Annotated in this window: 49 protein-coding genes (1 of these 49 only partly in view); 17 read left to right on the top strand and 32 right to left on the bottom strand. The window is 61.7% G+C overall.

Features of this window, described 5'->3' with window-relative positions; all coding sequences use genetic code 11:
* Together AAEZ09_RS24990 and AAEZ09_RS24985 are read left to right on the top strand one after the other, a co-directional pair.
* Positions 1-841: the 3' portion of a chemotaxis protein CheV gene (locus tag AAEZ09_RS24990; protein ID WP_350601193.1), read on the top strand. The gene continues 95 nt to the left of window position 1, outside the view; 841 of the gene's 936 nt are visible here — the last part of the coding sequence; the start codon falls outside the window, past its left edge; it ends in the stop codon at positions 839-841.
* Positions 842-917: 76 nt separating this feature from the next.
* Positions 918-1,724, top strand: a complete 807-nt coding sequence (locus AAEZ09_RS24985) for an MOSC domain-containing protein (protein ID WP_350601191.1) — start codon at positions 918-920, stop codon at positions 1,722-1,724.
* Positions 1,725-1,792: 68 nt separating this feature from the next.
* Here the strand turns inward: AAEZ09_RS24985 and ppnP are convergent, their stop codons facing one another.
* The 8 genes from ppnP to AAEZ09_RS24945 form a co-directional block, all read right to left on the bottom strand.
* Positions 1,793-2,077, bottom strand: coding sequence for a pyrimidine/purine nucleoside phosphorylase (ppnP, locus tag AAEZ09_RS24980; RefSeq protein WP_045058110.1), 285 nt, complete (start codon positions 2,075-2,077; stop codon positions 1,793-1,795).
* A 69-nt stretch (positions 2,078-2,146) separates the two neighbouring features.
* Entirely contained in the window at positions 2,147-2,689 is a 543-nt protein-coding gene (locus AAEZ09_RS24975; protein WP_045058111.1) for a 3'-5' exonuclease, read from the bottom strand.
* 71 nt (positions 2,690-2,760) lie between these two features.
* Positions 2,761-4,722 (bottom strand): acetyl/propionyl/methylcrotonyl-CoA carboxylase subunit alpha, encoded by a 1,962-nt coding sequence (locus tag AAEZ09_RS24970; RefSeq protein ID WP_350601190.1) that lies wholly within the window; start codon positions 4,720-4,722, stop codon positions 2,761-2,763.
* A gap of 117 nt (positions 4,723-4,839) precedes the next feature.
* Positions 4,840-5,637 carry an enoyl-CoA hydratase/isomerase family protein gene (locus tag AAEZ09_RS24965; protein WP_045058113.1) on the bottom strand — a complete coding sequence of 266 codons (798 nt, stop codon included), beginning with the start codon at positions 5,635-5,637 and terminating at the stop codon, positions 4,840-4,842.
* On the bottom strand, positions 5,634-6,791 hold the full coding sequence (gene atuD, locus AAEZ09_RS24960; RefSeq protein ID WP_350601189.1) for a citronellyl-CoA dehydrogenase: 1,158 nt from the start codon (positions 6,789-6,791) through the stop codon (positions 5,634-5,636). The genes AAEZ09_RS24965 and atuD overlap by 4 nt, the downstream gene beginning before the upstream one ends.
* A gap of 24 nt (positions 6,792-6,815) precedes the next feature.
* Positions 6,816-8,432: a geranyl-CoA carboxylase subunit beta gene (gene atuC, locus AAEZ09_RS24955; RefSeq protein WP_350601187.1), complete on the bottom strand. Its 1,617-nt coding sequence runs from the start codon at positions 8,430-8,432 to the stop codon at positions 6,816-6,818.
* Between the two features lie 3 nt (positions 8,433-8,435).
* Positions 8,436-9,305: an SDR family oxidoreductase gene (locus AAEZ09_RS24950; protein WP_205892158.1), complete on the bottom strand. Its 870-nt coding sequence runs from the start codon at positions 9,303-9,305 to the stop codon at positions 8,436-8,438.
* A gap of 12 nt (positions 9,306-9,317) precedes the next feature.
* Complete coding sequence (locus AAEZ09_RS24945) at positions 9,318-11,108, bottom strand: acyclic terpene utilization AtuA family protein (protein WP_350601207.1); 1,791 nt, start codon at positions 11,106-11,108, stop codon at positions 9,318-9,320.
* A gap of 227 nt (positions 11,109-11,335) precedes the next feature.
* Between AAEZ09_RS24945 and AAEZ09_RS24940 the strand changes: the two genes are divergently transcribed.
* The 3 genes from AAEZ09_RS24940 (at position 11,336) to AAEZ09_RS24930 (ending at position 13,958) form a co-directional block, all read left to right on the top strand.
* Positions 11,336-11,962, top strand: a complete 627-nt coding sequence (locus AAEZ09_RS24940) for a TetR/AcrR family transcriptional regulator (protein WP_045058118.1) — start codon at positions 11,336-11,338, stop codon at positions 11,960-11,962.
* Between the two features lie 88 nt (positions 11,963-12,050).
* On the top strand, positions 12,051-12,845 hold the full coding sequence (locus tag AAEZ09_RS24935; protein WP_350601185.1) for a substrate-binding periplasmic protein: 795 nt from the start codon (positions 12,051-12,053) through the stop codon (positions 12,843-12,845).
* 99 nt (positions 12,846-12,944) lie between these two features.
* Positions 12,945-13,958 carry a GNAT family N-acetyltransferase gene (locus AAEZ09_RS24930; protein WP_350601183.1) on the top strand — a complete coding sequence of 338 codons (1,014 nt, stop codon included), beginning with the start codon at positions 12,945-12,947 and terminating at the stop codon, positions 13,956-13,958.
* A gap of 152 nt (positions 13,959-14,110) precedes the next feature.
* Here the strand turns inward: AAEZ09_RS24930 and AAEZ09_RS24925 are convergent, their stop codons facing one another.
* On the bottom strand, positions 14,111-14,659 hold the full coding sequence (locus AAEZ09_RS24925; protein WP_350601182.1) for an RNA polymerase factor sigma-70: 549 nt from the start codon (positions 14,657-14,659) through the stop codon (positions 14,111-14,113).
* A gap of 271 nt (positions 14,660-14,930) precedes the next feature.
* Here AAEZ09_RS24925 and AAEZ09_RS24920 point away from each other — a divergent pair, with 271 nt between their 5' ends.
* Entirely contained in the window at positions 14,931-27,914 is a 12,984-nt protein-coding gene (locus AAEZ09_RS24920; protein ID WP_350601181.1) for a non-ribosomal peptide synthetase, read from the top strand.
* Between the two features lie 164 nt (positions 27,915-28,078).
* Here the strand turns inward: AAEZ09_RS24920 and rimJ are convergent, their stop codons facing one another.
* The 5 genes from rimJ to dsbD all read right to left on the bottom strand — a co-directional run bounded on the left by rimJ (position 28,079) and on the right by dsbD (position 32,335).
* On the bottom strand, positions 28,079-28,645 hold the full coding sequence (rimJ, locus tag AAEZ09_RS24915) for a ribosomal protein S5-alanine N-acetyltransferase (protein ID WP_350601179.1): 567 nt from the start codon (positions 28,643-28,645) through the stop codon (positions 28,079-28,081).
* Between the two features lie 77 nt (positions 28,646-28,722).
* Positions 28,723-28,848, bottom strand: a complete 126-nt coding sequence (locus tag AAEZ09_RS24910) for a hypothetical protein (RefSeq protein ID WP_269082872.1) — start codon at positions 28,846-28,848, stop codon at positions 28,723-28,725.
* 147 nt (positions 28,849-28,995) lie between these two features.
* Positions 28,996-29,766, bottom strand: a complete 771-nt coding sequence (gene dsbG / locus AAEZ09_RS24905; RefSeq protein WP_045058123.1) for a thiol:disulfide interchange protein DsbG — start codon at positions 29,764-29,766, stop codon at positions 28,996-28,998.
* Entirely contained in the window at positions 29,742-30,599 is an 858-nt protein-coding gene (locus tag AAEZ09_RS24900; protein ID WP_350601178.1) for a prolipoprotein diacylglyceryl transferase family protein, read from the bottom strand. The genes dsbG and AAEZ09_RS24900 overlap by 25 nt, the downstream gene beginning before the upstream one ends.
* On the bottom strand, positions 30,599-32,335 hold the full coding sequence (gene dsbD / locus AAEZ09_RS24895) for a protein-disulfide reductase DsbD (protein WP_350601176.1): 1,737 nt from the start codon (positions 32,333-32,335) through the stop codon (positions 30,599-30,601). The genes AAEZ09_RS24900 and dsbD overlap by 1 nt, the downstream gene beginning before the upstream one ends.
* A gap of 151 nt (positions 32,336-32,486) precedes the next feature.
* Between dsbD and AAEZ09_RS24890 the strand changes: the two genes are divergently transcribed.
* The 5 genes from AAEZ09_RS24890 (at position 32,487) to AAEZ09_RS24870 (ending at position 36,881) form a co-directional block, all read left to right on the top strand.
* Complete coding sequence (locus AAEZ09_RS24890) at positions 32,487-33,167, top strand: response regulator (RefSeq protein WP_045058126.1); 681 nt, start codon at positions 32,487-32,489, stop codon at positions 33,165-33,167.
* Positions 33,164-34,489, top strand: a complete 1,326-nt coding sequence (locus tag AAEZ09_RS24885) for an ATP-binding protein (RefSeq protein ID WP_045058127.1) — start codon at positions 33,164-33,166, stop codon at positions 34,487-34,489. Before AAEZ09_RS24890 ends, AAEZ09_RS24885 begins: the two co-directional genes overlap by 4 nt.
* Positions 34,490-34,596: 107 nt before the next feature.
* Positions 34,597-35,118: a GNAT family N-acetyltransferase gene (locus tag AAEZ09_RS24880; protein ID WP_045058128.1), complete on the top strand. Its 522-nt coding sequence runs from the start codon at positions 34,597-34,599 to the stop codon at positions 35,116-35,118.
* A 41-nt stretch (positions 35,119-35,159) separates the two neighbouring features.
* Positions 35,160-36,572 (top strand): aspartate aminotransferase family protein, encoded by a 1,413-nt coding sequence (locus AAEZ09_RS24875; RefSeq protein ID WP_350601175.1) that lies wholly within the window; start codon positions 35,160-35,162, stop codon positions 36,570-36,572.
* A gap of 81 nt (positions 36,573-36,653) precedes the next feature.
* A complete protein-coding gene (locus AAEZ09_RS24870) occupies positions 36,654-36,881 on the top strand; it encodes an MbtH family protein (protein WP_350601173.1) in 228 nt (75 codons plus the stop codon).
* A gap of 101 nt (positions 36,882-36,982) precedes the next feature.
* Here AAEZ09_RS24870 and AAEZ09_RS24865 read toward each other — a convergent pair whose 3' ends face one another.
* From AAEZ09_RS24865 to soxR, 10 genes are all read right to left on the bottom strand, one after another.
* On the bottom strand, positions 36,983-37,903 hold the full coding sequence (locus tag AAEZ09_RS24865) for a metal ABC transporter substrate-binding protein (protein WP_350601172.1): 921 nt from the start codon (positions 37,901-37,903) through the stop codon (positions 36,983-36,985).
* A complete protein-coding gene (locus AAEZ09_RS24860; protein ID WP_045058132.1) occupies positions 37,903-38,802 on the bottom strand; it encodes a metal ABC transporter permease in 900 nt (299 codons plus the stop codon). The genes AAEZ09_RS24865 and AAEZ09_RS24860 overlap by 1 nt, the downstream gene beginning before the upstream one ends.
* A complete protein-coding gene (locus AAEZ09_RS24855) occupies positions 38,802-39,545 on the bottom strand; it encodes a metal ABC transporter ATP-binding protein (protein WP_045058133.1) in 744 nt (247 codons plus the stop codon). Before AAEZ09_RS24855 ends, AAEZ09_RS24860 begins: the two co-directional genes overlap by 1 nt.
* Positions 39,542-40,465, bottom strand: coding sequence for a metal ABC transporter substrate-binding protein (locus AAEZ09_RS24850; protein WP_045058134.1), 924 nt, complete (start codon positions 40,463-40,465; stop codon positions 39,542-39,544). Before AAEZ09_RS24850 ends, AAEZ09_RS24855 begins: the two co-directional genes overlap by 4 nt.
* 34 nt (positions 40,466-40,499) lie before the next feature.
* On the bottom strand, positions 40,500-41,072 hold the full coding sequence (locus AAEZ09_RS24845; protein WP_350601170.1) for a DUF6162 family protein: 573 nt from the start codon (positions 41,070-41,072) through the stop codon (positions 40,500-40,502).
* Positions 41,069-41,392, bottom strand: coding sequence for a hypothetical protein (locus AAEZ09_RS24840; RefSeq protein ID WP_350601169.1), 324 nt, complete (start codon positions 41,390-41,392; stop codon positions 41,069-41,071). Before AAEZ09_RS24840 ends, AAEZ09_RS24845 begins: the two co-directional genes overlap by 4 nt.
* The gene (locus AAEZ09_RS24835) at positions 41,389-41,931 is read right to left on the bottom strand and encodes a PA2404 family protein (protein ID WP_045058137.1); all 543 of its coding nucleotides are present in this window, start codon (positions 41,929-41,931) and stop codon (positions 41,389-41,391) included. Before AAEZ09_RS24835 ends, AAEZ09_RS24840 begins: the two co-directional genes overlap by 4 nt.
* Entirely contained in the window at positions 41,928-43,121 is a 1,194-nt protein-coding gene (locus tag AAEZ09_RS24830) for a PepSY-associated TM helix domain-containing protein (RefSeq protein WP_350601167.1), read from the bottom strand. Before AAEZ09_RS24830 ends, AAEZ09_RS24835 begins: the two co-directional genes overlap by 4 nt.
* 215 nt (positions 43,122-43,336) lie before the next feature.
* Positions 43,337-43,795 (bottom strand): VOC family protein, encoded by a 459-nt coding sequence (locus tag AAEZ09_RS24825; protein ID WP_350601166.1) that lies wholly within the window; start codon positions 43,793-43,795, stop codon positions 43,337-43,339.
* A gap of 100 nt (positions 43,796-43,895) precedes the next feature.
* Positions 43,896-44,351 carry a redox-sensitive transcriptional activator SoxR gene (gene soxR, locus AAEZ09_RS24820; RefSeq protein WP_045058140.1) on the bottom strand — a complete coding sequence of 152 codons (456 nt, stop codon included), beginning with the start codon at positions 44,349-44,351 and terminating at the stop codon, positions 43,896-43,898.
* A 94-nt stretch (positions 44,352-44,445) separates the two neighbouring features.
* On the opposite strand from soxR, the gene AAEZ09_RS24815 reads away from it, so the two are divergent.
* Entirely contained in the window at positions 44,446-44,811 is a 366-nt protein-coding gene (locus AAEZ09_RS24815; protein WP_045058141.1) for an antibiotic biosynthesis monooxygenase, read from the top strand.
* Here the strand turns inward: AAEZ09_RS24815 and AAEZ09_RS24810 are convergent.
* From AAEZ09_RS24810 to msuE, 4 genes are all read right to left on the bottom strand, one after another.
* Positions 44,808-45,911, bottom strand: a complete 1,104-nt coding sequence (locus tag AAEZ09_RS24810; RefSeq protein ID WP_045058142.1) for a sigma-54 interaction domain-containing protein — start codon at positions 45,909-45,911, stop codon at positions 44,808-44,810. The two genes, AAEZ09_RS24815 and AAEZ09_RS24810, sit on opposite strands and share 4 nt — an antisense overlap.
* Positions 45,912-45,935: 24 nt before the next feature.
* Entirely contained in the window at positions 45,936-47,123 is a 1,188-nt protein-coding gene (locus tag AAEZ09_RS24805) for an acyl-CoA dehydrogenase family protein (RefSeq protein ID WP_045058143.1), read from the bottom strand.
* 134 nt (positions 47,124-47,257) lie between these two features.
* On the bottom strand, positions 47,258-48,403 hold the full coding sequence (gene ssuD, locus AAEZ09_RS24800) for an FMNH2-dependent alkanesulfonate monooxygenase (RefSeq protein WP_045058144.1): 1,146 nt from the start codon (positions 48,401-48,403) through the stop codon (positions 47,258-47,260).
* A 10-nt stretch (positions 48,404-48,413) separates the two neighbouring features.
* Positions 48,414-48,977 (bottom strand): FMN reductase, encoded by a 564-nt coding sequence (gene msuE, locus AAEZ09_RS24795; RefSeq protein ID WP_205892169.1) that lies wholly within the window; start codon positions 48,975-48,977, stop codon positions 48,414-48,416.
* A 412-nt stretch (positions 48,978-49,389) separates the two neighbouring features.
* Between msuE and AAEZ09_RS24790 the strand changes: the two genes are divergently transcribed.
* The 4 genes from AAEZ09_RS24790 to AAEZ09_RS24775 all read left to right on the top strand — a co-directional run bounded on the left by AAEZ09_RS24790 (position 49,390) and on the right by AAEZ09_RS24775 (position 53,608).
* Positions 49,390-49,659 (top strand): hypothetical protein, encoded by a 270-nt coding sequence (locus AAEZ09_RS24790; protein ID WP_205892170.1) that lies wholly within the window; start codon positions 49,390-49,392, stop codon positions 49,657-49,659.
* Between the two features lie 98 nt (positions 49,660-49,757).
* The gene (locus AAEZ09_RS24785; RefSeq protein WP_205892171.1) at positions 49,758-50,372 is read left to right on the top strand and encodes a LysE family translocator; all 615 of its coding nucleotides are present in this window, start codon (positions 49,758-49,760) and stop codon (positions 50,370-50,372) included.
* Positions 50,373-50,576: 204 nt separating this feature from the next.
* The gene (locus AAEZ09_RS24780; RefSeq protein ID WP_350601164.1) at positions 50,577-51,734 is read left to right on the top strand and encodes a cysteine desulfurase family protein; all 1,158 of its coding nucleotides are present in this window, start codon (positions 50,577-50,579) and stop codon (positions 51,732-51,734) included.
* Between the two features lie 65 nt (positions 51,735-51,799).
* The gene (locus AAEZ09_RS24775) at positions 51,800-53,608 is read left to right on the top strand and encodes an aminopeptidase P family protein (protein WP_350601162.1); all 1,809 of its coding nucleotides are present in this window, start codon (positions 51,800-51,802) and stop codon (positions 53,606-53,608) included.
* A gap of 37 nt (positions 53,609-53,645) precedes the next feature.
* Here AAEZ09_RS24775 and AAEZ09_RS24770 read toward each other — a convergent pair whose 3' ends face one another.
* Positions 53,646-54,236 (bottom strand): 2-hydroxychromene-2-carboxylate isomerase, encoded by a 591-nt coding sequence (locus AAEZ09_RS24770; protein ID WP_045058150.1) that lies wholly within the window; start codon positions 54,234-54,236, stop codon positions 53,646-53,648.
* A 34-nt stretch (positions 54,237-54,270) separates the two neighbouring features.
* Positions 54,271-54,999 carry an SDR family oxidoreductase gene (locus AAEZ09_RS24765; RefSeq protein ID WP_350601161.1) on the bottom strand — a complete coding sequence of 243 codons (729 nt, stop codon included), beginning with the start codon at positions 54,997-54,999 and terminating at the stop codon, positions 54,271-54,273.
* Between the two features lie 90 nt (positions 55,000-55,089).
* Between AAEZ09_RS24765 and AAEZ09_RS24760 the strand changes: the two genes are divergently transcribed.
* Positions 55,090-55,650 (top strand): TetR/AcrR family transcriptional regulator, encoded by a 561-nt coding sequence (locus AAEZ09_RS24760; RefSeq protein WP_045058152.1) that lies wholly within the window; start codon positions 55,090-55,092, stop codon positions 55,648-55,650.
* A gap of 7 nt (positions 55,651-55,657) precedes the next feature.
* Here AAEZ09_RS24760 and AAEZ09_RS24755 read toward each other — a convergent pair whose 3' ends face one another.
* Together AAEZ09_RS24755 and rhtA are read right to left on the bottom strand one after the other, a co-directional pair.
* Positions 55,658-55,939 (bottom strand): hypothetical protein, encoded by a 282-nt coding sequence (locus AAEZ09_RS24755; protein ID WP_045058153.1) that lies wholly within the window; start codon positions 55,937-55,939, stop codon positions 55,658-55,660.
* A 179-nt stretch (positions 55,940-56,118) separates the two neighbouring features.
* A complete protein-coding gene (rhtA, locus tag AAEZ09_RS24750) occupies positions 56,119-57,006 on the bottom strand; it encodes a threonine/homoserine exporter RhtA (RefSeq protein WP_045058154.1) in 888 nt (295 codons plus the stop codon).
* Positions 57,007-57,225 lie beyond the last annotated feature (219 nt).

The raw sequence follows: 57,225 nt of genomic DNA, 5'->3' as shown, positions 1-57,225 counted from the left end.
GTTTGCGATCAACGTGTTCAAGGTCCAGGAAGTGTTGCAGTTGCCAAAGCTGACCCTGATGCCCCAGCGCCACCCATTCGTCTGCGGCGTGGTCAATTTGCGGGGTCAGACCCTGCCAGTGATCGACTTGTCCCAGGCTATCGGCATGCGGCCATTGGTTCCGGGGCCGACCAGCACGATCATCGTCACCGAATACAACCGCTCGGTGCAGGCATTCCTGGTCAGTGGCGTAGATCGGATCGTGAACATGAACTGGGAAGCCATCCTGCCTCCACCGACCAGCGCCGGCCGCCAGCACTACCTGACTGCGATCAGCAAGGTTGATGACCAGTTGGTGGAAATCATCGATGTCGAGAAAGTCCTGGCGGAAATCGTCCCGTACAATGCCAAAGTGTCTCGCGAGAAACTCGAGGACCCGGTGCTTGAGCGCGCAAGGGGCCGTGAAGTGTTGCTGGTGGATGACTCAAACGTGGCCTTGGCGCAATTGCGCGACACCCTGGGCCAGTTGGGCGTAAAGATGCATATCGCCAGCGATGGTCTCAAGGCCTTGAGGATGCTCAAGGCCTGGGCCGATACAGGGGAGAACATGACCGACAAGTTGCTGATGGTATTCACTGACGCCGAGATGCCGGAAATGGACGGCTACCGCCTGACCACCGAAATTCGCAACGATCCGCGCTTGCGCGGGCTTTACGTGGTGCTGCATACGTCGTTGTCCGGCAGTTTCAACGAGTCGATGGTGAAGAAGGTGGGTTGTGACAATTTTCTGTCCAAATTCCAGCCGGACAAGCTGGTTGATGTGGTGCGCCAGCGATTGATGCTGGATGAAGTACCGGTTTGATCAACGCCAGACACCCGTTCTTTGATTCAGGCCCCAAGCTCGTATAGGGTGACGTTTTCCCCTCAGGAACCTGGCCATGCTGCATCTGAGCGCACTCTACCGTTACCCCCTGAAATCCGGCAAAGGCGAGGCCCTGCAACAGGTCAGCCTGGACAAACTGGGCGTGGACGGTGATCGACGCTGGATGCTGGTGGACGAAGCCACCGGCCGCTTCCTCACCCAGCGTGCGGTGGCAACGATGAGCCAGTTGTCCGCCTTGTGGAATGCCCAGGGCGGCCTGACGCTTAGTGCTCCGGGGCATTCGACCATTGATATACCCCTGCCTGGCGGCGATGCCGAACTGCGCGGAGTGACCATCTTTCGCGACAGCCTGCGCGTACCCGATGCCGGAGACGAGGCGGGTGCCTGGGTCAGCGAGTTCATAGGCAAACCTACTCGACTGGTACAAATCCCCCTCGATCGTGCCCGTACGACCCAGTCCGGCTATGGCAAGGACGATGATCAAGTGGCTTTCGCCGACGGCTTTCCGCTGTTGCTGATCGGCCAGGCGTCCCTGCAAGACCTGTCGCAACGGGTCGGGCGCCCGCTGGAAATGCAGCGCTTTCGACCCAACCTGGTCATCGAAGGCAGTGACGCATTTGCCGAGGACGGCTGGAAGCGCATTCGCATCGGTGATGTCGAGTTCCGGGTGGTCAAGCCCTGTTCGCGCTGCATCCTGACCACGATCGATCCACAGACCGGTCAACGCAGCGAAGACCGTGAACCCTTGGCCACCTTGCAGAAATACCGGGCCCAGGCTGACGGCGCGATGTTCGGCCAGAACCTGGTGAACGACGGCAATGGCCGGCTGGAAGTCGGCATGCCAGTGACGGTGCTCGAATAACGGCGTTGGAAATAAAAATGCCCGGGTCAGATGCCCGGGCATTTTTTTCGCTATGAAAACCCGTGGTTTTAGCCGCGGTATTCACACAGGTAAGCGGTATCTACAGCCACTTTCAGCTGGAACTTGCTGTTAGCTGGCACATTGAACTGGCTGCCTGCAGCGAAGGTTTCCCAGTCGGTGCTGTCTGGCAGCTTGACGGTCAGTGCGCCGCTGACGACATGCATGATTTCACGCTGGCTGGTGCCGAATTCATACTCGCCCGGTGCCATGACGCCGATAGTCGCCGGACCTTCTGCAGTGCCGAAGGCGATGGACTTGACGGTGCCGTCGAAGTACTCGTTGACTTTAAACATGGGCGATTCCTCGAAAAGGGCTTAAAAGGGCCGGCCAGTATGCACAAGCCCCTGTGCGCCGTCACCACTCTAGGCGGGGAGAATCAGCGGCAACAGGCGCGCTGTATTGCGTGCGTCCTCGAGTGCCCGATGTTGTTGCCCGGTGAACTGCATGCCCGCCAGTTGCAGGGCGCCGTTGAGGCCCAGCGGGCGTTCCAGCCTGCGCACCTTGGCGAAGCGCTGCTTGAGGTTCATGTGCGGCACCCGACCGAGCAGGCTGTCGAGTTGCAGGCGTTGCCACTCCTGTACCAGCTGCTGGCGATCGTAGTCGCCCCAGCTGGCCCAGCCCTCCAGGCGTGATTCATGCTGGCCGAGCCAGCGCTCGAAGGCAGCCCAGACTTCGTCCAGGGGCTGCGCGGCGTCGATGTTGGCCTGGGTGATGTGCGTCAGTTCGCGGCAGAACGGCGTCAGCAAGGGACGGCGTAGCGGCCGTACGAAACGCTGGAAATGATCGAGCTCGCGACCTTGGCGATCCACCAGGGTGGCACCGATTTCGATGATTTCCATTTCCGTTACTGGCCAACCACCCTCATCGGTGGTGGCTTCAAGATCAATGACCAGCCAATGGGGCATCGCAGGTTTCCTGGTATCCGCGTCCTGATAGGCTTTGAGCGTAGCCAAACCCTGCGGTTCCGCCTAGCGGCTTATTCGACCTCGAGCAAAATCTGCCGATTTTTCACCTGGTCGCCGACACTGACCTGCAGGCGCTTGAGCACGCCGTCGATGCCGGACTTCAGCGGATGCTCCATTTTCATGGCCTCCAGCACCACCAGCAGTTGGCCTTTGTGCACGGGGCTGCCCTCGCTGACCAGTACGTCGACGATGGCGCCATCCATCGGTGCCTTGAGGGTGCCGGAGCTGATACTGGCCTGCGCGCTGACCGGTGCTTGCGTGCGGTCTTCCAGGCACAGGCTGCCGGGACGGGTGAACAGCCACAGGCGGTCGGCTTCGAGACGGTAGGCATGACGCTGGCGAATGCCGTCGATGTCCAGGATGGCCCAACAGCCGTCGCATTCGATCACGTTCAGGGTCAGGGCCTGGCCGGCGATGTGTACCCGGTAGGGTTGTCCTGCAAGCCCATTCAACTCCACGGCCCAGTCCTGTTCCGCCAGGCCCAGGCGATAGAGCAGGGGTACGCTGGCATTGCTGCGCCAGCCGGCCAGCGGCCCGGCATGCACCCGGGCCGAATGGTGATGGAACAGTGCGGCTGCGATCGCCAGTTCTGCAGCGCTCGGCACCCGCGGGCGCAAACAGTCGTGATCGGCGAAATGGGTCGCGATGAACCCGGTGTTAAATTCACCGCTGACGAACTGTGGATGTTCCAACAGGCGCGCCAGTAGCGCCTGATTGGTCTGCACGCCCAGCAGCACGCTGTCCTGCACGGCGCGCACCAGCTTGCGCCGGGCTTCCTCGCGGGTGGCGCCGTGGGCGATGATTTTGCCGAGCATCGGGTCGTAGAACGGGCTGATATTCTGGCCCGCAATCAAGCCGTGGTCGATCCGCACAGTGCTTTGCAAGACGGGCTCCCATACCCCGACACGTCCGGTTTGCGGTAAAAAGCCCTGGGTTGGGTCTTCGGCGTACAAGCGCACTTCCATGGCATGACCGGTGAGCTGCACTTGGTCCTGGCGCAACGGCAGCGGCAGTCCTTGCGCGACCAGCAACTGCCACGCCACCAAATCGAGGCCGGTGATCATTTCGGTCACCGGGTGCTCGACTTGCAGACGGGTGTTCATTTCCAGGAAGTAAAACCGCCCTTGCCGGTCCAGCAGGAACTCCACGGTCCCGGTGCCGACGTAATTCACCGCGCGGCCGGCCTTGAGCGCCGCTTCTCCCATGGCCTGGCGCAAGGCTTCGGTCATCACCGGGCAGGGCGCTTCCTCGATGACTTTCTGATGGCGGCGTTGAATCGAACAGTCGCGCTCCCCGAGGTAAATCAGGTTGCCGTGCTCGTCGCCAAACAGTTGCACCTCGACATGCCGAGGATCGATCAGCGCCTGTTCCAGGATCAACTCATCGCTGCCAAAACCGTTCAACGCTTCGGAACGTGCGGTGTGAATCTGCGCCAGCAGGTCACTTGCATCCTGTACCAGGCGCATGCCGCGACCGCCGCCTCCGGCACTGGCCTTGATCATCAGTGGATAACCCAGGCGCGCGGCTTCACGACCGAGGCTCGCGTCGTCCTGTTCAGCGCCCTGATAGCCATCGATACAGGGCACTCCTGCGGCAAGCATGGCGATTTTCGACAGCCGTTTACTGCCCATCAGTTCTATGGCTTCGGGGCTCGGGCCAATAAAGGTCAGGCCGGCCTCCCGGCAGGCGAGGGCAAATTTGGCGTTTTCCGAGAGGAAACCATAGCCCGGGTGAATGGCGTCGGCACCCGTGCGGCGCGCGGCGTCGATGATCGCCGCAATGCTCAGGTAAGACTGTTGCACCGGGGCCGGGCCGATGTTCACGGCCTCATCGGCCATGCGCACGTGCAATGCGTCGGCGTCGGCGTCACTGAAGACGGCGACGGTGCGATAGCCGAGGGCTTGGGCGGTGCGCTGGATGCGACAGGCGATTTCACCGCGGTTGGCGACCAGGATTTTGTTGAAGGAGGGCATGGAGTCTTCGCTCTGGTTACACGGTGGATTTTCGGGCCTCTACGCGAGCAAGCCCGCTCCCACAGGGGATCTGTGGCGTTGACGAACCCTGTGGGAGCTGGCTTGCCTGCGATGCTGTCACAGAGCCCATCCTGGTTTACGTTTTTGCACGAAAGCCATAGTCCCCTCGACTCCTTCAGGCCCGGTCACTGCGTCGCTGAACCATTGCGCCGCTTCATCCAGCAAGGCATCAGTCGGCTGTCCGGCACTGGCCAGCAACAGACGCTTGGTCAGTGCATTCGCTCCCGGCGCGCAACGCAGCACATGGGCCAGCACTTCATCGAGCCGCTCGGCCAGGGCCTGGGCGTCATGCTCGACGAAGTGCACCAGGCCGATCTGTCGCGCCTGGGTGCCATCAAATCGCGCGGCCGTCAGCGCCAGGCGCCGTGCTTGCGTCAAGCCAATGCGCTGGACCACGAACGGGGCGATCTGCGCCGGCAGGACTCCGAGGCTGGTTTCCGGCAAACCGAACTGCGCCTGGTGATCCGCCAGCGCGACATCGCTCACGCACGCCAGCCCCAGGCCACCGCCCAGTACTGCGCCCTGCAGCACCGTGATCACCACTTGCGGCGCGTGCTGCACTTCCTGCAGCAGCGCACCAAACGCCCGATTCAGCTCACGAAACCCCTCCGGGCCTTGAGTTCGGGCGTTGGCCATATCCTTGATGTCGCCGCCGGCGCAAAAATGCCCCCCGGCGCCGCCGATCACCAATGCCCGAATGGCTTGGTCCTCGCGCACGCTCGCCAACAAGCCTCGCAGTTCGGCAACCATTTGCAAGCTCATGGCGTTGCGACTTTCCGGGCGATTGAGCGTGACGTGCAGCACGCCGTTATGCAATTCGAGCAGCAACGTCTGGCATACCGGCAAGCGGTTCATTTCTTCTTCCCTGGCAGGATGCCCATGAGTTTGCAGATGATCCCCAACATGATTTCGTCGGCGCCCCCGCCGATCGACACCAGGCGCACATCCCGATAGGCCCGTGCCACGGGGTTGTCCCACATGAAGCCCATGCCGCCCCAGTATTGCAGGCAGCTGTCGCTGACTTCACGCCCCAGGCGCCCGGCCTTGAGCTTGGCCATCGACGCCAGGCGGGTGACGTCCTGGCCCTTGATGTATTGCTCGGTGGCCTGATAGACCAGCGCCCGCAGGCACTCGATTTCGGTTTGCAGTTCGGCCAGGCGAAAGTGAATCACCTGGTTGTCGATCAGCGCATTGCCAAAAGTCTTGCGTTCCTTGCAGTACTCGATCGTGCTGTCGACGCAGTGCTCCAGGCCCTTGAGCATGTTGGCCGCACCGAACAGGCGTTCTTCCTGGAACTGCAGCATCTGCATCATGAAGCCCGCCCCTTCGTGGCCAATGCGGTTGCGCTGCGGTATACGCACATTGTCAAAAAACACCTGGGCGGTTTCCGAACTGCGCATGCCGAGCTTGTCCAGGTGCGAGCTGAGGCTGATGCCCGGAGTATTCATGGGCACCATGATCAGCGACTTGTTGATGTGCGGCTTGTCGTCCGAAGTGTTGGCCAGCAAACAGATGAAATCGGCGCTCGGTGAGTTGGTGATCCACATTTTGCTGCCGTTGATCACATAATCGTCGCCATCCTTGCGTGCGCTGGTTTTGAGCCCGGCGACGTCAGAACCGGCTCCGACCTCCGACACGCCGATGCAACCGACCTGCTCACCAGTGATCGCCGGGCGCAGAAATTCTTCCCGCAGTTCGTCGCTACCAAAACGCGCCAACGCCGGCGTGCACATGTCGGTCTGTACACCGATGGACATCGGAATACCGCCGCAGTGAATGGTGCCGAACTCCTCGGCCGCGACGATCGAGTAGCTGTAGTCCAGCCCCATGCCGCCAAACTTCTCCGGTTTGGAAATTCCCAGCAGGCCCAGTTCGCCGGCCTTGCGAAAGAGCTGGTGAATGGGAAAACGCCCGGCTTTTTCCCATTCGTCGACGTGGGGATTGATCTCGTTGTCGACGAATTGGCGGACCGTGCGGCGCAGTGCTTCGTGTTCCTGGGTGAAGATCATTTTTATTGTTCTCCTGATCGCCCTTTAGAAGCGGGCTACACCAAAACTGTTGGCGTGCAATGGCCGCACTTCGGCCTCGTGGCAGATGTCCAGCAGGTAGCCGAGCAAGGTCCGGGTGTCGCGCGGATCGATCAGGCCGTCGTCCCACAAGTTGGCGCTGCCATACAGGGCAGTGGACTGGCCGTCGAGTTTCTGCGCAGTGACCTGCTCCAGCATGTCGAGCATTTTCGGATCGGGCACCAGGCCATCCTTGAGTTGTTTGGCCTCGGTGACAATGCGCAGTACCTTGCCCGCCTGGGCGCCACCCATGACCGCCGTGCGGCTGTTGGGCCAGGCGAAGATGAAGCGCGGATCGAGGCCGCGACCGCACATGGCATAGTTGCCGGCGCCGTAGGAACCGCCGACGACGATGGTCAATTTGGGCACGCGGGCGTTGGCGACTGCCTGGATCATCTTCGCACCGTGTTTGATCACGCCTTGCTGTTCCGACTCGGTGCCGACCATGAACCCGGTGGTGTTGTGAAAGAACAGCAGCGGCGTCTGGCTCTGGTCACACAGCTGAATGAATTGCGCCGCCTTGCTCGCCCCCCTGGGCGTGATCGGGCCGTTGTTGCCGATGAAGCCGCAGGCGCGACCCTGGATCTGCAAATGCCCGCAGATTGTCTGCTGATCGTACTCGCCCTTGAACTCGAGGAAATTCGACCCGTCGGCGATCCGCGCAATGATCTCCCGCGCGTCGTAGGGTTTTTTCGCGTCGTCGGGGATCAGCCCGAGCAACTCGTCGATGGGGTATAGAGGTTCTTCGAACGATGGCCGAGGGGGCATGGCCAGGCGTGCGTTCCATGGCAGCAGGCGCAGAATCTCGCGCACCTGGCGCACGCCGTCGGCATCGTTTTCCGCCAGGTACTCCGCCGTACCTGCCACTTGTGCGTGCATCTCGGCACCGCCAAGCTCCTCATCGGTGGCGATCTCGCCCGTGGCCGCCTTGAGCAGTGGCGGCCCGGCCAGAAACAGCTTGGCCTTGCCGCGCACCACCACCACGTAATCGGAGAGGCCGGGCTGATAAGCACCGCCCGCTGTGGCCGAGCCGTGCACCACGGTAATCTGCGGCAAGCCCATGGCCGACATCCGGGCCTGATTGGCAAAGCTGCGTGCGCCTTCGACAAAAATCTCCGCCGCATAATTGAGGTTGGCACCACCGCTTTCGGCCAGGGTAATGACCGGCAGTTTGTTCTCCATGGCGATCTGCTGCAGGCGCAGGGATTTTTTCAGACCACTTGGGGAAATGGTCCCGCCTTTGATCGCGCTGTTGTTCGCCACCACCAGCACGCGCGCACCCGACACGTAACCGATGCCGGCGATCAGGCCGCCACCCGCCGAATGGCCATCCTTGTCATCGTGCAGCTTGTAACCGGCCAGACTCGCCAATTCAAGAAAAGGCGCGCCGGGATCCAGTAGCAGGTTGAGACGTTCCCGGGGCAGCAATTGCCCGCGCTGGTCGAACCTGGATTTTGCCTCGGCAGCCTTGTTCAGAAGATTCTGTTCGAGCTGACGCACCTGCTCGATACCCGTCAGCATTGCGGCATGGTTCTGCGCGAATTGTTGGCTGAAGGGGTCGACCTGGGACTGTATGACCGGCATGGCTTAGTCCTTGTCCTGAAGTACTTCGGGCAGGTACGCTCGGTGAAAGCCGTTGTACGACTCGCTGTTGTGCGCCTTGTGCATGGGCCACGCCCGCCCGCCTAGACTCGCCGCGCCATCGATGCGCAGGGTGCTGCCGCTAATGAATGTCGCCGCCGGGCTGAGCAGGAAAACGATCGCCGCGCTGACTTCCGATTCGGTGCCGATGCGCTTGAGCGGTACATGCTCGCGCAGGGTCGGAATCACTGCCTTGAACGCACCCTCGTAAGTGTCCATGCCACTTGAAGCGATCCAGCCGGGCGCCACCGCGTTGACCCGCACGCCAGCGTACCCCCATTCGAATGCCGCCGTTTTTGTCAGGTTGTCCATGCCCGAGCGCGAGGCGCCGGAATGGCCCATGCCCGGCATGCCGCCCCACATGTCGGCGAGCATGTTGACGATCGAGCCGCCGTGCTTGCTCATGGATTGATTGAACACTTCCCTGGCCATCAGGAAACCGCCCACCAGGTTGGTGCGCATCACGGTCTCGAAACCCTTCTGGTTGATTGAGGCCAGCGCTGAGGGGAACTGCCCACCAGCATTGTTGACCAGGCCGTGGATGGGGCCATGCTCGCGGATCAATTCGCTGACAATATGCCGCACCGTTTCTTCCTCACGGATATCGCACACGACCCAGTCGGCCTGGCCGCCATCTGCGGTTATCTCGCCGGCGACGTTCTCCAGCTTGGCCGCGTTGCGCCCCACCAGCAGTACATGGGCACCCAATGCCGCCAGTTCATGGGCGGTGCAACGGCCGATGCCGCTGCCGCCACCGGTCACGATGATGTTTTGCCCGGTAAACAAGCCGGCTTTGAAAATCGAATCGTAGGCCACGGTGACAGTCCTCTAGTTGACCTGGTCGGCGATGCTTTGCGGCACCGGTATCTGGATTTCCAGCAACTGCTGGGCGAACGCCTTGCCTTGCGGGTCGATGCGCAGACTGGCCACGCCACCGCCGCCGAGGGCGTTCTCCAGCAGGAAGTTCAGGCTGTGGGTGGCCGGCAGGTACCAGCGCTCGACTCGCCCGTATACCGGGTCGAGAACATGGCTCATCCAGTCGACCAGCACCTCCGGGGTCAAGGCTTCGGCGATCCACGGCAGGTACTCTGCTTCGCGGGCCATGACCCCGATATTGCTGTGGTTGCCCTTGTCCCCGGAGCGCGCAACCGCCAGCTTGACCAGCTCGACGCTGGCGTCGGCCAGGCCGACCGGTTTGGGCGGGTCGAGCGGCACCGGCAAGTCCTGGGTGTCGAGCGTGGCGATGGCGGGCAGGGCACAGCGATGGCGCTGACCGTCGAAGTGAATACCCAGGGTGCACGCGGATTTATCGATCAGGAATGAGAACAGGCGGATCAGCGGGTACACCGTCGGTCGCCCACCGACTATCCCGGTCAACCCTGGCGCCATGCCGGTCGCGGCCTGGGCTATTTCCCGGGAGAACAGGATCAACGCCTGTTTGTCCGGATGCCTCACCGCCAGCTTGATCACCACCTCGCGGGTGTCCTGGCGCTGACCGTGAGAACCGTAGGTGGCTTCGCTGCCGAGCAGTTCGACATTGACCTCGCTGTAGGGCAACCAGCCGCGCTGGCTGAAGATGTCCGAGGTTTTGTTGATAATCGCGGCGCTGACGCGTCGGGCCTTGTCGACCGCATCGATCCCGGCGATCAGACAACTGGCAGTGCAGCGAAAACCGTCGAGGAAGGTGGCGCTGACCTTGTACTGGTCAGTGGGTGGCAGGCCCTTGGCGCCGTGCACCTGAACCCGGTTTTTACCCTGTTGCACGAGCCTGACCCGGGTGAAATCACACACCACATCAGGCAGCAGGTAGGCTTGCGGGTCGCCGATTTCATAGAGCATCTGTTCGCCCACGGTCAGCGGCGTCACCAGGCCGCCGGAGCCTTCGGGTTTGCTGACGATAAACTGGCTGTCGCGGCTGACTTCGACGATGGGGAAACCGATGTGTTCGTAGTCTGGCACCTCACGCCAGTCGGTGAAGTTGCCCCCGGTGCATTGGGCTCCGCATTCGATGATGTGGCCGGCGAGGGCGGCCTGGGCGAGTTTGTCGTAGTCTTGCCACGACCAGCCGAACTCATGCACCAGGGCGGCGCTGACCACGGCACTGTCGACCACCCGCCCGGTGATGATGATATCCGCCCCCAGGCGCAAGGCTTCGACGATGCCAGGTGCACCGAGGTAAGCGTTCGTCGAGACGCACATCGCCGGCAACGGCGCGCCACTGAACATCTCCTGGATGCCGAGGGTCCTGAGCTGCTTGAGCTGCGGTTGCAGGTCGTCGCCCAGCAACACTGCAATTTTCAACCCCACCCCGGCCTTGTCGCAAGCAGCTTGCAGGGTCGCAGCGCAGGCTTGTGGATTGATCCCGCCGGCGTTGCTGATCACCCGAATGCCTTGCTCGGCGAGTTGCGTGAGCAGCGGAGTGAGAACTTCGACGAAATCGCTGGCATAACCGGCCTGGGGATCTTTCATCCGCGCTCCGGCCATGATCGACAGGGTGATTTCTGCCAGGTAGTCGAACACCAGATAGTCCAGGCTTCCCCCTTCCACCAGCTGCGCCGCGGCCGTCGAAGTGTCGCCCCAGAACGCGCTGGCGCACCCGATGCGAATGGTTTCCGGCACAGTTGGCTTCATGCTCACCTCCGTCGACAGTATTGGGAGACTACCGCTGCGAGACTGCTGATTCGCGATTCGAGACTACCAAGCAAGCGCTTGGTTTGTAAATGCCTTGAAATATCTTCTTCCCGAGCGCTTGCTTGGTTGCCGGCGCCAGCTTAAATTGCCCGCGCAAGCCCGCGGTTTCAGCGGCGAGCGGCGCATCTGGATTGATCGACTGTAGGAGAGAATGGGTGGACGAGCAAAAAGCCCTGGGCGTCATGCGCGAACTGGTCGACAGCGGCCAGTTGACCGACCCGGACAGCGCCCGCGGCAAACTGCTGCAAGTGGCCGCCCACCTGTTTCGCAATAAAGGCTACGAGCGCACCACCGTGCGCGACCTGGCCGGCGCCGTGGGCATACAGTCCGGCAGTATTTTTCATCACTTCAAAAGCAAGGACGACATCCTGCGCGCAGTGATGGAGGAAACCATCCGCTACAACACGGCGCTCATGCGTGCCGCCCTCGGTGACGCCGCAAGCGTGCGTGAGCGGGTGCTGGCGCTGATTCGTTGCGAACTGCAATCGATCATGGGGGGCAGCGGCGAGGCCATGGCCGTGCTGGTCTACGAATGGCGGTCGTTATCCGAGGAGGGCCAGGCGCAGGTGCTGGCCCTGCGCGATATCTACGAAGAGCTATGGTTGCAGGTGCTGGGAGAGGCCAAGGACGCCGGTTTGATTGGCGGCGATGTGTTTATCACGCGTCGTTTCCTGACGGGGGCGCTGTCCTGGACCACCACCTGGTTTCGTGCCGGCGGCAGCATGAGCCTGGATCAACTGGCGGACGAAGCCCTTATCATGGTATTGAAAGAGCCACGGTAGTGGTGATTTGCCAGTAGCCTCTGGCTAATCGGGCGAAACCGCCTAGCTTGAATGCATAGCGCGTAATTTTCGGGAGTAGGTTGTTTTGATGTCCTCGCCAACACGGACGGCCTTCCGGTTTTTACTGGCGGCGCTTCCCGCATTATGGTTACTGCCTTCCCAGGCGGCACAGCTGGTTCGAGTCGGAGCGGCGCATTTCCCTCCCTACACTGTGCGTCCGGAAATGGGGGCCGACACTGGCTTGCTGCCACAGCTGGTCGAAGCATTGAATGTTGCCCAGCATGACTACCAGTTTGTCCTGGTGCCAACTTCGATTCCCCGCCGCTTTGGTGATTTCAAGCAAGGCCGGGTGGACATGGCGATCTTCGAGAATCCTGATTGGGGCTGGAAGGACATTCCACATGTTACGGTCGACATGGGCCTGGAAGATGCCGAGATTTTCGTCGCGCAACAGCTGCCGGACCGCCAGCAAGACTATTTTGCCGAACTTGCCGGCAAACGTTTGGCACTTTTCAGTGGGTATCACTACGAGTTCGCCAACTTCGATGCCGACCCCAAAATACTTGCGCAACGCTACAACGCCTCGCTGACCTATTCCCATGACAGCAATTTGCTCATGGTGCTGCGCGGCCGTGCGGACATCGCGTTGGTCACGCGGTCGTACCTGAGCGATTACCTCCTGCGCAACGCAAAAGTCGCCGCTCAGTTGCTGGTGTCCCAGCGGGTGGACCAGGTCTATCACCATTACGCAATCCTTCGTCCTGCGGCACCCATCAGCGGTGAAGCCTTTGGCAAATTGCTGCAAGGGTTGCGGGAGAGCGGCCAGATGATGAAAATTTTTGCGCCGTACCAAATCGCCGTGGTCCCTGTTCCTGGGGACTGATGGGGATCGCACGTCGGGTATTTTCTGTCTTCGGTTAAATTTCCCTGATCGGCTCACGTCACCTCGTTTAACAGTGGACGACTAACTTGAGCCTGACCCATGCCTGATCTGAACGCTCTGACTGCCCTGGCTCTGCCCGATGGCCGGTGCCTTATGGCGGATGAAACCACCGACCGCTTGAGCCTCGGCTGCGACGGGCAGCCGTTGCTCAGCTTGCGACTGAACCGCGAGCCTGCGCTGCACGTGGCCATCGAGCAACGTTGCGAACACCCGGACAGCGAAGTCTTGTACCTGGCCTGTTATTGGTTGTTCGCCCGCGATTCAGCCTGTCAGCACTTGACCTGGCACCTTGATGAACTGCCCACCGAGGCACTGCTCAGCGGCTTGCTGGTCACCGGTGAAGTCAGTGGCCAATACCGTTGCGAGCGCGCGCTGTTCTGGCAGTTGCCCCGCCCCTGGTTGAGCCAGGCCAGTGTAAACAGCTACCCACAGCATCCAGTGATCAGCGGCGGCAAACGCCACCCCTTGCGGCCGCTCAAACCTCGGGGCGAGGTGTACCGACGGTTCGATGCGCGGTTGGGGGCATGGATATCCCTGCGCACGGTCGATATCGAACATGACCTGGCGCGCTTCAATCGCTGGCAGAACAGCGCGCGGGTTGCGAGTTTCTGGCAGGAGGAGGGCAGCCTCGATCAGCATCGGGAGTATCTGGCCAAGTTGCTGGCCGACCCGCACACGCTGACGCTGATCGGCTGTTTCGATGACCAGCCGTTTGCCTACTTCGAGGCCTACTGGGCCAAGGAGGACCGCCTCGCGCCGTTCTACCAGGCGGGCGATTACGACCGTGGAATCCATATGCTGGTAGGTGAAGAGCAGCACCGCGGCCCGCACAAAGTGGCGAGTTGGTTATCGGCGCTGACGCACTACCTGTTTCTCGATGACCCGCGCACCCAGCGAGTAGTCGCCGAGCCGCGCGCGGACAACGCGAAGATGATCGGGTACATGCAGGGGCAGCGGTTTCACTGCGAGAAGGAGTTCGACTTTCCGCACAAGCGGGCGGCGTTGATGGTGTTGGGGAGGGAGCGGTTTTTCGAACGGTGTGTGCTGGCTTGAGTTTCAGGGATCAAGGTCTTCATTGATCTTGAGTCAGCCTTAGCGAGCAAGCGGGCTCTCACAGGGGATATGCGCTTGGCATGGGGCCAGGGTGGAAGATCCCGTGTGGGAGTGAGCCTGCTCGTGATTGAGCGCACCGCAATTGCCAGATCTCAACGCCGTGCAAACGTATCCGCGCGACTTCCCGACACCTTGCGGCAATGCACCAGTGCATCGCGGATCATGAAGTTCACCAGGGTGGGCGACACGCCCAGTTCCTTGGCGATGTCTTTCTGCGGTACGCCATGCAGGCGGTACATCTCGAACGCATAACGGGTGCGGCTGGGCAGTTGCGTCAGGGCGTCAGCGATGTTTTCCAGGGTCGAGAAATTGATGTGCGAGGTTTCCGGCGACGCGCCCTGGATCACCACATTCAGGCCTTCCTCTTCCGGGCCGGAATACTTCTGTTCCAATGCCTGCTTGCGATAGTGATCGATCGCCAGGTTACGCACGATCTGGAACAGGTAGCTGAGTTGTGCCTTGAAGGAGGAGGTGATCTGCGGCGCCGACTGCAGGCGGAAGAACGCATCCTGTACCACGTCTTCAGCGCGTGACCGGCACCCGGTAATGCGTGCTGCAATCTTGACCAGTATCAGTCGATTGTCGACGAATGCCTGAAGTAGCGGTGAATCGCACCTGCTTGTGGATACTTGTTCCTTCATGGAAAACACCCTGCTGCAAATAGGTTAGTGGAGCGGCCTGAGACCCGGGCTGCCCTACACATCGAGCGACAAATTATGTTGAATGATAATGATTGTCAATTGAGAAAGAGAATTAATGCTTCCTGGCGGTGCGTTTTGTGAACTGCGACACGCTGACGCACGCCAGCCCCGTTGGCGATCGCTGCCGACGACTAATTCTTGCCTTACCCCATCCGTTCTCCTTGGTGAATGGCACCGCACACATACAGCCCAAATTTTCGCAGGAACCCCCATGACCGACGCGTTCGAACTTCCAAGCAATCTGGTCCAAGCCCTCCAGCGCCGCGCGGCCCTGACGCCGGATCGGGTGGCCTTGAGGTTTCTTGCCGAATCCCGGGATGAAGCGCTGGTGCTCAGCTATCGCGAGCTTGATGAGCGGGCGCGGACCATCGCTGGGGCATTGCAGCAGGAAACGCAATGGGGTGATCGCGCGGTGCTGCTGTTTCCCAGCGGCCCGGATTATGTGGCGGCTTTTTTTGGCTGCCTGTATGCGGGCGTGATCGCGGTGCCGGCCTATCCGCCGGAATCAAGCCGGCGTCATCACCAGGAACGCCTGCTGTCGATCATCAGCGATGCCGAGCCGCGCCTGCTGCTGACCAGCGCCGGCCTGCGCGACGCCCTGGGGCAAATCGAAGGAGCGCCGCCGCTGCTGTGCGTCGACACACTCGACCGCATGCTCGCCGGGCAATGGATTGAGCCCTCGGTGCAGGACGAGCATATCGCTTTCCTGCAGTACACCTCCGGCTCCACGGCGATGCCTAAAGGTGTGCAGGTCAGCCACGGCAATCTGGTGGCAAACGAGGCGCTGATCCGCCAAGGCTTTGGCATCGATCTGAACCCCGATGACGTGATCGTCAGCTGGCTGCCGCTGTACCACGACATGGGACTGATCGGTGGCCTGCTGCAGCCGATCTTCAGTGGCGTGCCCTGTGTATTGATGTCGCCGGCTTACTTCCTTGCGCGCCCGTTGCGTTGGCTCGAAGCGATCAGCGAGTACGGCGGTACCATCAGCGGCGGGCCGGATTTTGCTTACCGGCTGTGCAGCGAGCGGGTCAGCGAGTCGGCCCTGGCGCAGCTCGACCTCAGTGGCTGGCGGGTGGCGTATTCCGGCTCCGAACCGATTCGCCTCGACACCCTGGAACGCTTCGCCGGGAAATTCGCCACGTGCGGTTTTATACCGGATGCCTTCATGGCGTCCTACGGACTGGCGGAGGCCACATTGTTCGTTGCCGGCAGTCCGCGAGGCCAAGGCATTGGCAGCCTGCGAGTCGACGACCTGGCATTGGCCGCCAATCGTGCCGAGGCGGGTGCAGGCAGCGCGATCATGAGTTGCGGCATCAGCCAGCCGGGCCATGGGCTGCGAGTGGTCGATCCGTTGGCTCGGACCGAACTCGGAGACAATTGCGTGGGGGAAGTCTGGGCCACGGGGCCGAGCATCGCCCACGGCTATTGGCGCAATCCCCAGGCCAGTGCCGAGACGTTCGTCCAGCACCACGGCCGCACCTGGCTGCGAACCGGCGACCTGGGATTCCTGCGTGACGGTGAACTGTTCATCACCGGTCGCCTGAAAGACCTGCTGATCGTGCGCGGCCACAACCTGTACCCGCAAGATATCGAGCAAACCATCGAGCGCGAAGTCGAGGTGGTGCGCAAGGGGCGCGTCGCAGCATTTGCCGTATCAGTGGACGGTGTCGAAGGCATCGGCATCGCCGCCGAAATCAGCCGCAGCGTGCAGAAAATCCTTGCGCCCGAGGCGCTGATCAAGGCCATCCGTCAAGCGGTAGCCGAAGCGTATCAGGAGGCCCCGGGTGTTGTGGTGCTGCTCAATCCGGGTGCGCTGCCGAAGACCTCCAGCGGCAAACTGCAACGCTCGGCCTGTCGCAATTGCCTGGCCGAGGGCAGCCTGGACAGCTATGCACAGTTCCCGTCAGCGACCCCGGCCGACGAGGCGACGGGCGAAGCAGGGTCTGAACTGCAAGGCCTGATCAGCAAGATCTGGGCCGAACAATTGCAGGTCGAGCAGCTCGGCGCCGGCGATCACTTCTTCCTGCTGGGCGGCAACTCCATCGCCGTCACCCAAGTGATCGCCCAACTGCGCGAGGCGCTCGGCCTGGAGTTGAACCTGCGCCTGCTGTTCGAGGCGCCAACCCTGGGCGCTTTCACCGCAGCAGTCCTGCAGCAACAGCAGGAGGGTGGCCTGGCCCAAGGCACAATAGCTGCCCTGCCACGCCGCGAAGCGCTGCCACAGTCCCTGGCGCAGAACCGGTTGTGGATCACCTGGCAGCTTGACCCGCATAGCAGCGCTTACAACATTCCCGGTGCCCTGCGCCTGCGTGGCGAGCTGGATGAGAACGCATTGCGCATCAGTTTCCAGCAATTGATCGAGCGTCATGAGGCCTTGCGTACGCGCTTTTTCGAGCATGACGGGGTGGCGTTGCAGCAGGTGGATGCCGCCGCCGAATTCAATCTGCAAGTGATCGATATCAGTCACCTGCCGGTGACCGAGCGTGAAGCCCGTGCCTGGCAGATTCGTGAGGACGAAGCGCGGACCCAGTTCGATCTGGAGAAGGGCCCGTTGTGGTGGGTGACCCTGGTACGCCTCGATGAGCAAGACCATCAACTGCTGGTGACGATGCACCACATCATCGCTGACGGCTGGTCGCTGAACGTACTGATCGACGAGTTTTCGCGGATTTACGCCGCCGCGTCCCAGGGGCAGACCGCCGCGCTGGGTGCCCTGGAGACCCATTACGCCGACTACGCCAGCTGGCAGCGCCAATGGCTGGGGCAAGGGGAGGGTGAGCGGCAGCTGGCCTACTGGAAAGCGCACTTGGGCGATGAACATCCGACGTTGAACCTGGCGACCGACCATCCGCGCTCGGCGCAGCACCTGCGCCGCGCGGCACGCCATGGCGTGAAGCTCGATAGGGCCCTGAGCAATGCCATTCGCCAGACCGCCCTGGCGCATCAATCGACTTCGTACATGCTGCTGCTCGCGGCCTTCCAGAGCTTGTTGCATCGCTACAGCGGCCAGCGCGAGATCCGTATCGGGGTGCCCAACGCCAACCGTCCGCGCCTGGAAACCCAGGGCCTGATCGGCTTCTTCATCAACACCCAGGTCATGCGTGCCGAGGTGGATTCGCGGCAGCCTTTCGTCGAGCTGCTGGCGCAGACCCGCGACGCCGCGCTGGGTGCGCAAGCCCATCAGGACCTGCCGTTCGAGCAGCTGCTGCAAGCCTGTCCCCAGGCGCGCGAACAAGGGCTGTTCCAGGTCATGTTCAACCACCAGCAGCGCGACCTGAGTGCACTGCGGCGGCTGCCGGGTCTGTTGGCCGAAGAGCTGCCGTGGCACAGCCGCGAAGCCAAGTTCGACCTGCAATTGCACAGTGAAGAGGACCAGAAGGGGCGCCTGAGCCTGTCCTTCGACTACGCCAGCGAGCTGTTTGACGCCAGCACCCTCGAGCGCCTGGCCGAGCATTATTGCAACCTGCTTCGCGCGGTTTGCGAGCAGCCTGCTACCGCCATCGGCGACCTGCCCCTGCTGACCTCAAGCGAGCAGGCACAACTGGCGCAGTGGAGCGGTGCCCCCCGCGCGCCGGCCACTCAATGGCTGCCTGACCAGCTCAACGACCAGGCGCGCCTGACCCCCGAACGTACGGCGCTGATCTGGGAAAGCGGCAGCCTCGATTTTGCCCAGCTGCACACCCAGGCCAACCGCCTGGCCCATTATCTGCGCGATAAAGGCGTCGGTCCTGACGTGCGCGTAGCGATTGCCGCCGAGCGTTCGCCGCAGTTGCTGATCGGCCTGTTGGCGATCATCAAGGCCGGTGGTGCCTACGTGCCGCTGGACCCCGATTACCCTGCCGAGCGCCTGGCCTACATGCTCGCCGACAGCGCGGTCGGGTTGCTGCTGACCCAGACCGGAATGCTCGACCGCTTGCCGGCCACCGAAGGCGTCAGCGTCATCGCGATGGACACCCTGCACCTGGAAAGCTGGCCGAGCCACGCACCGGGCCTGCACCTGCAAGGCGACAACCTGGCGTATGTGATCTACACCTCGGGCTCCACCGGCCAGCCCAAGGGCGTGGGCAATACTCATGCGGCCCTGGCCGAACGGCTGCAGTGGATGCAGGACACTTACCGCCTCGACCAGACTGACGTGCTGATGCAAAAGGCCCCGATCAGTTTCGACGTATCGGTGTGGGAATGCTTCTGGCCGCTGGTGACCGGTGCGCGCTTGCTGATTGCCGGGCCTGGCGAGCACCGCGATCCCCACCGTATCGCGAGGCTGGTGCAACAGTTCGGCGTCACCACCTTGCACTTTGTGCCGCCGTTGCTTTCGTTGTTCATTGACGAGCCGCTGAGCGCCGAGTGCACCAGCCTGCGTCAAGTGTTCAGCGGCGGTGAAGCCCTGGCCCCCGAGCTGCGCGACCGCGTCCTGGCGCAGTTGCCCGCCGTGCAGTTACACAATCGGTATGGTCCGACCGAAACCGCGATCAACGTCACCCACTGGCATTGCACCCGCGCCGACGGCGAGCGCTCGCCAATCGGCCGCCCGCTGGGGAACGTGCTGTGCCGGATACTGGACAGCGAATTGAATGCGCTCCCGGCCGGCGTGCCGGGCGAGCTGTGCATCAGCGGTCTCGGCCTGGCGCGGGGTTACCTGGGACGTGCGGCGCTGACCGCCGAACGATTTGTCGTCGACCCTCTGGGCGAGCCAGGGGCGCGCCTGTACCGAACCGGAGACCGCGCGCGGTGGACCGCAGACGGGGTGATTGAATACCTCGGGCGGCTCGATCAGCAGGTCAAATTACGTGGGTTCCGCGTAGAACCGCAGGAGATCGAGGCGCGCCTGCTGGCTCAGGACGGCGTCGCCCAGGCTGCGGTGCTGGTGCGCGACACTGTCGCTGGTGCACAGCTGATCGGTTACTACACCGCTACGCCTGACGCTGAGCCACATGACGGGCATAACACCCGGCTGCTCGCTGCCCTGGTGGCCGAGCTGCCCGAGTACATGGTGCCGGCGCAACTGATGCGCCTGGAGGCGATGCCCCTGAGTCCCAGCGGCAAGCTCGACCGCCGGGCCTTGCCGGAGCCGCTGTGGCAGGTGTGCGAGCATGTCGAGCCGGTGACGGCGCTGCAACAGCAGCTCGCCGGCATCTGGCGCCAGGTATTGGGCCATGGGCAGATCGGCCTGCGCGATGACTTCTTCGCCCTTGGCGGCCACTCTTTGCTGGCCACGCAAATCATCTCCAGGACCCGCCAGGCGTGTGACGTCGAACTGCCGCTGCGGGCCCTGTTCGAGAACAGTGAACTCGGTGCGTTCGCCGAACAGGTACGTTTGCTCCAAATCAGCGGCAACATCAATCGGCAGCCGCCCATCGAGCAGGTTGACCGCAGCCAGCCGGTGCCGCTGTCATACTCCCAGCAGCGCATGTGGTTTCTCTGGCAGATGGAGCCCGACAGCCCTGCCTACAACGTCGGTGGCATGGCGCGACTGCGCGGCGAGCTGGATGTCGAGCGCTTCGACGCTGCGCTGCAAGCGCTGATCCTGCGCCACGAAACCCTGCGCACCACCTTCCCGAGTGTCGACGGTGTGGCTCGACAGCAGGTTCACCCGCACAGCAGCGTGCTCCTGGAATTGCAGGATTTCAGCGCGCTGGCAGACGCTGACCGCGAGCGCCAGGTCCAGCTTCTGGCTGACGCCGAGGCCCATAAACCCTTCGATCTGGAAACAGGTCCACTGCTGCGCGCCTGCCTGGTCAGGACCGCCTTGCAGGAGTACTACCTGGTGCTGACCTTGCACCACATCGTCACCGAAGGCTGGGCCATGGACATCTTTGCCCGGGAGCTCAGCGCACTGTACGAAGCGCTGGTTGATGGCCGCGAATCTCCCCTGGTGCCGCTGCCGGTGCAATACCTCGACTACAGCGGTTGGCAGCGCCAGTGGCTGGAGTCCGGCGAGCGCCAGCGTCAACTCGATTACTGGACCGCGCAGCTGGGCCGCGAACATCCGTTGCTGGAGCTGCCCGCCGACCGAGCGCGGCCACCGGTGCAAAGCCACCGGGGCGAGCTGTACCGTTTTGACCTGCCCGACGAGTTGGCCGCGCGGGTGCGAACCTTCAATGCGCAACATGGCCTGACCCTGTTCATGACCATGACCGCTGCACTGGCCGTATTGCTCTATCGCTACAGCGGCGAGACCGACCTGCGCATCGGCGCGCCGGTGGCCAACCGCATCCGTCCGGAAAGCGAGGGGCTGATCGGGGCGTTCCTTAATACCCAGGTACTTCGCTGCCAGCTCAATGGGCAGATGTCCGTCGGCGAGTTGTTCGAGCAGGTGCGCCACACCGTCATCGAAGGCCAGTCCCATCAGGATCTGCCGTTCGATCATCTGGTGGAAGCCTTGCAGCCGCCGCGCAGCGCCGCCTATAACCCGCTGTTCCAGGTGATGTGCAATGTGCAGCGCTGGGAATTCCAGCAAAAACGCACCCTGGCGGGGATGACCGTCGAGTACCTGGCCAACGATGCTCGTGCAACCAAGTTCGACCTCAACCTGGAAGTCACCGACCTTGACCATCGCCTGGGTTGCTGCCTGACCTACAGCACCGATCTGTTCGATGAGCCGCGCATTGCGCGCATGGCCGGACATTGGCGCAACCTGCTGGAGGCGTTGCTGGCCGATCCGCAACAGCGACTGAGCGAGTTGCCGCTGTTGGCCGCCGACGAGCAGAAAAACCTGCTCGACAGCCTCGGCGTGGAGCCGGGCGAGCATCGTCTGGACCAGTGCGTGCATCACCTGTTCAGTGAACAGGCGCTGCTGCGCAACGATGCACCGGCGTTGACCTTCGCCGGGCAAACCCTGAGCTATGCCGAACTCGACGCCCGGGCCAATCGCCTGGCCTGGATGCTGCGTGAGCGTGGAGTCGGGCCGCAGGTGCGGGTTGGCCTGGCGCTGGAGCGCTCGCTGGAGATGGTGGTCGGCCTGCTGGCGATACTCAAAGCCGGCGGCGCGTATGTGCCGCTGGACCCGGAATACCCGCTGGACCGATTGCACTACATGATCAAGGACAGTGGCATCGGCTTGCTCCTCAGCAACTCGGCCATGTTCACGGCCCTGGGCGAGTTGCCGACTGGCGTTTCGCGCTGGTGCCTTGAAGATGACAGCGCCGCCCTGGCCGATTACCCGGCGGCAGAGTTGCCTCGCAGCAGTTTGCCCCAGCATCAGGCCTACCTGATCTACACCTCGGGTTCCACCGGAAAACCCAAGGGCGTGGTAGTGTCCCACGGCGAAATCGCCATGCATTGCCGCGCGGTGATCGAGCGCTTCGGCATGCGCGCCGATGATTGCGAACTGCACTTCTATTCGATCAATTTCGACGCCGCCACCGAGCGATTGCTGGTGCCTTTGTTGAGCGGCGCCCAGGTCGTCTTGCGGGCGCAAGGTCAGTGGGATGCGCAGGAGATCTGCGAGCTGATCCGTCGCCACCACATCAATATCCTTGGCTTCACGCCAAGCTATGGCAGCCAGTTGGCGCAGTGGCTGGCCACCCGCAATGAAACCCTGCCAGTGCGTATGTGCATCACCGGCGGCGAAGCCTTGACCGGCGAACATCTGCAACGAATTCGCGCGGCGTTCAAGCCGAGCCTGTTCTTCAATGCTTACGGCCCGACTGAAACCGTGGTCATGCCACTGGCCAGCCTGGCCCCGGAACAGCTGGAAGAGGGCATGGGCAGCGTACCGATCGGCAGCGTGATCGGCGCCCGGGTTGGGTACATCCTCGACGCCGACCTGGCGTTGGTGCCCCAGGGCGCGACGGGCGAGTTGTTCATCGGCGGTGCCGGCCTGGCCCAGGGTTACCACCAGCGTCCGGGCATGACCGCCGAACGCTTTGTGGCCGACCCCTTTGCCGCCGATGGCACACGCCTGTACCGCACTGGAGATCGGGTGCGCCAGCGCGGCGATGGGCTGGTGGAGTACCTCGGCCGCATCGATCATCAGGTGAAGATTCGCGGTTTCCGTATCGAGCTTGGCGAGATCGAAAATCGCCTGCTGGAGCATGAGTCGGTGCGTGAAGCGGTGGTGCTGGCGCTTGATGCGTCAAGTGGCAAGCAGCTGGTGGGCTACCTGCTGACGGCGGTCGCCGAGCAGGATGACGCGCAACAGAGCAGCCTGCGCGAATCCCTCAAGGCTCACCTCAATGCCCAGCTTCCGGACTATATGGTGCCCATGCACCTGATCCTGTTGGCACACTGGCCGCTGACGGCCAACGGCAAGCTCGATCGTCGTGCGCTTCCGGCGCCGGACCCGGCGCTCAATCGTCAGCATTACGTGGCACCCGGCAGCGAGCTTGAACTGACCCTGGCCAGCCTCTGGTGCGAGGTGTTGAACGTCACGCAAGTGGGTCTCAACGACAACTTTTTCGAACTGGGTGGCGACTCGATCCTGTCTATCCAGGTGGTCAGCCGCGCCCGTCAGCAGGGCATTCATTTCAGCCCACGGGACCTGTTCCAGCACCAGAGCGTGCAGGCGCTCGCCGCCATCGCCACGCGTACGGAACAGGTGGTGGCCGAACAAGGCCTGCTCACCGGTGAATCGCCAATGACGCCGATCCAGCACTGGTTTTTCGACTGTCAAATTCCTGAGCCTCAACACTGGAACCAGGCCTTGTTGCTGGAGCCGACCATGCTGCTCGAACCCCATTGCCTGGAGCAGGCACTGCTGGCGGTGATCGAGCAACACGATGCATTACGGCTGCGCTTCACCGCAGTGGCTGGCGCCTGGCGCGCCGAACATCGGATCGATAGCGACACCCCCGTGCTGTGGCAGGTGCGGGTCAAATCCATGGAACAGTGCACCGCGCTGTTCGCCGACGCCCAGAGAAGTCTGGACCTCAAGCAGGGGCCGTTGTTGCGGGCGCTGCTGGTGGATGGTCCGCAGGGTCAGCAACGCCTGTTCATCGCCATTCACCACCTGGTGGTGGATGGCGTGTCCTGGCGAGTACTGTTGGACGATGTGCAGACGGTTTATCGTCGATTGCTCGCGGGAAAATCCGTCGAGTTACCGGCGAAAAGCAGCGCCTTGCGCGACTGGGCGGCTCGCCTGCAGGCCTACGCAGGCAGTGATTCGCTGCGTGAGGAATTGGGTTGGTGGCAGGCACAATTGGCCGGGCCGGATGTTGCGCTGCCGTGCGCCCGCCCTGAGGGTGGACGCCAGCATCGCCACGCCGAGACCATCAGCGTACGCCTCGACGGCGAGCGCACCCGCCAGTTGCTGCAACAGGCGCCGAGTGCCTATCGCACGCAGGTTAACGACCTGCTGCTGAGTGCCTTGTCCCGGGTTCTGTGCCGCTGGAGCGGGCACGAGTCGGCGCTGATTCAACTTGAAGGCCACGGCCGCGAGAACCTGTTTGACGACATCGACCTGACCCGCACGGTTGGCTGGTTCACCAGCGCATTCGTACTGCGCCTGACGCCAGGACTTGAGCATGAGCACACGATCAAGGCAATCAAGGAGCAACTGCGCGCCGTCCCGCACAAGGGCCTTGGGTATGGGGTACTGCGTTACCTGGCCGACGACGTCTGCCGCCACGCCATGTCGGCCTTGCCGGCGGCGCAGATCACCTTTAATTATCTGGGCCAGTTCGACCAGAGTTTTGCTGACGACGCCTTGTTCCGTCCGCTGGACGAACCGGTCGGCGCGGCACACGATCCGGAGGCGCCGCTGCCCAACGAGCTGAGCGTCGACAGCCAGGTCTATGGCGGTGAGCTGGTGATGCGCTGGACCTTCAGTACAGAGCGTCACGACCCGCAGGCCATCGCCGAGCTGGCGCACGCCTACCTCGAAGAATTGCAGAGTCTGATCGAGCATTGCCTGGGCGATGGCGCGGGAGGCCTGACGCCGTCGGACTTCCCGCTGGCGAAACTCACCCAGCCCCAGCTCGATGCGCTGCCAGTACCTGCCGCGCTCATTGAAGATGTCTTTGCGCTGACGCCGATGCAGGAAGGCATGCTGCTGCACACCTTGTTGGAACCGGGCACCGGCCTGTACTACATGCAAGACCGTTACCGCATCAACAGTGAACTGGACCCGCAGCGTTTTGCCGATGCCTGGCATGCGGTGATCGCCCGGCACGAGGCCCTGCGGGCATCGTTCTGCTGGAACGTTGGCGAGGACATGCTGCAGGTTATCCACAAGCCGGGCAGCACGCCGATCGAGTACCTCGATTGGTCGGCTGTTGCCCAGGCCGAGCAGGAACCCAGGTTGCAGGCGCTGCTCAAAAGCGAACGTGAAACCGGCTTCGACCTGCTCGACCAGGCCCCGTTTCACCTGCGCCTGATCCGTGTCGGCGCGGCGCGCTACTGGTTCATGATGAGCAACCACCACATTCTTATCGATGCCTGGTGCCGTTCGCTATTGATGAACGATTTCTTTGAGATCTACACCGCCTTGGGCGAGGGGCGCGAAGCGCAATTAACGCTACCGCCGCGTTATCGTGATTACATCGCCTGGCTGCAACGGCAGAACCTTGCCGAAGCCCGGCAGTGGTGGAAAGACAATCTGCAGGGTTTTGAACGGACAACGCCGATTCCAAGCGATCGGCCCTTGCTGCGCGAGCATGCCGGCGACAGTGGCGGCATGGTCGTCGGCGACTGTTACACCCGTCTGGCTGTCCGGGACGGCGTGCAACTGCGCGAACTGGCCCAGGCCCATCAGTTGACCGTCAATACCTTCGCCCAGGCGGCCTGGGCCTTGGTCCTGCGGCGCCTCAGCGGTGATCGCGACGTGTTGTTTGGTGTCACGGTGGCCGGCCGTCCGGTGCAGATGCCGGCAATGCAACGCACGGTGGGGCTGTTCATCAACAGCATCGCGCTGCGGGTGAAGATGCCCGGGGACGATCAGCGTTGCAGCGTTCGCCAATGGCTTGGCGAGTTGCTCGACAGCAATATGCAGCTGCGTGAATACGAGTACCTGCCGCTGGTGAACATCCAGGAACACAGTGAGCTGCCCAAGGGCCAGCCGCTGTTCGACAGCCTGTTCGTGTTCGAGAACGCGCCGGTCGAAGTCTCGGTTCTGGACCGCGCGCAGAGCCTCAATGCCACGTCGGACTCAGGCCGTACGCACACCAACTTCCCCCTGACGGCGGTGTGTTATCCGGGGGACGACCTGGGCTTGCATCTGTCGTACGACCAGCGATTCTTCGATGAAACCACGGTCGAGCGCATGCTCGCCGAGTTCAAGCGCCTGTTGCTGGCACTGGTACAGGGTTTCCATGGTGACATGGCGGATCTACCGCTGCTGGGCACCGAGGAACGGGATTTCCTGCTCTACGGTTGCAACCAGAGCGCCCATGAGTATCCGCTGGAGCAGAGCTACGTGGCGCTGTTCGAAGCGCAGGTGGCCCGGCATCCGCAGCGAGTGGCGGCCAGCTGTCTCGATCAGCGGCACACGTATGCCGAACTGAACGTGTGCAGCAACCGGCTCGGTCATGCACTGCTGGCGGCCGGGGTGGGGCTGGATCAACCGGTGGCCCTGCTGGCCGAACGCGACTTTGCGTTGCTGGGCATGATCATCGGCAGCTTCAAGGCGGGTGCGGGGTATCTGCCGCTGGATCCGGGCCTGCCGAGCCAACGCTTGAGCCGTATCCTCGATCGCAGCCGCACGCCGTTGCTGGTGTGCACCCAGGCTTGCCGGGAGCAGGCCGTTTCGCTGCTGGATTCATTCAGCTGTGCGCATCGGCCCAAGCTGCTGGTCTGGGAAGAGGTGCAGGCGAGCGCTGCATCGGTCGCCAATCCCGGGATCTACAGTGGACCGGATAACCTCGCTTACGTGATTTACACCTCCGGTTCCACAGGTCTGCCCAAGGGCGTGATGGTCGAACAGCGCGGCATGCTCAACAATCAGTTGAGCAAGGTGCCGTACCTGAACCTGGGCGAGGCCGATGTGATCGCGCAGACCGCTTCGCAAAGCTTCGATATATCCGTCTGGCAGTTCCTCGCGGCACCGCTGTTCGGTGCACGTGTGGACATCGTGCCGAACGCCATCGCCCATGATCCGCAGGGATTGCTGGCACACGTGGTCGCCCAAGGCGTCACCGTGCTGGAAAGCGTGCCGTCGCTGATCCAGGGCATGCTCGTTCAAGCACACATGAGCCTCGATGGCCTGCGCTGGATGCTGCCGACCGGTGAAGCCATGCCACCTGAACTGGCCCACCAATGGCTGCTGCGTTACCCGCAAGTCGGCCTGGTGAACGCGTATGGCCCGGCGGAATGTTCGGATGACGTGGCGTTTTATCGAGTCGACCTGGCCTCGACCCGCAGCAGTTATCTGCCGATCGGCATGCCAACCGACAACAATCGCCTGTACCTGCTCGATGGCGCGCTGGAACTGGTGCCCTTGGGTGCCGTAGGTGAATTGTGTGTCGCCGGCACAGGGGTTGGCCGCGGGTATGTGAGCGATCCGTTGCGCACAGCCCAGGCATTTGTGCCCAACCCGTTTGACGCGCCGGGGGATCGTCTGTACCGCACCGGCGACCTGGCCCGCCGCCGCAGCGATGGGGTGCTGGAGTACGTCGGACGAATCGATCATCAGGTGAAAATTCGCGGCTATCGCATTGAGTTGGGTGAGATCGAGGCGCGCCTGCACGAACAACCAGAAGTGCGGGACGCTGCGGTGGGCCTGCAGGAGGGCGCCAATGGCAAGCACCTGGTGGGTTATCTGGTAGCGGCGGATTCGGCGCTCAATCCCGGCGAACGCCTGGAGCGCATCAAGCAGCGTCTGCGCACCGAGCTACCGGAGTACATGGTGCCGCTGCACTGGCTGTGGCTGGAGCAAATGCCGCTTAATGCCAACGGCAAACTGGATCGCAAAGCGTTGCCCGCACTGGAGATAGGTCAGTTGCAGAGCCAGGACTACCAGGCGCCGCGCACTGAGCTTGAGCTGAAGCTGGCGGATATCTGGGCGCAGGTGTTGAAAGTCGACAGGGTGGGTGTGCGCGATAATTTCTTCGAGTTGGGCGGGCATTCGCTGCTGGCCACGCAGATTGCTTCGCGGGTGCAGACAGCGCTGCAGCGCGAGGTGCCGCTGCGGGCGATGTTCGAGTGCAGCACGGTTGAGGACCTGGCCGAATACATCGATGGGCTGGCGGCAAGCGATATCACCGAAGAGAAGGTGGATCGGTTGACCGATCTGATGGCGGAGCTTGAGGGGTTGTGACGGCTTGGAATACTTGGGATTGCGGGAGCAAAGCTACCTGTTACGGCGACGGAGCCAACCTGGAAACCGGTTATCACTGGGCGAGGGACTGTCAGTGGATGGCCAAAAGGTGCCTGAGGCCAGATGCAGCGCAGACGATCGTTGCGCAATCATCCCATGAGTGCCTAGCGGAACACTGCGCTGGGCGCCGAGTTGATCAACGCCGTCAACACATGATCCTGCCAGCGTCCAGCGATACTCAGGTAGGCCTTGGCGTAGCCCTCACGTTCAAATCCCAGACGTTCCAGCAGCCGCGCACTGCGTTCATTGCCAGGGATGTAATTAGCCATGATCCGGTGCAGTTGCTGTTCTTCGAACATGTAGCGGATGCCCGCTTCCAGTGCTTCCTGCATCAAACCCTGGCCTTGGTGGGCTTCGTCGATGTGGTAGCCGAGATAACACGCCTGGAACGCGCCGCGAGTGATGCCGCTGAAGTTGCACGCGCCGATCATCTGGCCGTCGTCCGTATCCAGCAGTGCAAAATGCACCGCCAGGCCGGCGGCGAAAGCGCTGGCTTGCACCTCAAGGCGTGGTCGGATGCGTTCGGCGCTGTAGTAGTCAGTGGGGCGAATCGGTGACCAGCGGGCCAGATGCCTCTGGTTGCGCCGGTAGAAGTCGCTTTCCAGCGCCGCCTGTTCAGGATCGAGTACCGCCAGCGTCAGGCGTTTACAGGGCAGGGACAACAGCGGCATAAAGCGCTCCGGTTGGCATGGATCGTCACGTAAGCATTACGTGACCAGCGGAAAAACTCAAACTGCCAGCGGCAATGTCACGATAAAGGGCTGCCCTGGCCATCGCCGTTGAAGCCGTTGGCATGCACGTCTTGTGCAAACGGCTCGAAGATAAACGGCAGGGCCTGGGCGCAGATGCCGATGCTGTCATCGTAAGTACTCATCTCCAGCACATCGGCCGTGGCCCCGATCGATGGAGTGACATGACACCCCCGGCAGTGTGTATTTGGCCGCATTACCCAGTAGGAGATGTGACCCCGTGACGGAAGTAGTAAATGGGCGAACTCATTGAGTCCGCGGCCAACGGACTCTTACTTCGGCCCCAAAATCTTCACCAGCTTATCCGGCGACGGCGCGCCCTGCTGCTGTTGCAACTCACCCTTGTCGTCCATGTAGAAAATCGCCGGGGTGGCCGACAATTCCAGCTCTTCCATCAACTGCATGTTCGCCGCGAGCTTGGCCTGGATCGCCGGTGGAACATCCTTCAAGGCCTTGAGCGAGCTGGCCTTGCCGGCTTTTTCGTGGTCTGCCAGGGCCTTTTGCGGGTCCTTGGCGGCCAGCAGCGCTGCGGATTTGCCCGGGCTGTCCTCGCGAATGATGCCGACCATGATATGGCGCAGTTGCACTTTGCCGGCTTTCACCCAAGGCCGCGCCTGCTCCCAGAACATGTTGCAGTAAGGGCAATTCGGGTCGCTGAACAGGTACACCACGCGCGGTGCGTCCTTGTTGCCGTCGGCAATCCAGTTGCTCGCTTCCATCTTGCCCCAGACTTCCTTGGACATCGGCGCGTAAACCAGCTTTTGCAGGGGGGCTGTGCTGAGGTCATTGCCGTCGGCGTCATACAGGTTGCCCAGCAGCACGTGTTTGCCATCCGGGGTCAGGTACAGGGCCATGCCACGGTTCTGGTACTGCGCGGCGTAACCGCGCAGGCCGTCCGGTGCGTCGAACTGGCCGACGATTTTTGCGCCCTTGGCTTCTATTTTCTTGATCGCTTCAGGCAACTCTTCGGCAGCCTGCGCGAATGGCAGGTGCAGTAGGGCAGTGCCCAGGGTCAACGTCAGCAGGTGGCGGAGGCGGGGCATGGCAGTTTCCTTGAAGAAGTGGCGGAACCAGGGCTGTCGAAGTTTTCCAGGGCGCGGGCCAGGCTGGCTTCCGACAGTTCGCCCAGATGGCTGCCCAACAGGCGGCCCTCATTGCTGTAGAACAGCGTAGTCGGCAAGGCCATGGAGCCCACCGCCTGACCCAGGCGGCCACTGCCATCGAACAATACGTTGGACAGGCTCAGGCCCTGGGTTTCCAGGTAAGTACTTACGCTTTGCATGCTTTCGGCCTGATTGACGAACAGGAAAGTCAGGTCCGGACGCTGTTGCTGGGCATTTTCCAGCACCGGCATTTCCCGGCGACAGGGCGGGCACCAGGTGGCCCAGAGATTGATCACCAGCGGACTCCCTTTGTAATCCTCCAGTCGCACGGTTTCCCCGGCCGCATTGCGCAGGGTGATTTCCGGCAGGCGCGTGCCTTGTTCGTAGATGGAGAGGGAAAAAGTAGCGAGCAGCCAGAACGCCAGGCCGCTACCCACGCCAAACCCCAGGGGGCGACGCAGTCCCGGGCGGCGCCAGCCCCGGTAGAGGGCAACGAGCAACAGCGCGATCACCCCCGGCCAGGCGAGGAAGCCGCCGTCACGCAGGTCGATGACTTGCCAGAGATCGTTACGATAATGCTTCCAGTAGAGCGCCACGAAACCGATCCGCGCCGCCAGCATACCGATCAGGAACAGGCTGAACAGCACCGACTCGGGGTTTTCGCCACCGCGCCTGGCCGCTCGCCAACCCACAAAGGTCGCCAGCGCCAGGGCACCGATCAGCAGCAGGTGATTGAGCGCAATGGCAAACGTGCCGAGGGTGAGCGTCAGCATTAACGGGCCTCTCGGGTGAGGTTCCAGCGTTGCAGGAATGTGGCGGCATCAACTTCGCCGGTAATGCGCTGGCTACGTCGCTCCTCGCCGTCGGTGCCGATCCACAGCAGGCTCGGTGGCCCTGGCACCTTGTATCGACCGAGAAGTTCGCGACTGGCGGCGTTATCGGCGGTTACGTCCAGACGCAGCAAACGTACGTCACTGAGTGCCGCGAGCACCTGCGGCTGGCCGAACACGCGTTTTTCCATGATTTTGCAGGCCACGCACCAGTCGGCGTAATAGTCGAGCAACACCCATTGACCTTGAGCCTTGGCCGCATCCAGTTCCCGTTGCAGCGCAGCCGGGTCCTTGATGGTGGTGAAGGCCTCGTGGCCAACCGGGCGGGCGATGCTGGTCGAATTTGCCGTGCTGTAGACCTGTAATGGCTTGAACAGGTCATCACTGCCGCCGGCGGCACCGATCAGCAGCAGGCTGCCCCACACCCCCATCAGCAAGGAACTTGCGCCGAACAGCTGGGCAACCCGGCCGAAACCTTCCGATTGCTTCCAGGCGCTGTAGGCTGCGATCAACAGCAATGCTCCACACAGCCCGACCCACAGTGATTCATCCAGCACCGGGCGCAGCATCAGCAGGGCAGTGGCGAGGAACAGGAAGCCAAACACGCCTTTGAGCAGGTTCATCCAGGCGCCTGGCTTGGGCAGGAAGCGATTGCCAACCGTCACCAGCAACAGCAGCGGGATCCCCATGCCGATGCCCATGGCGAACAGGATCAGCCCGCCATGCAAGGCGTTGCCGCTCTGCGCGATATAGAGCAGGGCGCCGGCCAGGGGCGCGGTCATGCAAGGTCCCACCAGCAGCCCCGACACCGCACCCAGCACGCCAGCGCCGATCAGGCTGCCGCCACGCTGGTTGCGCGATACATTTTCCAGGCGGTCACGAATGGCCACGGGCAGTTGCAATTCGAAGAAGCCGAACATCGGCAACGCCAGCAATACAAACACGGCGGCGAAGGTGCCCAGCAGCCAGGGGTTCTGCAGCAAGGCCTGCAGATTGGCGCCAAGCATCGCTGCCAATACGCCCATCGCGGCATAGACCAAAGCCATGCACACCACATAACTGCCGGCGAGGGCGAAGCCGCGTCGAGGGCTGGCGCCGCTGCCGACGACCAGCCCTGCAAGTATTGGCAACATCGGCAGGGTGCAAGGGGTGAATGCCAGCAGCAGGCCCAGGCCAAAGAACACCAGCAGGCTCCAGCCCAGCGCCCGTTGTTGCAGGCCGCTGGCCAGGGCCTGGTCCGGCGCTTCGGCGGCGGCAGGGGCAACGACTGTCCCCCCCAGGTCGACGACCTGGGTTTGCGGCGGATAACACAGGCCGGCATCGGCACAGCCCTGGAATCCTACTTTCACCTGGCCGGTGGCACCGGCCGGTATTTTCAGCTCAAGGCCCTGGCGGTACACCTGCTGCTCACCGAAAAATTCATCGCTGTGAGATTCCCCAGGGGGCATCGCTGGCTTGTGCTCTGGCGGCAAGCCGTCGAACTTCAGACGCTGCTGGTACAGATAGTAGCCATCGGCGATCTGCCAAAAAAGTTGGGTTTCACCGGACTCCAGGCGCTCGGAAGTGAAGATGAACGCCTTGCCTACTGGAAGGAAGTCCGGTTTGGTCGCGAATGGATCGTTGGCGGCCTGGGCCATGCCCGATATCAGGAGAACGAAAAGCAGTAAAATTCGACGCATGGGTAAGCCTTATCCCTGTGCAAGTGGGGGCAGGATGAGAGACGGCGATTAACCGATGATTAACCGCCACGGCCTTGTCGCAACGGCGCTTGCGGCATAATGTCGGCTTAATCGGCTACAGGCCTAATTGGTTTCTTTTCAGGTACTCACTATGCACGTACTGGTTTGCGAAGACGATGAGCTGATCGCCAGCGGCATAGTCGCCGGCCTCACCGCCCAGGGCCTGACCGTGGAGCACGTGGCTACCGCATCGGCTGCCCGGGCGATGCTCAAGGTTGCCGAGTTCGACGTCATGGTGCTCGACCTTGGCCTGCCCGATGAGGACGGCCTGAAGCTGTTGCAGCAGTTGCGTCACAGTGGCCTGGAGATTCCGGTGCTGATCCTCACCGCCCGGGATTCGGTCACGGACCGGGTCGATGGGCTGCAAGCGGGCGCCGACGATTACCTGCTCAAACCGTTCGACCTGCGTGAGCTGGCCGCGCGCCTGCACACCTTGTTGCGGCGAGTGGCGGGGCGCAGCGTCAACCTGATCGAGCATGGCGCGCTGACCTACGATCCGAGTAGCCGCGAAACCACCCTGGGCGGCCAGCCGGTCGACTTGTCACGGCGTGAGCAATCGCTGTTGCAGGCGCTGTTGCACAACCGTGGCCGGGTCCTGTCCACGGAACAGCTCAAAGACAGTGTCTATGGGTTCAACGATGAGCTGGAAAGCAACGCCCTGAACGTGCACATCCATCACCTGCGGCGCAAACTCGGTAACGGCATCGTCGAGACCGTACGCGGCCTGGGTTATCGGCTGGGGCCGGCAGGCAGTGGAGATCGTTCGAAGTGATGAGCCTGCGCCTGCGCCTGAGCCTGACCCTGGGCGCCGCGTTCGCGCTGATCTGGGCGCTGGCGGCCGCCTGGATGCTCAGCGACCTGCGCAACCAGATGATGTTTTCCCTCGACCAGCGCCTGGTGGCGTCGGCGCGCATGGTCGCCGGGCTGATGGAGCAACTGCCGGCGCTTCCGAGCAAGGGCGAGGGCACCCATTTCAGTGCCGAGCAACTGAACATCCCGGGCGGCATGGCCTGCCAGGTCAGTTCACTGCGCGGCGAGATCCTGGCTCGCAGTCACACCGATCCGCAACAGACCCTGGAAGCCGAGCAACTGGGTTTTCATGACCAGATGATCGATGGCGCGCCCTGGCGCAGTTTTACCCTGGTCCGGGGAGATCTGCGCATCACCACCGCCGACCGGCAGATCGAGCGCGAAGCCTTGAACATGTCGATCCTGCTGGCGGCATCGGTGCCGGTCGGCGTGGCGTTGCTCGGTTGCCTGTGCCTGCTGTGGTTGGGGATCGGCCAGGGCCTGGCGCCGCTCAATCGCATGCGTGATGCCCTGATGCGGCGTAGCGCCGACTCCCTGGAACCGTTGCAGATCCAGCCGCTGCCCAGCGAATTGCAGCCGTTGCTCGACACCCAGAATCAGTTGCTGCAACGGATCGGCAAGACCATCGAGCGCGAGCGGCGCCTGACTGGCGACGCGGCCCACGAATTGCGTAGCCCGCTCACGGCGATCAAGACCCACCTGCAGGTCGCGCGCATGACCGAGGGCGCCGCTCGGGACCAGTCCCTCGCCCGGGCGGAGGAGGGGGCTGACCGTCTGCACCGCACCCTCGAACAATTGCTGTTGCTGGCGCGGGTCGAAGGCAGTCTGTCGTTCGATGACGGTGTGCAATGCAATGCCGAGCAGGTGGCCAGGCTGGCGATCCAGGACGCCGGCAGTGGCGATCGCCAGCGCATCCGCTTCAAGGCGCCCGCAAGGCTTTCAGCGGCGCCGGTGCAAATGCCGGCGGTGCTGTCGATTGCCGCACTGCGTAACCTGCTGGACAACGCACTGCGCCATACCCCTGGTGATGGTCCGGTGGACTTGAGCGTGGAAACTGTCGAAAACCGCGTGCAGTTCGTGGTTCGCGATCATGGCCCTGGTATCGCCGAGGATGATTTGCAACATCTTACCCAGCGCTTCTGGCGCAATGGCCAAAGCACCGGCTGTGGCCTGGGGTTGGCGATTGTCCAGGCAATTGTCCAGCGCTGCGGTTGCACGCTGAAGTTCGACAGCAAGCCGGATGGCTTGCGGGTTGAACTGACGATGCCGTTGCAGCCGGTCTGAGAAGGCGTGGTTACACATCAAAAGTAACGTCTATCCGATAGGCATCCCGCCCCCTTAGCGCTATCGTCCTCGCCGGTTTTGACTCAATGGATTGAGGTACTGGCGCCATGGAAACATCCCTGCATGTCTGCAAGGCAACCCCCGCCGATGCCGGCATCATCTGCCGGATAGTCGAACGTTCGATCCGCGTTGGCTGCGCCATTGATCACCGCAACGATCCACACACCGTTGCCACCTGGACCCACAGCAAAACCGTCAGGCATGTCATGGCCTGGCTGACTGACCCGCGGTTTTACCTCAACATCGCCTTGCTACAGGACAAGCCAGTGGGGGCCGCCATGGCTGCGATCAGCGGCAAGTTGGCGTTTTGCTACGTGCAACCGGAATGGTTTCGGCGCGGCGCGGGCCAGGCGCTGGTGGCTGACCTGGAAAGCTGGTTGATCAGTCATGGCCTGTGCCACGTGCAACTCAACAGTACGCTCACTGGCGAGGGGTTCTACCGGCATCTGGGATACCAGCCCTGCGCCCCGACCTTCAAGGTTGCCGGTCTGCAGGCCATTCCCATGCGCAAAGGGCTGTTGTTGCCTGCTGCAAAAGCTGACCAAGGGTCTAAATCCTCAGCCGCCTGAAGCGTTTCCACAACAGGAAAACCTTTTTGAGGGGTCGAGAGATGTCAGTCGCTACCAGCCTTGTGCAAGATCAGTCGGCGCGGGTCGCTCCGGCGCCGGCCGAAACGCTTTATCAGTTCAACGAGTCGCCGTTGCTGGCGCGACAGACCCGGCAGGAGTCTAACGCCCGCAGCTATCCACGGCGCATCCCCCTGGCGCTCAAGCGGGCCAAGGGTATCTATGTCGAGGACGTTGAAGGCCGCCGTTTCATCGACTGCCTCGCCGGCGCAGGCACGCTGGCGTTGGGGCACAACCACGCAGTAGTGATTGAGGCGATCCGGCAGGTGCTGGCCGATGAATTGCCGTTGCACACCCTTGACCTGACGACTCCGGTCAAAGATCAATTCGTCCAGGACCTGTTCGCCCTGCTGCCACAGGGGTTGGCTGGCGAAGCGAAAATCCAGTTCTGCGGACCCACCGGCACCGACGCCGTGGAGGCGGCGTTGAAGCTGGTGCGCACCGCCACCGGTCGCAGCACCGTGTTGTCCTTTCAAGGCGGCTACCACGGCATGAGTCAGGGCGCGCTCAGCCTGATGGGCAGCCTGGCGCCGAAAAAACCCATGGCTGCCTTACTCGGCAGCGGAGTGCAATTCATGCCCTATCCCTACGACTACCGTTGCCCGTTCGGGCTCGGCGGCGCACAAGGGGTCAAGGTCAACCTGAGCTACCTGGAAAATCTGCTGAGTGACCCGGAAGCCGGCGTGCAGTTGCCTGCGGCGGTGATAGTCGAAGCGGTGCAGGGCGAGGGCGGGGTTATTCCGGCTGACCTCGACTGGTTGCGTGGCTTGCGCCGTATTACCGAAAAGGCCGGGGTGGCGCTGATAGTCGACGAAATCCAGAGCGGGTTTGGACGCACCGGCAGGATGTTCGCCTTTGAACACGCCGGGATCATTCCGGACGTGGTGGTGATGTCCAAGGCCATTGGCGGCAGCCTGCCGTTGGCGGTGGTGGTCTATCGGGACTGGCTCGATACCTGGCTTCCGGGAGCCCATGCCGGGACCTTCCGCGGTAACCAGATGGCGATGGCCGCCGGTTCCGCCGTGATGCGCTACCTGACCGAGCACAGGGTCTGCGAGCATGCGACCGCCATGGGAGAGCGCCTGGGCGAACACCTGCGCATCCTGCAGCGGGATTTTCCGCAGTTGGGTGACATACGCGGTCGAGGTCTGATGCTCGGCGTAGAGCTGGTCGACCCTTCCGGTGTGCCGGATGCCCAAGGTCACCCGCCGATCTTTGCCCGCCTGGCTCCGCTGGTGCAGCGTGAGTGCCTCAAGCGAGGTTTGATCCTCGAGCTGGGCGGGCGGCATGGCGGCGTGGTGCGTTTCCTGCCACCGCTGGTGATTACCTGCGGCGAAATCGATCAGGTGGCCGAAATCTTTGGTCGGGCCATGGCCGCTGCCACCGCCAGTCTCTAAATTTTTCCGCGTCCCGAACGTACCTTCTACAGACCGGATGCACGTGCGTGCAGCCCACCCTACATCGATGGAGAAACACTAATGACGTCAGTATTCGACCGCGAGGACATCCTATTTCAAGTCGTGGTCAACCACGAAGAGCAGTATTCGATCTGGCCCGACTACAAGGCCGTGCCGCAAGGCTGGCGCACCGTGGGCAAGAGCGGCCTGAAAAAGGAGTGTCTGGCCTACATCGAGGAAACCTGGACGGATATGCGCCCACTGAGCCTGCGCAAGAAGATGGAAGAGCAGGCGGCTTCGGTGCACTGAGCCTGCCTGTCAAAAAAAGCCCGCTGGACTGGTGACAGTCAGCGGGCTTTTTGGTGCCTGGGCTGCAGAAAAGATCGCAGCCTCGTTGCACTCGACAGCGCCTACAGGGGGGAGGGTGCGGCTGGGTCACTCAACCCCTTGATCACCGAATCCACATTCCCTTCCAGCTCAGCCACCGGATCCACCCCATCGATATTGAGTACCACCAGGCGACTCCCCGCCTCGGTAATCACCGCTTTGAGTGCATCCGACGGCTGGCGGTGATGTAACACCACGGCCACATCATTATCCTTGAGCGTCGCCCCCAGTTGCTTGAGTGCCTCCGGGGTCCATTCGGCATCCGGGCGGGCGTCGAGGCCGATCAGTTCCAGGTTGAGACCACCAATCAGGTAACCGAAATGATCGCTGAGGCTCATTACGCTGAGGTTGTCGGCGCGGGCCAGGCGCGCTTCGCTGTCGGCACTGAACTTCAGCAGGCGCTGTTTGAGCGTCGCCAGGTTGCCCTCGATGACCGGCTTGGCTGCGGGTGCCAGGCGCACCAGATCTGCCGCCATCACATCCGCCATGCGTCCCATGTTGTTGCTGGACAACCATGGCTGGCTGTTGAGGCCGTCGACCTTGTTGTCCGGCTGTACGGCGATGCCGGGCAGGGCGCCGTCCACCGGGCGGGCAGCATCGACTTCGACGACCCGGATGTTGCTGCGTCGGGACATGGGATAGAGCGGGTCGTCGGCCCACAACGAACGCAGGCCGATCACGGCATCGGCATCGGTCGCCAGCTTGGCCAGGACCGGTGCACCTCGGCCGGTGAAGTAGGCGGTCTGCCGGCTGCCGGGCAGGTTCGCCGGCGCGGCACGTTCGAGCTGGACGTTGGTGCCCTTGAGCAGGACTTCGCCCAAGCCATAGGTGATCGGCAGCGAGGCCAGGACGCGTAGGGGTTTTGTGCTGTCGGCCGCGAAGGCCGTGTGGGCCAAGGTGCACAAGGCGACCGCCAGGGTTAGTTGACGCAACTTAAAAGACATTATCCGATATTCCCTTTCAGGCCAGGAACGACGCCACGGGCAACGGCCGCCAGGGCGAAGGCGATGCCGGCCACCAGAATGATCGCGGCACCGGATGGAATTGGCAGATCAAAAACGATCGGGGCGAGAATGCCGCACAGGGTACTGATCGTGGCGATCAGCACCGAGCACCAGAAAAAGCCCTTGAGCGACTGGCTGAGCAATCGTGCAGCCGCCGCCGGAATGACCAGCAGGGCCCCGACCAGAATGGCGCCGATCACTTTCACTGCGGCGACGGTGATCAGGGTTACCAGAATCACGAACAGGTAATCGAGGGTCTTCACCGCCACCCCGCGCACCGCCGCCAGCTGCGGATTGAAGCTGGCGAGCATGATGCGGTTGTACAGCGGCAAGGCCAGTGCCATGACCAGTGAACCCACGATGGCCAACACCAGCAGGTCATTCCCGTTGACCGTCAGGACCGAACCGAACAGCACGTTTTCAAGGATGTGCACGTTGATCTTCCCGGCGAGAATCAATAGCAGGCTGGCACCCAGGGCTAACGAAACGGAGAGGAACACGCCGATCAGCGTATCCGGTGACAGCCCGGTGCGGTTGCGCAAATAGTTGAGCAGGATGCCGAACAGCAGGCAGTAGCCGAACAGGCTGCCATAAGGCCCGGTGTAAGGTTCCCCCAGCAGAATGCCGACGGCCACGCCGGTCAGTGCCGCGTGGCCGACTGCTTCGGAGAAAAACGCAAAGCGCTTGACCACCACCAGGGTGCCCAGGCCACCCAGCACCGGTCCGATCAGCAGGCCGGCCAACAACGCATTGACCACGAAACCGTACGCCAGCGCTTCAGGCAGGTAACCCGAAGACGCCCAGCCCTGAATCATCAGGCGAAAGGCTTCATAACTCATCAGGCGGCGCTCCGTGGATGGGTGGAAAACAGCGTCAGCAGGCGTTCCGGTGTCAGTGCCTGCTTGGGCGTTGCATCGAACAGCACCCGGCGGTTGAGCCCGGTGACCCGGTCCGCCAGACGACCTACGGCTTCCAGGTCATGTTCGATCCACAGCACCGTGATGCCGCTTTGGCGCCAGTCCCCGAGAAGTCGCTCGAAAACCTGGATGCCGGCTTCATCGAGAGCCGACATGGGTTCATCGAGTACCAGCAACTGCGGCGCCGGTATCAGCCCCTGGGCCAGTAATACTCGCTGACGTTCGCCACCGGACAAAGCGCCCATGCGTCGTTTGCGTTTGTCCTGCATGCCGACCCGTTCCAGGGCATCACCGATGGCTGCCGCGTAATGCTTGCTCACCCCCAGAAATGCCGGTCGACGCTGGCACATCGCGGCCATGAAGTCGTCGACGGTCATCGGCAGTCCGCGATCAAACTCCAGCGCTTGCGGCACGTAGCCGATCGTCCCCGGGGTGCCTGGCCATTGCAGGCTCAGGCGGCCCTGGTGGGGCATTTGCCCGAGCAGGGTCTTGATCAGCGAGCTCTTGCCGCCACCGTTGGGTCCGACCAGTGCATGGATGCTGCCGGGCTGTACCTGGAAGGTCACCTGGTCAAGGATCGTGGTGCGGCCGAGGGTCAGGCCGACGTCGGCGAAATCCAGGGTCGGGCCGGTGCTTTGGACAATCAGGGTCTCCTGGACAGTCATGCGCCCGACTCCTGAATAGCCCGGACCACGGTGTTGAGGTTGCCGGTCATTTCCTTCTCATACTTGTCAGCCGTGTATTCGCCATAGGAAATGTGCGACAGCGGGTACAGTTTCACCCCGGATTCACGCTGGATGGTGTCGACATAGCTCGAAGGGAAGTCCATCTCGGAGAAAATCACTTTCACGTCCAGCTCTCGCAACTGGTCGATGGTCTTTTTCAACTGGCTCGGGCTGGGCTCGATACCGTGGGCAGGCTCGACCACGGCCGTCACTTCCAGGCCGAACTCGCGCAGCAGGTAGTCGTAGGCGGCATGCACGGTGGCTACGCGCAGCTCTGCATTGGGCGCTTCGGTGAGTTTCGCCAGGGCGTCGGCGCGCATCTGCCGCAGCCGTTTGCCGTAGGCTCGGGCGTTCCGGGTGTAGGTCTTGGCGTTCGCCGGATCAAGTTTTCCCAGCTCCCGGGCAATGTTGTTGACCTGGGCAATCGAGGCGCTGACCGACAGGAAGGTATGCGGGTTGACGACCTTGCCGGCCCCACGGGCAGCCACGCCGGTAGCGGCCAGCAGCGGCACGTTTTGGTTGGCTTCGATCACCGCCACGTTCGGCGTTTCGCTGGCGGCGATCATGCGGTCGGCGAAATCGTCATGCCCAACCCCGTTGAGCACAACCACGTCCAGTCCGCTGATGCGCCTGATGTCTTCGGCGCGTGGCTCGTAGGCATGCGGGTTGAAACCGGCGGGAATCAAAGGCACCACTTCGGCCTTGTCGCCGACGATATTTGCCACGTAGCTGTAGTACGGATGCAGGGTGATACCGATGCGCAGGCGCTTGGCCTCCTCAGCACTGGCCAGGGGGACCAGCAGGCAGGCAAGCAGGCCAGCCAGCAGGGCGGGCATGAAACGTTGAGATGAAATAGGCATGGGAAAGCGGTTTCTCTCGGGTAAAGGCGAGGGGTCAGTGCCGCTGCTGGCGAGTGACGCCGGCATCGAATTGCGCGACGATCTGCTGCCAGCCGGCGCTTTCGAGCGCGGAGTCGGCAAGATCGGCTGGCGCCTTGAGGGCTTTGCCGCGATGCAGCCAGATGTCCGGCTCATCGTCACCCGCGGTGAGGCGCATCAGGAAAGAGCCGGCCACGTCGGGAGACTGGCTCTGGCCGAAATAAGCCTGGTCCTGCAGCAACTCCCAGGCATGGCTGCCACGACTGACCGAGCTGGCGTCCTGGGCAAATGGCGCGAAGCCTTCGTCAGCCAGCAGCGCCGGCGTTGGCAATGCCTGCTGCTCCTGGCGCAACAAGTGGATCTCGTCGAGCGTGACCCGCAGGTCGGCGTAGATGCCCTGTTCGGAAGCGCTCAGGTCGCGGCGCGCATCCAGTTGATGACTGGCTACGGTGCTGACCTCCTGGGCCTCATGGCGCCAGGCCACGACCGAGGCGGCCACGGCCAGGATCATCAGGCACAAGAGCAATACGTACAGCGTTTCGTGGCCGGCTCCGGCCGGGCGGACTATCTGGTTTGTGGGAGTGCTCATGGGGTCTGGATGTCCGCCTGGTCTATTTCCACCACATGGCCCGGGCCCGCATCGAACAGCACATAGAACTCGGCGGCGGGTTTCTTGAAAGTCATCTTCGAGTCGGCGCCGAGCTTGCCGGGCACCAGAATGGTTTCGTCGTAGCCGATCACATCCAGGGTCACACCCGGGGCACCGCTGCCATCGGAAAAGCCTCCGGTACATTCGATCTGTTCGGCGTCGACGGCCTTGCATTCGCACATCGGGTTATGGGCCAGGGCGCTGGTGCTGAATCCGGCGCAGAGCACCAGCACCAGGTTAAGCAGATGACGCAAAGTCATGGTTTGCCTCCTTGTTTGTTCAGCCACTCGATGGTGGCGGGGGATGCCTGGCTCAGGGGCATGGAAGCTTGGTGCATGGCACCGTCCCAGCCCTCCATGGTGATCCACAGTTCGGCATCGGCCTTGGTCTTTTCCGGGATTGGCAACATGGCGCCCATGCGGTAAGGCGTGCCAAAGAAAATCACCCCGGCGGCGCGCAGGCTGCGGGGCTTGCCGATGCGCAGGTAGGTGGCCTTGACCTGGTCGCGGCAGCTGTCGCATAGCGCGGCGTTGAAGCTCTTCATGTAGCCGGCGGGCCCATCCAGTCGCGGCGCTTCGTTGCGCAGTTCAGCCAGGCGCAGGCTCCAGGGGCCGACCTGCACTTCTCCGGCTTCGCGTTCACCCAAACCGGTATCACCCCGGAACAGCGCGGCATCGGCGAAGTACTTGGGCATGAAACCCAGCGGTACCAGCAACAGCAGGACATTGATGTGGAAGCGCCACTTGTGCCAGAAACGGCTCAGTTTCGAAGAAGGTTTATCCGCAACGAGCAGGCTCATTGGCTCACCTCCGTGGTTTCGTGGCGAGGGGCAGTTGGCACTCGGGCACGTTTGTTTTCCCGCTTCAGGGCGTTGGCCGTGGCCAGGACGGTGCGTTTGGTCCAGATCAGCAGGCCACTGAGGACCATCATGCTCAGCAGCAAGCCGAAGAAGAACCAGATCAGCTTGATCCACAGGCCGCCAAAGTCGCCGGTGTGCAGGGGACGCATGGATTCGGTTACCAGCTCCAGCCCGGAGCGATCCGAGAGCAGGCGAGTGGAGGCGATTTCACCGGTGTAGGGATTGATATCGGCGGTCTGGAACATCAGCGGGTACCAGCTGCGTCCGCCTACCGTCAGGTAGCTGTAGGCATTGGCGGGCATGCTGACAAAGCTGTCCTCCAGCCCGGGAATACGCTCCTTGGCCTCGGTAATCGCATTCTGCAGGCTGATCATCGGCGCAGGCGAACCATCGGTACTCACCGGCACGCTCTCTCGAGGCACTACCAGGGCCACCGGGGCAGTGGAAATCGTCACCTGGTTATCGAACATGAATGCCTCGATCAGGAACCAGGTGCTGGTCACGGAAATTACCGCGATAAACCAGATCGACCAGATGCCGCTGAGACGGTGAAAGTCGCCCCAGAAGATTCGTGCACCGTGACGAATGCGCAGGGTCGGCTTGAGGAAGCCTTTCCAGAATTTCTTGTACACCACCAGCCCGGTGACCAGGGACGCCAGCATCGGCAGACTCAGGAACGACACCAGGTACCAGCCCCAGCTGTAACCGTTGGTGAACGGCACCAGCCACCAGCCATGCAGTGCGCGGGTGAAGGCCTGGAAATTGAATTGCGGTGCCGTGCCCTGTATCACCCCGGTATAAGGGTTGACGTAGACCGTCACCGAACGCCCGTCCGGGTAGCTGACCTCGACGTCGAGGGCAAAGTGCGACTCATCGGGACGGCTGATGCTTTCGACCAGGGTGTTCGGCTCGGCCTTTTTGATCGCGGCGACGATCTGGTCGTAGTTGAGCATCGGGGCATCATCGGAAGGCTGGCTGGCGCGCATTTGCGGATTGGCCAGCCAGACGATCTCCTGGCTGACCACGGCAAGTGTGCCGGTCACGCAGACGATCAGTACAAAAAACCAGATCGGCAGCGCCAGCCAGCTGTGCACCAGAAACCAGATTTTGGAACGGGATTTCTTCGACATGATGTAAGTCTTATAGCGATGAGAGGACCTTGGCTGCAGGCTTCCCAGCGTTGGGTCGATGAAAAGTCGCTCGTGGCTTTTGCCTACGCGAGCAGACTGCATCTATATAAGACGAATGAGAATCAAGAATCCCGAATCCGCATATGCAAGAAAATGTTTCGAGCGTCGTTAATCCGCCTGCAGCGTCGAGGTAACGGTGGAGGCGGAGCGGGAAGTCAGCCCTGCTGGAACATTTCCTGCGCGCGCTGCTCGATTTGCTCCTGGGTCAGATCTTCCTTGCGCGTGGCCAGAAACCACATGTGTCCGTAGGGGTCTTTGAGCGTGCCGGACCGATCACCATAGAACTGATCCTTGACCTCGGACACGACAATGCCACCAGCAGCAATCGCCTGTTTATACGAGGCATCCACATCATTGACGTACAGATGCAATCCCACGCAAGGGGACTCATCAGGATTGCTCAATGGCCCTTGATCACAGGGGGTGCCCAACATGATCGGGCAATCGCCTATGCGCAATTCGGCGTGACCGATTCCACCATCGGGCATCGCCAGGCGCATCACTTCGACGGCACCGAAGGCTTTTTTGTAGAACTCGATGGCTTCGGCAGCTTTTTGAATACCCAGATACGGCGTAATGCTGTGATAGCACTCTGGAATGGGTTTGACGCTCATGGCGGTCCTCCCAGGTTTTATGCAATGAGAATGCCCCACAAATATAGTAGGAGCTGCCGAAGGCTGCGATCTTTTGACCTGCTTTACCCTTCGCCAGCACTCAGTCCTCCTCCAGCAAATGCGCCCCAGGCCCACGGTCCCCCAAAACATCACCAAAATTGCGCAACGGACAGGCCTCCATCGACAGGCATCCGCAACCAATACATCCATTCAACCGGTCGCGCAGCAACGTCAGCTGGTTGATCCGCTCATCCAGATCCCGGCTCCACTGCGCCGACAACACCCTCCAGTCGGCGGCGGTCGGTGCGCGGTTATCGGGCAGCGATTGCAGCGCCTTACCAATCTCTGCCAACGGAATGCCCAGGCGTTGTGCCACCTTGATCAACGCCACCCGGCGCAACACTTCCCGCGGATAGCGGCGCTGGTTGCCCTGGTTGCGATTGCTCTTGATCAGGCCCTTGGTTTCATAGAAATGCAGCGCGGTGACTGCCACGCCGCTGCGGGCGGCAACCTGGCCGACCGTGAGCTCCCGCTGCAGGGGTTCCGGGGTCATCATTTGAAAAATCCCTCTTGACCTTGACTTAACTAGAGGTTTTACCCTGCAAGCCTTCGGATCGCAATGTCCGGCATACACAGACGGGGACTTTTTCATGCAGGCGCCAGAGAAAAATCGCAGCTTTACCCAACTGATCGAGTTCGAGATCGAACCTCATCAGCAACCGGCACTGGTGTCGGCGCTATCGATGCAAACCGAACGCCTGGCTCAGGACCACGCGGGTTTCCTCAGTGCCAGTATCCAGGCCAGCGACGATGGCCGGCGGGTGCTCAACTATCTGCAATGGCAGACGCGCGAAGCAGGGGAAGCGGCGTTCCAGCAGTTTGAAAGTGGCGAGCAGGATTTCTGGCAATTGATTCGTGCCCATCAGGCGAAGACCGTAACCTTCGGCTCGTTCCAGGTGTTGCACAGCCTGGAACGTAGCCATGACAACGCGCTGCACTGCCATCTGGTGGGCTAGATAGACAGCTGCATCAAGCGCTCACCCTGGAGGTTTTCCGCAGGCCGGCGTTTGTTCACCGCCAGTTCACCGATCTTGATCAGTCGGGTGCGCGTCACATTGCGGCTCAGCCCCAGCAGTGCGGCGGTGTGCACCTGGTTGTAATGACTGAAGCGATAGGCTGCGCGCAGCAATGCATCCTCGACCTTTTCATGCAGCGCTCCGGCCTGTTCCTCGAAGAGTTTTTCAAATGCCCGCTCGAGCAGGGCTTCCGGGGAGTCGTGGAAGCTGCCGCCCTGGTCGTCCTGACGTTCGATGCGCATGTTCGACAGGCGCAGGTCATCGCGTTCGATGACGCCGTTGCGGCAGATCAGCAAGGTGTGGTGAATGACGTTTTCCAGTTCACGAATATTGCCTGGCCAACTGTAGCTGCGCAGTTTCAGTTCAGCCTCTTTGCTGATCGTGATAGTGCCGTAGCCCAGGCGCTGGCTGTAGGCATCAACGAAGTGCCGGGTCAGCGGCAGGATGTCGCCGGGTCGATCGCGCAGCGGGCTCAGTTCCAGGCTGACCACGTCGAGGCGGTAATACAGGTCCTCGCGAAAGTGCCCCGCGTTGATGGCTTTCTCCAACTGCACGTTGGTGGCGGCGAGCACCCGTACATCGATCGGAATGCTCTTGCGCGAGCCCAGGCGCACGACTTCGCGCTCCTGCAACACTCGCAGTAACTTGACCTGGATCGCCATCGGCAGGTCGCCGATTTCATCGAGGAACAAGGTGCCGCCATTCGCCTCTTCGAACCAGCCGGCCTTGGCACTGAGAGCGCCGGTAAAAGCACCTTTCTCATGCCCGAACAGCTCCGCCTCGACCAGGGATTCGGAGAAGGCGCCGCAGTTCACGGCGACGAAAGGGCGATTGCGCCGCGCGCTGAGGTTATGAATGTGTCGCGCTACCAGCTCCTTGCCGGTGCCGGTTTCGCCGATGATCAGCACGCTGGCCTCACTCGGCGCCACCTGCTGCAAATGCGCAAGCAGGGCTTGGGATTTCGGGTCTTCGAACACCTGGGCGGTGGCTCGGATTGACGTGGCCAACGCGGGCGAGGGCGGTAAGGTCAGCAGTTGCATGGGGTTCGCTCCATGAATGGCAGGCTAGGAATAGAAAGTCGGAATCGGCAGGCACTGGTTCAGCGCCCAGTCACCCAGCTCATGGAGTTTGTAATCCACCGGATCGTGCAGGGTTTGCGTGCGCAGGTTGCGCCAGTGACGGTCCAGCCTGAGCGAGGCGTGGGTTGAGCGCGCGCCGGTCACCTCGAAGAGGTGCGTGCACAGGTCCAGGCCGCTGCGGGTAGCGGCAACCTTCGCGGTAGCGATGGCAATCGCCAAGTGCCCGCGTTCTTCGGCGCTGAGTTTCGGGCCCTTTGCCCAGGCCTTGTCGAGCAGGTCGGCGGCGCGCTCCACGAGCAATCGAACGCCTTCGAGCGCCACCCAGAATTCGCCGTAATGACCCAGCACATAAGGGTCCTGGCTGACCTCCCGGGTGTTGGATTTATGCCAGGGCCGGGCTTCGGTAAGGGTGTATGCCCGTGCCTCATCGAAGGCGCCTTCGGCGATACCGAGAAACATGTGGGTAAAGGTCAGTTGGGCGATCAGTGGGCGCAGGCACGCGAATGGCGTGCTCAACGGGCCTGGGTCGAGCAGCAGTTCCGATTCCTCCACCCGCACCCGTTCGAAGGTGGCACTGCCGCTGTCGGTCTGGCGCTGGCCCATGTTGTTCCAGTCGTTGTGCAGGGTGATGCCGCTGCGACTGCTGGGGATCGCCGCGATCAACAGCTTGCCACCGGCCGTTTCATCCACCGCCGAGGCAATCAGCATTTGCGAATCGCTGGCGCCGGAACAGAAGCTTTTCTTGCCGGAGAACTCGCGCCAGCCATCCAGCTTGCGTACTACGGTGCGGGTGTCCAGGGGGTTCAAGGCATTGCCCCAAAACCAGTTCTTGCGCGCGGTCTGCTCAAACCAGGGTTGCCATTGTTCGGGCCTGGCAAACAGGCGCACAGTGGCGAGCATCAGGTGATGGAAGCCGAAGACATGGGCGATCGAGCTGTCGACCTTGGCGAACTCGCGCACGATGGCCAGGATTTCACTCCAGCGCGCGCCCAGGCCCCCGTATTCGGTGGGGATGCTCAAGGCGAGCAGGCCGCTTTCACGCAAAGCATCACGTTCGGCTTTGGGCGTACCGCCGCGTTCATCGCGCTCGACAGCGGTGAGGGCAAACTGCGCGGCCAGTTGCCGGGCGGTCTGCAGCGGGGATATCAAGGCGCTTTGTGGCTTGGCAGTCACGGGGGTTCCTCAGGAAATTCGACGCAGATCCCCGGTGGGAGCGAGCCTGCTCGCGATGAGGTCGGAACATCCAACATGATTGTCGGCTGAACGGACGACCTTGCCAGCAGACCCACTCCCACTGGGAGCACCCTTTAAGCGGTGGCTTTGCCGGGTAGCACATCGTTGGCAATCATTTCGCCAAACGGTCCGGTAAGGTTGGTCACGCCACGCCCGGCCAGGCTGGCGTAGGGCTCAGGCAGCAGCGGGAACACCAGTTCGGCAAAGCGGTAGGCTTCTTCGAGGTGCGGGTAGCCGGAGAAAATGAAGCTCTCGATGCCCAGGTCCGCGTACTCCTTGATCCGCGCGGCAACCTGCTGCGGATCCCCCACCAGTGCAGTACCGGCACCGCCACGTACCAGGCCGACACCGGCCCACAAGTTGGGTGAAATCTCCAGGTTGTCGCGACGCCCGTCATGCAATGCGGCCATGCGTCGCTGGCCTTCCGAATCAAAGCGCGAGAAGGATTTCTGGGCCGCCTGGATGGTTTCGTCGCTGATGTGTTCGATCAATTTGTCGGCGGCTTTCCAGGCCTCCTCAGCCGTCTCGCGCACGATGACATGCAAGCGAATTCCGAACTTGACCGTGCGCCCTTGGCACGCAGCGCGCTCACGCACATCGGCGAGTTTTTGCGCCACGGCGGCGGGCGGTTCGCCCCAGGTCAGGTAGACGTCGACCTGTTCGGCCGCGAGATCGTGGGCAGCCTGCGAAGACCCACCGAAGTAAAGCGGTGGGTAGGGTTTCTGCACCGGTGGATACAGCGCCTTGGCGTTCTGCACCCGCAAGTGTTTGCCTTCGAAATCAACCGATTCACCTTGCAGAACTCGGCGCCAGATTTTCAGGAACTCGTCGGTCACCTCGTAGCGTTCGCTGTGATCAAGGAAACTGCCGTCGCCGCGGTTTTCATCCGGGTCGCCACCGGTGACCACGTTGATCAGCAGGCGCCCTCCGGACAGGCGATCCAGGGTGGCAGCCATGCGTGCCGATACGGTCGGCGAGATGATGCCCGGCCGGATGGCGACCAGGTAACGCAGACGTTCGGTCAGCGGCACCAGTGCCGAGGCAATCACCCACGAATCTTCGCAGGAGCGCCCGGTGGGAATCAGCACGCCGTGGTAGCCAAGGCTGTCAGCGGCCTGGGCCACTTGCTTCAGATAGTTGAGGGTCACCGGGCGAGCGCCCTGGGTGGTGCCCAGGTAGTGGCCGTCGCCGTGGGTGGGCAGGAACCAGAAAACATCCATGAAGAGATCCTTAAGCGATTTTCAGCAGATTTTTGGGGTGCGCGCCGAACAGCGGTGCGGCGCGTTCTGCAGCAAGACGAATGCGGGCCTTCAAGGGCTCACTGGTTATTTGGTAGTTTGAGAAATCGGCTTCGGTGGCGTAGACGCCAATCGGCAACGTCAGGGCCTGGAAGAAACTGAACAGCGGGCGCAGTTGATGATCGAGTACCAGGGCGTGCCGTTCGCTGCCGCCGGTGGCAGCCAGCAGCACCGGCGTATCGATCAGCGCATTGAGGTCGATCAGGTCGAACAGGTGCTTGAGCAGGCCGGGATAGGAGCCGCGAAACACCGGTGCGGCAACGATCAACAGCTCGGCGTTCTCGATCGCCTGCAACTCGGCTTCGACCTGCGGCCCCAGTTCCTGACGGGACAGCGCCGCACCCAAGGGCCGGGCAATGTCGCCCAGCTCGATCACTTTGCTTTCGATCACCAAGTGTTCGGACAGCTCGGCCAACAGCGATTGAGTCAGTACCAGGGTACGGGATGGACGCCAGGTACCACCGGAGACGGCAACGACTTTCAATGGGCGCGACATGATCAGTTCCTTTTAAACAGTTGCTCGGGGAGCAGTGAGTAGTCACTGAGTTGAGCAAGAGCTATACCAACCCCTGGAGGCCTTGTTTCATGAGGGCTGCGGCCCGCCTGGCGCTTGCCACTGTCGCTTGCGGGTGCTGATTGTTGATTCGCTGTTGCCCGGCCAACAGTTGCAGGAGCAACAGTGATGCCGACGCGATGGAGTTGTTATAAAGGTTTGCTCTTATTCCTAAAAAGAACATTAAAAGATATTTATAGATCCATATAGAATAATAGAGGTTTGCCTCCTAGGTGCTTGCGGTAGGGAGGCTGAAAGCTTGATACCCACTATCGAGAGCGTTGATTTCTGCCCGGCGAGGGGCGCGAGTAGCCTGTGTTCATTGCCCCGAACCCAGATGCCAGGACGCCACGCCATGAAATCTCCCATCGCCGTTTTGCTACTGCTCGCTGTCTCCGTACTCGCTGGATGTGCAAGCCACGTTTCCCCGGAGTTACGCCCTTACACTCCGCAAGAAAGCCGCCAATTGGCCCTGGAAGATCTGAATCGTCGCAGCCTGTCATTTGACGAGTACCACGCGAAAAAAGCCGAATTGCTCGGCAAGCCGCAGAAAGCCTTCAGCTTCGACAAACAGGGCGAAATGAACGCCGAACGTACTGTCCAACTGCACGGTCGCCCAAGCTGAACGACTGTACCGCTCGAAGTTTTACCTAACTGTCCATGGGCTTCAGGCAACCCTTGCGATAGGGTCGATACCTGACCGACCCTGACGGACTGCAACCGATGACGCTCTCTCTCGATCTGCTGATGGGCTTTGCGCTGTTTGCGCTGGTCACCTCGATTACTCCTGGCCCGAACAACACCATGTTGCTGGCATCTGGCGTGAACTTCGGCTTTAACCGCACCATCCCGCATATGCTGGGCATCACCTGCGGCTTCTTCGTATTGGTGGTGGCGGTGGGTTTCGGCCTGGGCGCGGTGTTTCAAACCTATCCGTTGCTTTACACCGTGTTGCGTTATGCAGGCGCCGCCTATCTGTTGTATCTGGCGTGGAAGATCGCCCATTCCGGACCGGTGTCAGACAGCGAGGACGGCAAGGGCAAGCCGATCAGCTACCTGGGTGCGGCGGCGTTTCAGTGGGTGAACCCCAAGGCCTGGATCATGGCCATTGGCGCCATCAGTACCTACACACCGATGCAGGGCTACTTCACCAATGTGATCGTGATTGCCGCCGTCTTTGCCGTGATCAATCTGCCCAGCGTCGGCGTCTGGGCGGCCTGCGGCACGCTGCTGCGCAATGTGTTGAAGGATCACCGCTGGTTGCGCGTGTTCAACTGGGGCATGGCCGCACTGCTGGTGATATCGCTTTATCCGCTGCTGCGGGAGAGCATCGGCTGATGCATTGCTTCAACCGGTTGGCCGATGCCTGTTAAGCTCGACTTCAGGAGCGTTCCTACGCACTTTTAAATGAAGTTGTTCTTCTTTAACGGCCTCTGATCGGGTATTTCTAACGTTCTGGGATGTCGGCGCAGCTCACGAGGCTGCGCTTTGCCGTTCCAGCAACGAGATTCCTGATCCCGGAACCTGCTCTGCGAGTCTTATATGAATAAACGCCCGTTGTATTTCGACTACGCCGCCACCACTCCGGTGGATGAGCGGGTCATTAAGGTCATGGTCGAGTGCCTGGGTTTCACCGGAAACTTCGGTAACCCCGCGTCCAGCTCCCATGCGTTCGGGCAACAAGCCCGGCAAGCCGTAGAACATGCCCGCCGGCAGGTCGCCAATCTGGTGGGTGCCGAGGCCGATCAGATCGTCTGGACTTCCGGCGCCACCGAATCGAATAACCTCGCGCTCAAGGGCGTGGCCCAGGCGCGAGGCGTCGCTGGCGGCCATTTCATTACCAGTCAGATCGAGCACAAGGCGATACTCGACACGGCCAGGCAATTGCAGGATGCCGGGGTCGCGGTCACTTACCTGGTGCCTGATGCCGATGGCCTGATTACCGCGCAGGCGGTCAGCGAAGCCATGCGTGAGGACACCTTCCTGGTCTCGCTGATGCTGGTCAATAACGAACTGGGTACGGTCAACGATATCGCTGCCATCGGCGACATCGTGCGTGCGCGTCATGCTTTGTTCCACGTCGACGCGGCGCAGGGCGCCGGCAAGGTCGTCATCGACCTGGCGCAATTGCCGGTGGACTTGATGTCGTTTTCCGCCCACAAAATCTACGGCCCTAAAGGTATCGGTGCGTTGTACGTGGGTCCTCGTGCGCAACAACGCCTGCACGCGCAGATTCACGGTGGCGGGCACGAGGGCGGCTTGCGCTCGGGTACGTTGGCTACCCATCAGATTGCGGCCATGGGTGTGGCATTCGAGTTGGCGGCGCAGCTGTTCGAGGATGAAAAAGTCATCGTTGCCGGTCTGCGCGAACGCCTGCTCGAACAACTTTCAAGCATTCCCGGCGTTCGTCTCAACGGTAGCCCGTCGCAACGCATTCCCCACACCCTGAGCCTGACGTTTGCCGAGGGTGAATTCAATTCCGCGGCGTTGAGCCATTCGATCGCGTTTTCCGCGACGTCGGCCTGCAATTCCGCGAGTAACGCCCCCTCTCACGTGCTGCTCGCCCTGGGGCATGACACCCACTCGGCAAGTCGCACCATCCGCTTGAGTCTTGGACGGTTCACCACCGCGCAGGACATTGACCAGGCGGCAGACCTGATAAAAGCGGCCTGCACCAATGCTCCGGCATTCTGGCAATAGGTCTTAAAGCGCCCATGCACCTCAGCGCTTCAACAATAATGAATACGTGATTAGCAGGAGACATGATGAGTACGCAGCCTTCGATCAATGGGTCAGTGCCCCAGCGCCTGGCGCAAACCCGCGAGCTGATGAGCCGGGAGGGCATTCATGCGCTGCTGGTGCCGTCAGCAGACCCGCATTTGTCGGAATACCTGCCGGGTTACTGGCAAGGGCGTCAGTGGCTGTCGGGCTTTCATGGTTCCGTCGGCACGCTGATCGTCACACCGGACTTCGCTGGAGTCTGGGCCGACAGCCGTTATTGGGAGCAGGCGACCAAGGAGCTTGAGGGCAGTGGCATTGAACTGGTCAAGCTGCAACCGGGCCAGCCTGGGCCGCTGGACTGGCTTGCTGAGCAAACCCCCGAAGGTGGTGTGGTGGCAGTTGACGGTGCGGTGATGGCAGTGGCCTCGGCGCGCACCCTGGGTGGCAAGCTCGAGGAGCGCGGTGCTCGCTTGCGCACGGACATCGACTTGTTAAGCGAAGTCTGGAGCGATCGCCCGACCTTGCCCAACGAGCCGATCTATCAGCACCTGCCACCCCAGGCGACCGTCAGCCGCACCGAAAAACTCGGCAAGCTGCGCGAGGTAATGAAGGCGCGTGGAGCTGACTGGCATTTCATCGCCACTCTCGATGACATTGCCTGGTTGTTCAACCTGCGTGGCGGCGACGTGTCTTTCAATCCGGTGTTTGTTTCCTTCGCCTTGATCGGGCAGGACCAGGCTACCTTGTTCGTGGCCATGAGCAAGGTCAGCGCCGAGTTGCGCGCCACCCTTGAACAGGACGGCGTGACGCTGCGTGATTACAGCGAAGTGGCTGACGCTTTGCGCGCGTTACCGGCCGGCGCGAGCCTGCAAATCGATCCGGCACGGGTCACCGCCGGGCTGCTGGGCAATTTGGATAGCGGCGTGAAACTGGTCGAGGGTCTGAACCCGACCACCCTGGCCAAATCGCAGAAAAGCCTGGCGGACGCCGAGCATATCCGCCTGGCCATGGAGCAGGACGGTGCGGCGCTGTGCGAGTTCTTCGCCTGGCTGGAGTCGGCATGGGGTCGTGAGCGCATCACCGAACTGACCATCGACGAACACCTGACGGCAGCACGCATGCGTCGTCCGGGTTATGTGTCGCTGAGTTTCAACACCATCGCCGCCTTCAACGCCAACGGCGCGATGCCGCACTACCACGCCACCGAAGAAGCGCACGCGGTGATAGAGGGCGATGGCCTGTTGTTGATCGACTCCGGTGGCCAGTACCTGGGCGGCACCACCGATATTACGCGGATGGTTCCAGTCGGTACCCCTACCGAGGAGCAGAAGCGTGATTGCACACGAGTGCTCAAGGGCGTCATCGCCTTGTCCCGGGCGCAGTTTCCCAAAGGTATTCTTTCACCGCTGCTGGACGCCATTGCACGCGCGCCGATCTGGGCCGAAAGCGTCGATTATGGCCACGGTACGGGTCACGGCGTAGGGTATTTCCTGAACGTGCATGAAGGTCCGCAGGTGATTGCCTACCAAGCCGCTGCCGCACCGCAAACCGCCATGCAGCCGGGCATGATTACCTCCATCGAACCGGGTACCTACCGTCCTGGCCGCTGGGGTGTTCGAATCGAAAACCTGGTACTGAATCGCGAAGCGGGCAAGAGCGAGTTTGGTGAATTCCTCAAATTTGAAACGCTTACGCTGTGCCCGATCGATACCCGCTGCCTGGTGCCAGCGCTGCTGACGGAGGACGAAAAACAGTGGTTCAACGCTTATCACGCCCAAGTGCGTGAGCGCCTCGCTCCGCTGCTCGATGGCGCTGCGCTTGAGTGGTTGAACACACGGACAGCTGCCATCTGATTATCGCAATATCAGGCGCCGATGGCGGCGCCTGTATTCAGCTCAGGGCTTCAACCACGAAGTCCAGTCGGTCCTGGCCGAAGAACAGCTGATCACCCACGAACATGCTCGGTGCACCAAACACCCCTCGTTGTACCGCTCGCTCAGTGTTGTCCTTGAGCGCCGTCTTCACTTGCTCGTCTGCGGTCAGTGCCAGCGTTTCAGCTGGATCAAATCCGTGTTCCGTCAGCACTGCGGCAACCGTTTGCGGATCATCCATGTTGCGACCCTCAACCCACAGCGCCCGGAACAGGCAGTCGATGAATACCTCGAACCGCTCGGGATGGCGTAGCTGCATGCCGGTCACCGCGCGCATCAACATCAGGGTATTGATGGGAAAGTGCGGGTTGAACTTGAGTGGCACGCCGTAGCGTTTCGCATATCGAGCCAGGTCCTGGAACATGTACCGGCCCTTGGCGGCAATGGTTACCGGCGAAGCGTTGCCCGTCGCTTTGAATACACCCCCCAGCAGCATCGGAACGTAGATCAGCTGGCTGTCGGTCTGCTGGCATATCCGCGGCAGTTGCGTAGAGGCAAGGTAGGTGGCCGGGCTGCCGAGGTCGAAAAAGAACTCCACGGTTTTAGTCATGATCGAAGTGCTCTGCTTAATTGTAGGGAAGGGTTTACCAGCGTTCGTTCCAGGGACGTAGATCGAGCTCGAAGGTCCAGGCATCACGGGGCTGACTGTGCAGGTACCAGTAATTGTCGGCAATGTGCTCGGGGTTAAGGATGCCGTCCTGGTCTTTGGTGGCGTATTTCTCGGGGAAGTTTTCGCGGATGAAATCGGTATCGATTGCGCCGTCGACCACCACGTGGGCCACGTGAATATTCATCGGCCCCAGTTCCCGGGCCATGCTCTGGGCCAAGGCGCGGATCCCGTGTTTGGCCCCGGCAAAAGCTGCAAAGCCTGCTGCACCGCGCAGCCCGGCGGTCGCGCCGGTGAACAGAATCGTTCCGCGCTGCCGTTGGGCCATGCGCTTGGCCACTTCGCGCCCGTTGAGAAAACCTGAGAAACAGGCCATCTCCCAAATCTTGAAGTATTTGCGCGCGGTCTCTTCAAGGATGCTGCAAGGAACGTTGGCGCCGATATTGAAAACGAAGGCTTCGATGGGGCCGATCTGGCTTTCGATCTGCTCGATCAGCGCCACGACCTCCTCTTCCTTGCGCGCATCGCAGGAAAAACCATGGGCCTCTGCACCGGAAGCCTTGATGGCATCGACCAGGGGCTGGAGTTTATCGGCGCTGCGTCGGGTGACACAGGCGATGAAGCCTTCCTGCGCAAAGCGTTTGGCAATCGCGCCACCTGTAGCATCACCGGCGCCAACAACGAGTACGACCTTCTTGTTATTCATGGCAAACCCTTTAGTAAACGATCGTTAACTAAACGAACGTTATGCTACGATCCGACTAGCGTCAAGGTGATTACTTCTGAGGGCAAGGCGATGCGTTATTCGGCCAACCACAAGCTGGAAACCAGAGAAAGGCTCTTGCAGAGCAGCGCCGTATCGGCGAAGCAGTCCGGGTTCTCTACCGTGGGGGTGGATGGCCTGATGAAGGCGATCGGTTTGAGCGGAGGGGCTTTTTATAGCCACTTCTCGTCCAAGGATGAACTGTTCGCTGCGATTGTGGAGCGCGAGCTGGGGCAAAGCCTGTGCCGGCTGGAAGGGGATCAGGACTTGCAGAAGCTGGATCGCTGTCTGCGGCAATACCTCAGCATGGCGCACGTCGAGAGTGCGCAGAACGGTTGCGCTTTGCCCGCCCTGGGCGCCGAGATTGCCCGTTCGGACGATGCGGTCCGTCAGCTGGCGCAAGACTGGATCTGTCGGCTTCAACAAAACTGGGCGCTGACACTGGGCAGCGAAAGCCTCGCCTGGGCCATCCTGTCGCAGTGCGTTGGCGCACTGGTAGTGGCGCGGATGTTGGCGACACCGGACGTCCAGCGCACGGTGCTGAAGTCCAGCTACGACGAAATCCGCAAGCAAATAGCAGAGCCGCGAACCTGACGTGCGCTTACTTGCAAATGACGATCATGCTGCGGCTGGTGTAGCCGGCTGGATTGAGGCCGAACGGGTAATCGCCTGGCTCTTCTACTGAGTCCCCCGACTTGGCAATGACCTTGTAACCTTTGGGTGCACACGAGTCGACAGCCTTGGTGTAGCACTTGTCCCAAGAGGACGACAGACCGGAACAGTTGATGTGCAGCCCTTTCTTGCCGTGCTTGACCTGGGTTTTGGAGGTTGCCGCACAACCCGCAATTGCGAGTACCGCGATCAGTATCAAAATTCGTTTCATTACTATCCCTATAGCGTCCCCGGGTCTGATGCCCGGGTCTGACTGCATTCGCTTTCGTTTGAAGCGTTTTGATATCCAGATCTTGAACATTCCTGCCTGGCACCGGGTCGTCGGGCCGGGCAGGGCGTTAAACATGGCCTAATTGGTCGTCAAATACCAGACCCTCGTAAAATCCTTCATCAGTCTACCGCGACCGCGGGCTTGGCATTGCTGCCCATGGTCAGGGTCGCTCCGACGGATGCCAGGATAATGCACATGATGGCCATCCACTGTGACAACGAAAGGTATTCCTGCAGAAACAGTAAGCCAGACAGTGCGCCGAAAGCGGGTTCGATACTCATCAGCGTACCGAAGGTGCGGGCAGGCATGCGCGTGAGGGCGACCATTTCCAGCGTATAAGGCAGGGCAGTGGACAGGATGGCAACGCCGATGGCCACGGGAATCAGCGAGGGGGTAAGCAAGGCCGCACCTGCATGCACGATCCCTATGGGTGCGACGAACAGCGCTGCGATCATTACGCCCAAGGCGGCTGTCTGGACGCCGTTGTCTGCGCCGGCTTTCTGCCCGAACAGAATGTACAGCGCCCAGCACACGCCGGCACCGAGTGCATAACCGGCACCCACGAGATCGATCCCGGTACTGGTGGCGCCGGTAGGAATCAGCAGGAGCAGGCCTACCGCAGCTAAAGCAATCCACAGAAAGTCGATGGCTCGGCGCGAGGCATAGATCGCTACGGCCAAGGGGCCGGTGAACTCCAGGGCGACCGCGATCCCCAGGGGAACCGTTTGCAGAGACATATAGAAGAGGAAGTTCATGCCGCCCAGCGCCATGCCGTAGATGATTACAGTGCGCAGGGACTTGGCGGTGAGCTTGGCGCGCCAGGGCCGCAGTATCAGCAGCATGATTACGCTGGCGAAGATCAGGCGCAGGGTCGTGGTTCCTTGAGCGCCTATTAATGGGAACATGCTTTTGGCCAGTGATGCGCCAGACTGGATCGATGCCATGGCTATTAATAGCAGGCCAACCGAGAACAGGGTCGAGGAGAGAGTGCGGGGCTGGTTGTTCATTTCGCGGCATCGTCCAAGGCAGGAAGCGAGAGTAATTCCATATCTGGGCAATATACTGCGCATTCGGTGGTGATACGTCTATCTCTATGCAGCAAATTCGATCCTCTGATAGAAAAGCGTAATCAGTGCTTGACGGCAGATTTCAGGTGTCTATAATTCGCCCCACTTCCGGCGCAGTCGAAACGGAAAACTCCTTGGTAAACAATGAGTTACGCAGTT

Origin of the sequence: Pseudomonas sp. 65/3-MNA-CIBAN-0223 (genome assembly GCF_040310425.1) — a bacterium.
GTDB lineage: Bacteria > Pseudomonadota > Gammaproteobacteria > Pseudomonadales > Pseudomonadaceae > Aquipseudomonas > Aquipseudomonas gregormendelii.
The sequence above is the reverse complement of the archived record's forward strand: the minus strand, read 5'-3'. Positions and strand labels throughout refer to the sequence as shown.

What these genes read in the sequence shown, in the direction of transcription:
- AAEZ09_RS24985 (WP_350601191.1), top strand. Translation starts at nt 918, where the DNA reads ATGCTGCATCTGAGCGCACTCTACCGTTACCCCCTGAAATCCGGCAAA.
- ppnP (WP_045058110.1), bottom strand. Translation starts at nt 2,077, where the DNA reads ATGTTTAAAGTCAACGAGTACTTCGACGGCACCGTCAAGTCCATCGCC.
- AAEZ09_RS24975 (WP_045058111.1), bottom strand. Translation starts at nt 2,689, where the DNA reads ATGCCCCATTGGCTGGTCATTGATCTTGAAGCCACCACCGATGAGGGT.
- AAEZ09_RS24970 (WP_350601190.1), bottom strand. Translation starts at nt 4,722, where the DNA reads ATGCCCTCCTTCAACAAAATCCTGGTCGCCAACCGCGGTGAAATCGCC.
- AAEZ09_RS24965 (WP_045058113.1), bottom strand. Translation starts at nt 5,637, where the DNA reads ATGAACCGCTTGCCGGTATGCCAGACGTTGCTGCTCGAATTGCATAAC.
- atuD (WP_350601189.1), bottom strand. Translation starts at nt 6,791, where the DNA reads ATGATCTTCACCCAGGAACACGAAGCACTGCGCCGCACGGTCCGCCAA.
- atuC (WP_350601187.1), bottom strand. Translation starts at nt 8,432, where the DNA reads ATGCCGGTCATACAGTCCCAGGTCGACCCCTTCAGCCAACAATTCGCG.
- AAEZ09_RS24935 (WP_350601185.1), top strand. Translation starts at nt 12,051, where the DNA reads ATGTCCTCGCCAACACGGACGGCCTTCCGGTTTTTACTGGCGGCGCTT.
- AAEZ09_RS24930 (WP_350601183.1), top strand. Translation starts at nt 12,945, where the DNA reads ATGCCTGATCTGAACGCTCTGACTGCCCTGGCTCTGCCCGATGGCCGG.
- AAEZ09_RS24925 (WP_350601182.1), bottom strand. Translation starts at nt 14,659, where the DNA reads ATGAAGGAACAAGTATCCACAAGCAGGTGCGATTCACCGCTACTTCAG.
- AAEZ09_RS24920 (WP_350601181.1), top strand. Translation starts at nt 14,931, where the DNA reads ATGACCGACGCGTTCGAACTTCCAAGCAATCTGGTCCAAGCCCTCCAG.
- rimJ (WP_350601179.1), bottom strand. Translation starts at nt 28,645, where the DNA reads ATGCCGCTGTTGTCCCTGCCCTGTAAACGCCTGACGCTGGCGGTACTC.
- AAEZ09_RS24910 (WP_269082872.1), bottom strand. Translation starts at nt 28,848, where the DNA reads ATGAGTACTTACGATGACAGCATCGGCATCTGCGCCCAGGCCCTGCCG.
- dsbG (WP_045058123.1), bottom strand. Translation starts at nt 29,766, where the DNA reads ATGCCCCGCCTCCGCCACCTGCTGACGTTGACCCTGGGCACTGCCCTA.
- AAEZ09_RS24900 (WP_350601178.1), bottom strand. Translation starts at nt 30,599, where the DNA reads ATGCTGACGCTCACCCTCGGCACGTTTGCCATTGCGCTCAATCACCTG.
- dsbD (WP_350601176.1), bottom strand. Translation starts at nt 32,335, where the DNA reads ATGCGTCGAATTTTACTGCTTTTCGTTCTCCTGATATCGGGCATGGCC.
- AAEZ09_RS24890 (WP_045058126.1), top strand. Translation starts at nt 32,487, where the DNA reads ATGCACGTACTGGTTTGCGAAGACGATGAGCTGATCGCCAGCGGCATA.
- AAEZ09_RS24880 (WP_045058128.1), top strand. Translation starts at nt 34,597, where the DNA reads ATGGAAACATCCCTGCATGTCTGCAAGGCAACCCCCGCCGATGCCGGC.
- AAEZ09_RS24875 (WP_350601175.1), top strand. Translation starts at nt 35,160, where the DNA reads ATGTCAGTCGCTACCAGCCTTGTGCAAGATCAGTCGGCGCGGGTCGCT.
- AAEZ09_RS24870 (WP_350601173.1), top strand. Translation starts at nt 36,654, where the DNA reads ATGACGTCAGTATTCGACCGCGAGGACATCCTATTTCAAGTCGTGGTC.
- AAEZ09_RS24865 (WP_350601172.1), bottom strand. Translation starts at nt 37,903, where the DNA reads ATGTCTTTTAAGTTGCGTCAACTAACCCTGGCGGTCGCCTTGTGCACC.
- AAEZ09_RS24860 (WP_045058132.1), bottom strand. Translation starts at nt 38,802, where the DNA reads ATGAGTTATGAAGCCTTTCGCCTGATGATTCAGGGCTGGGCGTCTTCG.
- AAEZ09_RS24855 (WP_045058133.1), bottom strand. Translation starts at nt 39,545, where the DNA reads ATGACTGTCCAGGAGACCCTGATTGTCCAAAGCACCGGCCCGACCCTG.
- AAEZ09_RS24850 (WP_045058134.1), bottom strand. Translation starts at nt 40,465, where the DNA reads ATGCCTATTTCATCTCAACGTTTCATGCCCGCCCTGCTGGCTGGCCTG.
- AAEZ09_RS24845 (WP_350601170.1), bottom strand. Translation starts at nt 41,072, where the DNA reads ATGAGCACTCCCACAAACCAGATAGTCCGCCCGGCCGGAGCCGGCCAC.
- AAEZ09_RS24840 (WP_350601169.1), bottom strand. Translation starts at nt 41,392, where the DNA reads ATGACTTTGCGTCATCTGCTTAACCTGGTGCTGGTGCTCTGCGCCGGA.
- AAEZ09_RS24835 (WP_045058137.1), bottom strand. Translation starts at nt 41,931, where the DNA reads ATGAGCCTGCTCGTTGCGGATAAACCTTCTTCGAAACTGAGCCGTTTC.
- AAEZ09_RS24830 (WP_350601167.1), bottom strand. Translation starts at nt 43,121, where the DNA reads ATGTCGAAGAAATCCCGTTCCAAAATCTGGTTTCTGGTGCACAGCTGG.
- AAEZ09_RS24825 (WP_350601166.1), bottom strand. Translation starts at nt 43,795, where the DNA reads ATGAGCGTCAAACCCATTCCAGAGTGCTATCACAGCATTACGCCGTAT.
- soxR (WP_045058140.1), bottom strand. Translation starts at nt 44,351, where the DNA reads ATGATGACCCCGGAACCCCTGCAGCGGGAGCTCACGGTCGGCCAGGTT.
- AAEZ09_RS24815 (WP_045058141.1), top strand. Translation starts at nt 44,446, where the DNA reads ATGCAGGCGCCAGAGAAAAATCGCAGCTTTACCCAACTGATCGAGTTC.
- AAEZ09_RS24810 (WP_045058142.1), bottom strand. Translation starts at nt 45,911, where the DNA reads ATGCAACTGCTGACCTTACCGCCCTCGCCCGCGTTGGCCACGTCAATC.
- ssuD (WP_045058144.1), bottom strand. Translation starts at nt 48,403, where the DNA reads ATGGATGTTTTCTGGTTCCTGCCCACCCACGGCGACGGCCACTACCTG.
- msuE (WP_205892169.1), bottom strand. Translation starts at nt 48,977, where the DNA reads ATGTCGCGCCCATTGAAAGTCGTTGCCGTCTCCGGTGGTACCTGGCGT.
- AAEZ09_RS24790 (WP_205892170.1), top strand. Translation starts at nt 49,390, where the DNA reads ATGAAATCTCCCATCGCCGTTTTGCTACTGCTCGCTGTCTCCGTACTC.
- AAEZ09_RS24785 (WP_205892171.1), top strand. Translation starts at nt 49,758, where the DNA reads ATGACGCTCTCTCTCGATCTGCTGATGGGCTTTGCGCTGTTTGCGCTG.
- AAEZ09_RS24780 (WP_350601164.1), top strand. Translation starts at nt 50,577, where the DNA reads ATGAATAAACGCCCGTTGTATTTCGACTACGCCGCCACCACTCCGGTG.
- AAEZ09_RS24775 (WP_350601162.1), top strand. Translation starts at nt 51,800, where the DNA reads ATGAGTACGCAGCCTTCGATCAATGGGTCAGTGCCCCAGCGCCTGGCG.
- AAEZ09_RS24770 (WP_045058150.1), bottom strand. Translation starts at nt 54,236, where the DNA reads ATGACTAAAACCGTGGAGTTCTTTTTCGACCTCGGCAGCCCGGCCACC.
- AAEZ09_RS24765 (WP_350601161.1), bottom strand. Translation starts at nt 54,999, where the DNA reads ATGAATAACAAGAAGGTCGTACTCGTTGTTGGCGCCGGTGATGCTACA.
- AAEZ09_RS24760 (WP_045058152.1), top strand. Translation starts at nt 55,090, where the DNA reads ATGCGTTATTCGGCCAACCACAAGCTGGAAACCAGAGAAAGGCTCTTG.
- AAEZ09_RS24755 (WP_045058153.1), bottom strand. Translation starts at nt 55,939, where the DNA reads ATGAAACGAATTTTGATACTGATCGCGGTACTCGCAATTGCGGGTTGT.
- rhtA (WP_045058154.1), bottom strand. Translation starts at nt 57,006, where the DNA reads ATGAACAACCAGCCCCGCACTCTCTCCTCGACCCTGTTCTCGGTTGGC.